This window comes from Salibacterium aidingense DSM 18341 (assembly GCF_000429685.1).
In the GTDB taxonomy this organism is placed as follows: domain Bacteria; phylum Bacillota; class Bacilli; order Bacillales; family Marinococcaceae; genus Salibacterium; species Salibacterium aidingense.
In genome coordinates this window covers 1-44,282 of sequence record NZ_AUCI01000027.1, presented here as the reverse complement: position 1 = coordinate 44,282, position 44,282 = coordinate 1, and the positions used below count along the sequence as shown (strand labels likewise).

41 protein-coding genes and 1 pseudogene are annotated in these 44,282 nt (G+C 46.5%); 35 read left to right on the top strand and 7 right to left on the bottom strand.

All coding sequences use genetic code 11. The features are described 5' to 3' along the window. Positions 1-179: 179 nt before the first annotated feature. The 5 genes from G475_RS0119000 to G475_RS0118980 all read left to right on the top strand — a co-directional run bounded on the left by G475_RS0119000 (position 180) and on the right by G475_RS0118980 (position 4,154). Positions 180-506, top strand: coding sequence for a PadR family transcriptional regulator (locus G475_RS0119000; RefSeq protein WP_026702626.1), 327 nt, complete (start codon positions 180-182; stop codon positions 504-506). Continuing rightward, a complete protein-coding gene (locus G475_RS0118995; RefSeq protein WP_026702625.1) occupies positions 496-1,155 on the top strand; it encodes a permease prefix domain 1-containing protein in 660 nt (219 codons plus the stop codon). The genes G475_RS0119000 and G475_RS0118995 overlap by 11 nt, the downstream gene beginning before the upstream one ends. A gap of 192 nt (positions 1,156-1,347) precedes the next feature. Next, entirely contained in the window at positions 1,348-2,460 is a 1,113-nt protein-coding gene (locus G475_RS0118990; RefSeq protein ID WP_026702624.1) for a hypothetical protein, read from the top strand. 113 nt (positions 2,461-2,573) lie between these two features. Beyond that, positions 2,574-3,029, top strand: a complete 456-nt coding sequence (locus tag G475_RS0118985) for a GNAT family N-acetyltransferase (protein ID WP_026702623.1) — start codon at positions 2,574-2,576, stop codon at positions 3,027-3,029. A 264-nt stretch (positions 3,030-3,293) separates the two neighbouring features. Next, positions 3,294-4,154 (top strand): ROK family protein, encoded by an 861-nt coding sequence (locus G475_RS0118980; RefSeq protein ID WP_026702622.1) that lies wholly within the window; start codon positions 3,294-3,296, stop codon positions 4,152-4,154. A 179-nt stretch (positions 4,155-4,333) separates the two neighbouring features. On the opposite strand, the gene G475_RS0118975 is transcribed toward G475_RS0118980, so the two are convergent. Further along, positions 4,334-6,166 (bottom strand): UbiD family decarboxylase, encoded by a 1,833-nt coding sequence (locus tag G475_RS0118975; RefSeq protein WP_026702621.1) that lies wholly within the window; start codon positions 6,164-6,166, stop codon positions 4,334-4,336. A 184-nt stretch (positions 6,167-6,350) separates the two neighbouring features. Between G475_RS0118975 and G475_RS0118970 the strand changes: the two genes are divergently transcribed. From G475_RS0118970 to G475_RS0118940, 7 genes are all read left to right on the top strand, one after another. Further along, positions 6,351-7,520, top strand: coding sequence for a TraB/GumN family protein (locus G475_RS0118970; protein WP_026702620.1), 1,170 nt, complete (start codon positions 6,351-6,353; stop codon positions 7,518-7,520). A 169-nt stretch (positions 7,521-7,689) separates the two neighbouring features. Next, positions 7,690-9,564, top strand: coding sequence for an asparagine synthase (glutamine-hydrolyzing) (gene asnB / locus G475_RS0118965; protein WP_026702619.1), 1,875 nt, complete (start codon positions 7,690-7,692; stop codon positions 9,562-9,564). Between the two features lie 261 nt (positions 9,565-9,825). Next, on the top strand, positions 9,826-11,694 hold the full coding sequence (locus G475_RS0118960; protein WP_233275818.1) for a sensor histidine kinase: 1,869 nt from the start codon (positions 9,826-9,828) through the stop codon (positions 11,692-11,694). Next, the gene (locus tag G475_RS0118955) at positions 11,684-12,322 is read left to right on the top strand and encodes a response regulator (RefSeq protein ID WP_026702617.1); all 639 of its coding nucleotides are present in this window, start codon (positions 11,684-11,686) and stop codon (positions 12,320-12,322) included. Before G475_RS0118960 ends, G475_RS0118955 begins: the two co-directional genes overlap by 11 nt. A gap of 145 nt (positions 12,323-12,467) precedes the next feature. Next, on the top strand, positions 12,468-13,088 hold the full coding sequence (locus G475_RS0118950; RefSeq protein ID WP_026702616.1) for an FMN-dependent NADH-azoreductase: 621 nt from the start codon (positions 12,468-12,470) through the stop codon (positions 13,086-13,088). A gap of 157 nt (positions 13,089-13,245) precedes the next feature. Further along, positions 13,246-14,235 (top strand): ATP-binding cassette domain-containing protein, encoded by a 990-nt coding sequence (locus G475_RS0118945; protein WP_026702615.1) that lies wholly within the window; start codon positions 13,246-13,248, stop codon positions 14,233-14,235. Next, positions 14,232-15,062, top strand: a complete 831-nt coding sequence (locus G475_RS0118940; RefSeq protein ID WP_026702614.1) for an ABC transporter permease — start codon at positions 14,232-14,234, stop codon at positions 15,060-15,062. The genes G475_RS0118945 and G475_RS0118940 overlap by 4 nt, the downstream gene beginning before the upstream one ends. A gap of 205 nt (positions 15,063-15,267) precedes the next feature. Here the strand turns inward: G475_RS0118940 and G475_RS0118935 are convergent, their stop codons facing one another. Further along, on the bottom strand, positions 15,268-15,690 hold the full coding sequence (locus tag G475_RS0118935) for a DUF4064 domain-containing protein (RefSeq protein WP_026702613.1): 423 nt from the start codon (positions 15,688-15,690) through the stop codon (positions 15,268-15,270). Between the two features lie 158 nt (positions 15,691-15,848). Between G475_RS0118935 and G475_RS0118930 the strand changes: the two genes are divergently transcribed. From G475_RS0118930 to G475_RS0118905, 6 genes are all read left to right on the top strand, one after another. Beyond that, entirely contained in the window at positions 15,849-16,472 is a 624-nt protein-coding gene (locus G475_RS0118930; RefSeq protein ID WP_026702612.1) for an HAD family hydrolase, read from the top strand. A gap of 16 nt (positions 16,473-16,488) precedes the next feature. Continuing rightward, on the top strand, positions 16,489-17,448 hold the full coding sequence (locus tag G475_RS0118925; protein WP_026702611.1) for an LLM class flavin-dependent oxidoreductase: 960 nt from the start codon (positions 16,489-16,491) through the stop codon (positions 17,446-17,448). A 436-nt stretch (positions 17,449-17,884) separates the two neighbouring features. Next, positions 17,885-19,591: an S-layer homology domain-containing protein gene (locus G475_RS26505; RefSeq protein WP_051302724.1), complete on the top strand. Its 1,707-nt coding sequence runs from the start codon at positions 17,885-17,887 to the stop codon at positions 19,589-19,591. Between the two features lie 143 nt (positions 19,592-19,734). After that, positions 19,735-20,391 carry an RNA polymerase sigma factor gene (locus G475_RS0118915; RefSeq protein ID WP_026702610.1) on the top strand — a complete coding sequence of 219 codons (657 nt, stop codon included), beginning with the start codon at positions 19,735-19,737 and terminating at the stop codon, positions 20,389-20,391. A 14-nt stretch (positions 20,392-20,405) separates the two neighbouring features. Next, the gene (locus G475_RS0118910) at positions 20,406-20,993 is read left to right on the top strand and encodes an ATP-dependent Clp protease proteolytic subunit (RefSeq protein WP_026702609.1); all 588 of its coding nucleotides are present in this window, start codon (positions 20,406-20,408) and stop codon (positions 20,991-20,993) included. 123 nt (positions 20,994-21,116) lie between these two features. Beyond that, positions 21,117-21,548: a VOC family protein gene (locus G475_RS0118905; protein WP_026702608.1), complete on the top strand. Its 432-nt coding sequence runs from the start codon at positions 21,117-21,119 to the stop codon at positions 21,546-21,548. A gap of 38 nt (positions 21,549-21,586) precedes the next feature. On the opposite strand, the gene G475_RS0118900 is transcribed toward G475_RS0118905, so the two are convergent. Next, the gene (locus tag G475_RS0118900) at positions 21,587-22,774 is read right to left on the bottom strand and encodes an ROK family transcriptional regulator (RefSeq protein WP_026702607.1); all 1,188 of its coding nucleotides are present in this window, start codon (positions 22,772-22,774) and stop codon (positions 21,587-21,589) included. A gap of 183 nt (positions 22,775-22,957) precedes the next feature. Between G475_RS0118900 and uxaC the strand changes: the two genes are divergently transcribed. The 7 genes from uxaC to G475_RS25695 all read left to right on the top strand — a co-directional run bounded on the left by uxaC (position 22,958) and on the right by G475_RS25695 (position 31,988). Continuing rightward, positions 22,958-24,358 (top strand): glucuronate isomerase, encoded by a 1,401-nt coding sequence (gene uxaC, locus G475_RS0118895; RefSeq protein WP_026702606.1) that lies wholly within the window; start codon positions 22,958-22,960, stop codon positions 24,356-24,358. 17 nt (positions 24,359-24,375) lie between these two features. Then, positions 24,376-25,419 (top strand): mannonate dehydratase, encoded by a 1,044-nt coding sequence (gene uxuA, locus G475_RS0118890; RefSeq protein WP_026702605.1) that lies wholly within the window; start codon positions 24,376-24,378, stop codon positions 25,417-25,419. A 3-nt stretch (positions 25,420-25,422) separates the two neighbouring features. Further along, positions 25,423-26,274, top strand: a complete 852-nt coding sequence (locus G475_RS0118885) for an SDR family oxidoreductase (protein ID WP_026702604.1) — start codon at positions 25,423-25,425, stop codon at positions 26,272-26,274. Positions 26,275-26,329: 55 nt separating this feature from the next. Beyond that, the gene (locus G475_RS0118880; protein WP_026702603.1) at positions 26,330-27,370 is read left to right on the top strand and encodes a TRAP transporter substrate-binding protein; all 1,041 of its coding nucleotides are present in this window, start codon (positions 26,330-26,332) and stop codon (positions 27,368-27,370) included. A 372-nt stretch (positions 27,371-27,742) separates the two neighbouring features. Continuing rightward, the gene (locus tag G475_RS0118870) at positions 27,743-28,261 is read left to right on the top strand and encodes a TRAP transporter small permease (RefSeq protein ID WP_051302722.1); all 519 of its coding nucleotides are present in this window, start codon (positions 27,743-27,745) and stop codon (positions 28,259-28,261) included. Positions 28,262-28,272: 11 nt separating this feature from the next. Then, positions 28,273-29,571 carry a TRAP transporter large permease gene (locus G475_RS0118865; protein WP_026702600.1) on the top strand — a complete coding sequence of 433 codons (1,299 nt, stop codon included), beginning with the start codon at positions 28,273-28,275 and terminating at the stop codon, positions 29,569-29,571. A 14-nt stretch (positions 29,572-29,585) separates the two neighbouring features. Then, positions 29,586-31,988 carry a glycoside hydrolase family 31 protein gene (locus tag G475_RS25695; RefSeq protein WP_051302720.1) on the top strand — a complete coding sequence of 801 codons (2,403 nt, stop codon included), beginning with the start codon at positions 29,586-29,588 and terminating at the stop codon, positions 31,986-31,988. A gap of 489 nt (positions 31,989-32,477) precedes the next feature. Here the strand turns inward: G475_RS25695 and G475_RS0118850 are convergent, their stop codons facing one another. Both G475_RS0118850 and G475_RS0118845 read right to left on the bottom strand, forming a co-directional pair. After that, positions 32,478-32,939, bottom strand: coding sequence for a carboxymuconolactone decarboxylase family protein (locus G475_RS0118850; protein ID WP_026702599.1), 462 nt, complete (start codon positions 32,937-32,939; stop codon positions 32,478-32,480). An 86-nt stretch (positions 32,940-33,025) separates the two neighbouring features. Beyond that, positions 33,026-33,889: an RNA polymerase sigma-70 factor gene (locus G475_RS0118845; protein ID WP_035711949.1), complete on the bottom strand. Its 864-nt coding sequence runs from the start codon at positions 33,887-33,889 to the stop codon at positions 33,026-33,028. A gap of 129 nt (positions 33,890-34,018) precedes the next feature. On the opposite strand from G475_RS0118845, the gene G475_RS0118840 reads away from it, so the two are divergent. The 6 genes and pseudogenes from G475_RS0118840 to G475_RS27660 all read left to right on the top strand — a co-directional run. Then, positions 34,019-35,224 carry an MFS transporter gene (locus G475_RS0118840; RefSeq protein WP_233275817.1) on the top strand — a complete coding sequence of 402 codons (1,206 nt, stop codon included), beginning with the start codon at positions 34,019-34,021 and terminating at the stop codon, positions 35,222-35,224. A gap of 87 nt (positions 35,225-35,311) precedes the next feature. Next, positions 35,312-35,710, top strand: a complete 399-nt coding sequence (locus G475_RS0118835) for a DUF6157 family protein (RefSeq protein ID WP_026702596.1) — start codon at positions 35,312-35,314, stop codon at positions 35,708-35,710. A 382-nt stretch (positions 35,711-36,092) separates the two neighbouring features. Further along, the gene (gene erm / locus G475_RS0118830) at positions 36,093-36,935 is read left to right on the top strand and encodes a 23S ribosomal RNA methyltransferase Erm (RefSeq protein WP_026702595.1); all 843 of its coding nucleotides are present in this window, start codon (positions 36,093-36,095) and stop codon (positions 36,933-36,935) included. Positions 36,936-37,147: 212 nt separating this feature from the next. Next, on the top strand, positions 37,148-38,128 hold the full coding sequence (locus G475_RS25690) for a quinone oxidoreductase family protein (protein WP_051302717.1): 981 nt from the start codon (positions 37,148-37,150) through the stop codon (positions 38,126-38,128). A 12-nt stretch (positions 38,129-38,140) separates the two neighbouring features. Beyond that, positions 38,141-38,425 (top strand): hypothetical protein, encoded by a 285-nt coding sequence (locus G475_RS27665; protein ID WP_051302715.1) that lies wholly within the window; start codon positions 38,141-38,143, stop codon positions 38,423-38,425. An 18-nt stretch (positions 38,426-38,443) separates the two neighbouring features. Continuing rightward, a pseudogene (locus tag G475_RS27660) lies at positions 38,444-38,875 on the top strand (LysE family translocator); the annotation flags it as partial. 91 nt (positions 38,876-38,966) lie between these two features. On the opposite strand, the gene G475_RS0118815 reads toward G475_RS27660, so the two are convergent. Next, on the bottom strand, positions 38,967-39,236 hold the full coding sequence (locus tag G475_RS0118815) for a hypothetical protein (RefSeq protein ID WP_026702594.1): 270 nt from the start codon (positions 39,234-39,236) through the stop codon (positions 38,967-38,969). A gap of 218 nt (positions 39,237-39,454) precedes the next feature. On the opposite strand from G475_RS0118815, the gene G475_RS0118810 reads away from it, so the two are divergent. Then, the gene (locus G475_RS0118810; protein ID WP_026702593.1) at positions 39,455-39,778 is read left to right on the top strand and encodes a nucleotidyltransferase family protein; all 324 of its coding nucleotides are present in this window, start codon (positions 39,455-39,457) and stop codon (positions 39,776-39,778) included. Beyond that, positions 39,754-40,032 (top strand): nucleotidyltransferase substrate binding protein, encoded by a 279-nt coding sequence (locus G475_RS25680; RefSeq protein WP_156911800.1) that lies wholly within the window; start codon positions 39,754-39,756, stop codon positions 40,030-40,032. The genes G475_RS0118810 and G475_RS25680 overlap by 25 nt, the downstream gene beginning before the upstream one ends. A gap of 454 nt (positions 40,033-40,486) precedes the next feature. On the opposite strand, the gene G475_RS0118795 is transcribed toward G475_RS25680, so the two are convergent. Further along, positions 40,487-42,463: a YjhG/YagF family D-xylonate dehydratase gene (locus G475_RS0118795; protein ID WP_026702592.1), complete on the bottom strand. Its 1,977-nt coding sequence runs from the start codon at positions 42,461-42,463 to the stop codon at positions 40,487-40,489. A 204-nt stretch (positions 42,464-42,667) separates the two neighbouring features. Between G475_RS0118795 and G475_RS0118790 the strand changes: the two genes are divergently transcribed. Next, positions 42,668-43,546: a fumarylacetoacetate hydrolase family protein gene (locus tag G475_RS0118790; RefSeq protein ID WP_026702591.1), complete on the top strand. Its 879-nt coding sequence runs from the start codon at positions 42,668-42,670 to the stop codon at positions 43,544-43,546. A 29-nt stretch (positions 43,547-43,575) separates the two neighbouring features. Next, the coding region (locus G475_RS0118785) for an aldehyde dehydrogenase family protein (protein WP_026702590.1) at positions 43,576-44,282 on the top strand (707 nt) is incomplete at its 3' end.

Sequence of the window (44,282 nt, the reverse complement as noted above, 5' to 3'; positions counted from 1 at the left end):
TTTTGACGCAGCGATAGAACAATACACAAAAATCCGAACGATTTATGGAAAAAATCGTTCGGATTTTTTGTCCTTGATAATGTTTTGTCCCAGACTGTTTTTTCATGAAATTACCCTTGTAATACGATGTATAAAAAATTATACTGTAACTATATTCCAGAAATGAGGAAGGAAGACCAATGGACAAAGAGATGATGAAGGGAAATATCGATTTAATCCTGCTTTCCCTGATTGCAAACCGTGATTTGTACGGCTATGAAATGACAAAAAAACTGAAAGAGCTAAGTGATGAGGCGTATCATATGAGCGAAGGGACTTTGTATCCAGCGCTGAAACGGATGGAGCGCAAAGGCTGGGTGGAAGCGTACTGGAGTGCCCCGGAAGGAGCGCGGCGAAAATATTATACGATAACGGAGGATGGCGCCAAAGAGCTGGAGCGTAAACGCAGAGACTGGGCTTCTTTGAATGATCTTATGAACAAGACCGGTGGAGCGTATGACACATAAACTCGAAAACTATGTGAAGCGGATTGTTGAGCAGACGGACTGCAGTAAGTCGGAAAGGGAGGACCTTTATGAAGAGATGCTTTCCCACGTTATGATGCGCCGGGAGGAGGAAAGGCAAAAAGGAAAAACGGAAAAGGAAGCAGAGGAGGAAGCGATGAAACTTTTCGGCAGGGAAGCGAAGATCGGCGATGGGCTGCAGCAGGCAATGTTTCCGTACCGGCGGGAACTGCTGCTTCTGCTGGCATTACTCGGCTTTTTGTTTACATTTGGGAAGTATACCGCTGTGCTCGTTCAGGAACAAACGGCTTTGCTGCCTATACTTTCCGGCACTGCCGGCCATTCGGCGGTGTTGTTTTTTGCGCTGAATCGTGCGTTTGCCGTGAACCGGAAGATTTGGCTTGCGCTGGCGCTGCTGCTAAATCTCTTATTGCTGCTGCTGAATATGACGTCTTTTTACGGCGGCTGGCAACCGGCGTATCTGTTGATGATAGGGTTGAATATCTATCTAATGTACCGGACCGTCTTGACGTATGAACGGCCGAAGGAACATAAAACCGCGCGGCGTATCATTCATGTGGTGAATATCACGCTGGGATTGGCCGCCGGTCTTGGCGAGGGATACATTTATTTGATCGCCATGGGGTTTTGAGCCCCTCCCGCTATATTATTAAACGTCGTGATACCGATTTTCCTTTGGCTGCTCCTGTATACAGCCCAGATTTTTTATGTGGCACGCAAACCTAAACTTGCACTGGGAAGTCTTGGATTATCAGTGCTTGTTCTGCTCTCGATCTTTTGGCCCCTGCTTTTTTCGATATTTTAATGAAAGGGAGGCGGTTGGATGAATAAAAAAGGGTTGTTGATAGTATTTGGAGTGATCGCGTTTGTAACAGGGGGGTTGGCGGCGGCAGGTCAGATGGTGAAATCTAGTGAAGAAGCCTCGCCTTCGTTCACCGGGGAATATAGTGTCGGAGCGGATGGGACGCTTGCTTATGTCACAGAATCAGACGGCATTCAGACGTTACACGTGGCTGTAGGAGAAGGTGGAAGCAGACAAGTATACATAGCAGACGATTCGAAGGAAATATGGGCCCCTGTTTTTAACGGAGAAGATGAACTGGCGTTTGTGGAAACGACCGGCTACCCGGATGCTCCGGAAGGGGAGCAGGAATTTCAGCTGGAATACAGTGATGTACGGACCGTGTCTGTAGAGGGAGGAGAGCCGGAAACCGTGCTGCAGGTACGCGGTGTCATCACCGATCTTGTGAACGATCCAGCCCGGAAACGCTGGATTGTCAACGGCATTCATCTCCATACTGATGAAAAACCGGAAGAAGGGTTTATCCCCTATTCTTCGGGGTTATATACTCTGCGGCCGGACGGCTCTTTTGAAGAAATACGTTCGTTTGACACATATTCTCCAGGTTCGTTACAAATTTCCGAGGATGGAGAAAAAATGCTCATGATTCTCGCCGACGACTTTGAAAATGCGACCCCGGATTCGATGTTTGAAGCTACGGAACGGATTTATGAAATGGAGATCAATCAGCCGGAGGAGATGGCTGTCGTATCCGATGAAGCAAAGGACATACCCATTAGTGAAGTGGCGGCAGTAGATGAAAACCGCCTGCTGTATCAGACGATTATGAACTGGGGAGAAGGCGGAACCTTTGAATATGACTTCGTATGGTATGACCGCGGGGCCAAAGAGGAGGGAGACCGTCTTCATATTAATGAAGCGGTGCAGGAGACACAGCTAGGGGATGATGATGCCTGGCTGTATTACGTAAAACGAAGCCGAAAATCCGATCAGACGGAAGTTTTTGAACTGTTTCGGTATGATTTGGAAAGCGGGGAAGAAGAAAAGGTTAAGCTGCCGCATTTAAACAGCCAAGTGCTAATGATTCGACAATCGCCCATTTTCTTTGAGAATAGAAAGAAGGAAATATGCTGAAGTGATCGAAATAGATAGTTATAGAAGGGAGGAAGCATACTCGTTTTTTTGTACTGAGGACAAACTCTAGCAAAGGGCAGTCGATAGGTAGTACAGGCAAGGAGGAAATTGTTATAATTATTAAAACAGATGATTTAACGGGCTCCGAAGTAGCAGAACTGCTAAGGGAACATATTCAGAGTATGAGACTGTATTCCCCGCCGGAAAGTAAACATGCCCTTGACCTGGAGGCGTTGCGAAAACCAGAGATTACCTTCTGGAGTGCGTGGGAAGGTAATGAATTAGTTGGCTGCGGGGCACTTCAACAGCTGGACAGCCGGCATGGCGAAATCAAGTCCATGCGGACATCTTCCACCCATCTAAGGAAAGGTGTAGCAAAACGAGTTCTTCAACACATCATTGAAGAAGCTAAAGGGCGTGGTTACCGACGATTGAATCTGGAAACGGGATCCATGGATGCTTTCGAACCGGCTAGAAAATTGTACGAAAGCTTTGGGTTTCAATATTGTAAACCGTTTTCGGACTACTCGGAGGATCCAAATAGTGTTTTTATGACAAAGGAATTATAAGCCTCATTTTAAAAGAGGCATTAGTTAAAAAATGTAAGACAGCCATTCTTGCTTTGTTCTTCAAAGGCGCATTACCGTATGTTGTGCTTTTTTGAAAGTTTTGCGGAAGCAGGCCGCTTCTTAGCAGGGGGGCCTTGTTCATCGTTGACCAACTTAGAGATGAAATGCAACCCATTAACTGTTTATTATAAGGGAGGTATGGTAGATTTAAGGTATATAAGTTCCAGGCAGAGGATACAGAAGACTGCAGCAAGGAGGATACGTATGTACTATGGAGCGATTGAAGCAGGAGGCACGAAATTTGTGTGTGCTGTCAGCCGGGACGGAGTTAAAATCGAAGATCGAACCAGCATTCCAACCACCTCCCCGGAAGAAACGCTGAAGCAAGTGTTTGATTTTTTCGATCCATATGATTTGAAAGCTATTGGCATTGGTTCTTTTGGGCCGATCGACGTAAACAGGGAGTCGGATACATATGGTTACATTACCAGTACTCCTAAGCGGGGCTGGGGGTATTTTGATTTTCTCGGCACGATGAAAAAGACCTATAATATCCCCATGTCGTGGACGACGGATGTGAACGCTGCGGCCTACGGGGAGTTCCGCAAAGGCGGAGCCCAGAACGCGGGGAGCTGTGTTTACTTGACAGTCGGAACCGGTATCGGCGGCGGTGCTGTCGTGGACGGGAAAGTCCTGGAAGGTTTCGGCCATCCAGAAATGGGGCACATTCTTGTGCGGCAGCATCCGGATGATCATTACGAAGGCGCATGCCCGTATCATAAAAACTGTCTGGAAGGGATGGCCTCGGGACCAGCGATTGAAAAACGATATAACAAAAAAGCCCAGGATCTCGCTTCAGAGGAGAAAATCTGGGAGATGGAAGCGTATTATCTGGCACAGGCGCTCGTGAATTATACCCTGATCCTGCGTCCGGAAACCTTCATTCTTGGGGGCGGGGTCATGAAGCAGTCCCAGCTTTTTCCTTTCATCCGCGAACAGTTTTCCATTCTGCTAAACGACTACGTGGAAACTCCCGATCTTGAGACCTCTATTACAGCACCGGGTCTTGAAGACAATGCCGCCATCACCGGCTGCCTCCTGTTAGCGAAAGAAGCGGAGAAATAAGTGATTTATATGAAGCCGCTAATCAGTGAAAAATACTTTTACTGTCCTCCAAGGGAGTTTGGAGAACAATAGAATGGCAGTTGAGAAAAATAGTGTCTTCCAAATGGAAATGGAGGACACTATTTTTATTCATTAAAAAATAATGTCCTCCACCTTCATATATCAGTAATGAATGGTATTTATTGGATTCCTTTTATTCCACTCAAACTGCCGCCTTTCTCAAAGAGCCTTTGAATATTTTTCTCGACTTCCGGATCAGAAACCAAGGGCGGGGCGTGATGCGGTTTGATACGAGCGTCGATGATCATGTTGTCGCAGCCCCAGTGTTTGTTGTCGTAAAAGCTGTTTACGCCATGGATGTCGTGCGAGGGGTTGCTGCGGGTGAACACGGCCCAGAGAAAATTACGCAGGGACGCCGTGAAGAAATCCCTGTCGTCACAGACAATGATCATCGGGCAGGAGGAAAGTCCGCCGTCTGCCTGGATTGTATCAGCAAGAGTCTGACATTCCTGCCCGGCTGTTTTTTCATCAGTGAAGGCAGGTCCTTCCACAACTGCAGCCCCGGGCATCATCAGCGCCGGCCGGGTAAAACCTTCAGCTTGATCGAGCACGGAAGGCGTTTCGCTGCATAATTCCCGGATTTTGTCTCCGTAGGCGGCAATGATCACTTTGCTGCCCCGGTTCAAAGCCTCTCCGGAATAATCAAGTGTATCGATCGTTGTTTTCGTTTGAAAATGTAGATCGCGGTGCAGGTCAATCCGTTCGAGAATGTAGGTTAAAAAGTCGACTTCCTGATGGGTGTCGAGCTCCCGTTCCTGTTCTGCCGTAATAAAAAGATATTTTGCCAGGCTCAGCTGGCCGGTGCCCAGAATCCGGTTCGCAATCGTAAGAAGTTCGGTTGGTTTTTGTACTTCCTGGAACGGAATATATCGTTCACTGCCGATCGCAAACAAAAGGGGGTGGACCCCGGCGGCATCGACGGCATGGACTTCTTTGACGCCGGGGATTTCCTGTTTCACCGCGTCTCCGGTCATTTCATGGATGATTGAGCCAAAAGAGGTGTCTTCCTGCGGCGGCCGGCCAACTACCGTGAATGGTAAAATCCCATCCTGTTTCGCCCATACCTTATGAATATGGAGGACTGGAAATTCGTGCGTCAAGCTGTAATAGCCGAGGTGGTCTCCAAAAGGCCCTTCTGGCTTCGTTTCGCCCGGATATACTTCTCCTGTAATGACAAAATCGGCGTCATGACTAATGCAGAAGCCATCGATGTAGCTGTAACGGAAGCGGCGGCCGGCTAAAAGACCCGCGAATGTCATCTCACTGAGCCCTTCCGGCAGTGGCATGACAGCGGCTAGTGTATGTGCCGGCGGGCCGCCGATGAAGATACTGACTTTCAGCGGTTCCCCGCGTTTTGTGGCTTTTTCCTGATGAATTCCGATACCGCGGTGGATTTGATAGTGAAGCCCGGCTTCTTCATTTACTCTATACTCATTGCCATCCAGCTGAATCCGGTACATGCCCAGATTCGAATTCATAATGCCCGGCTTCTCTGGATCTTCGGTGTAAACCTGGGGGAGGGTAATGAAAGAGCCGCCGTCCTCCGGCCAGTGCTGGATAAACGGGAGGCTAGAAAGCTGTATTTCCTGAAATCCGGGTGCTTTTTTCTTTTTGGCAGGAAGCGCATTCGCCGCTGCCACTCCGCTGCTCATATTTTGAAAAGGGTGTTTCAGTGCTTTCATCGGATCATTTCGAAGAGATACCACATTCTGCACCTTGCCCCATGTGCGGCGAAAGATAAAGCGGCTCCGTTCTACTGTTCCGAAAAGGTTGGAAAGGGCTGGATAATCCGATCCTTTCACATTTTCGAATAATAAAGCCGGTCCGCCTGCTTCGTGAACATTCAGGTGAATCGCAGCCATTTCCAGATAAGGGTCCACTTCTTCCGTGATACGTGCCAAATGGCCGTTATTCTCTAGATCCTTCACGCATTCAGCCAGATTCCGATACATTTACAGCATGCTCCTATCGTTATGTATTTCTTTCTATGTTCATTTTAATGGAATTCCGAATAGAAAAAAATGAAGAAAAGGGGAATTTCTCCTCCGCCATATTTCTTTCAGAAATTATGGCAGACTCTCTTCCCTTAAAATATGATAAACTTTACATATCAATTTTCTATAAGGCAGGTACATTATGGCGTCAGAAAAAGAAAATATTACAAGGCTTCACGTGAATGATAAGGAAATTGTTTTGATTGGAACGGCACACGTATCCAGGCAGAGTGCCGAGCAGGTGAAGGAAGTCATTGAAGAAGAAAAGCCGGATTCGGTTTGTATCGAGTTGGACGAACAGCGATATCAATCGATGACGGAACGAGATAGATGGAAAAACATGGACATTTTTAAGGTGATCAAGGAAAAGAAAGCCTCCCTTTTGTTGATGAACCTGGCGATCTCCTCGTTCCAAAAGCGGACAGCCCAACAGTTTGGCATTAAATCCGGACAGGAAATGATGCAGGGGATGGAATCCGCCCAAGACACAGGAGCCGAGCTTGTGCTCGCGGACCGCGATATTCAGGTGACGTTTTCACGAATATGGCATCAGGTAGGGTTTTGGGGGAAAGCGAAGCTGTTGATGATGATTGTCTTCAGTATCTTTAATAAAGAGAGTATTTCCGAAGAAGAGCTGGAAAAAATGAAATCGCAGGATATGTTGAATTCCATGCTTGATGATCTTACCGAAAATTTCCCGCGCTTAAAAACACCGTTAATTGATGAACGGGATCAATATTTATCCCACAAAATTAAAGAAGCGCCGGGAGATAAAGTCGTGGCAGTACTTGGAGCTGCCCACGTGCCGGGGATCAAAAAGGAAATCTATCAAAAGCAGAATCTGCCGGCATTGCTGCACCGCCCGGTCAGCGTGGCTCCCAAGGTTATCGCCTGGACCATTCCAATCCTGATCGTGGCAGTGATTGCTTACACCTTTTATGCCAATCCTTCGGCGGGTCTGCAGCAGACAATCAGCTGGCTGTTGTGGAACGGGTCTTTTTCCGCCCTGGGAGCAGCTGTTGCATTAGGGCATCCTCTTACTGTGCTTACGGCTTTTGTCGCTGCACCGCTGACTTCATTGAATCCAGTGATCGCAGCAGGCTGGTTTGCCGGAATCGTTCAGGCGTACCTCCGCCGTCCAAATGTGCAGGATTTTGAAACCCTGTCCGATGATGTACACAGTGCGAAAGGGTTCTGGGGGAACAAAGTCACCCGCATTCTGCTCATCGTAGTGCTGGCTAATGTCGGCAGCACCCTCGGGACAATGATCGGCGGCGCTGATGTCATCCGTTTGTTTTTCGAAAATCTATAATATATCAACCATGATCTATTACTGAAAAAGGATAGACTGTCTTCTTAACCAAAAGACAGTCTATCTTTTTTTGGTAAAAAAAGGATGTTACCTTCTGCGACATTGTGTCGTTCCATACATAGAAACAACAGAGACAGGAATTCTATATAAATGAAGGAGGAAGGCAGTTATGTGTGGTTTTGTAGGATACATAAAGGATAAGAGAGAGCCGGTGGAGGCGCGGGAAAAAATACAGATCGAGCGTATGACGGAGATCATAGAGCACCGTGGTCCTGATGATATTGGCTATTACATGGATGAATACATACGATTTGGCTTCCGCCGTTTAAGCATTATAGATATAGATGGCGGCTGCCAGCCTTTATCTTTTGAAAATGATAGGTATTGGATTGTGTTTAACGGGGAGATTTATAATTATAAAGAGCTTCGCCGGGAACTAAAAGAGCAGGGTTGTACCTTTCAAACTCATTCAGATACGGAAGTCATTGCCGCCCTGTTCCATATGAAAAAAGAATCTGCCTTTGTAGAACTGCGGGGAATGTTCAGTTTATTAATATGGGACAAAAGGGCTGGAACGCTTTACGGGGCACGGGACGCTTTTGGCATAAAGCCGTTTTATTATTGGGAGGCGGAGGACGGTTTGTACTGCGCGTCGGAAAAGAAAAGTCTGTTCCCGGCTAAAGAAAATAATAGGGTTCAGGGGAAAGGGTCGCATTACTACTTAAATTTTCAGTACGTCCCGGAGCCGTATACGATGTCTGCCGGCATTCAAAAACTCGAACCAGGCTGTTATTTCCGAAAGAAACCAGAGGCTCCATTAGAAATAGAAACCTATTGGAAGCCTTCCTTTCAGCCTGTCCCCTCCTCAGAAAAGCAGGAAAAGGATGCTGTTCGGACGGCGCTGAGAGAGGCGGTCCATCTGCACATGCAGAGTGACGTGCCGGTGGGAGCTTTTTTATCCGGCGGCGTGGATTCGTCAGCGATTGCAGCCCTGGCAAAAGAAGTCCATCCCGGTATTAAAACATTTACGGTCGGTTTTGAACGCGAAGGGTACAGTGAAATGGAGGAAGCGCAGGCGACGGCGGAGCAGCTGGGGGTTGAGCATGTCAGTTGTCTCATCACACCGGAAGAAGTTATACGGGAGCTCCCTGCGTTGATCTGGCATATGGACGATCCGGTTGCCGATCCGGCAGCCATTCCCCTCTATTTTGTAGCCAGAGAAGCCAGGAAGCATGTGAAAGTGGTTTTGTCCGGAGAGGGGGCGGATGAGCTTTTCGGCGGGTATCGGATTTATCAGGAGCCCCAGGCGCTCCAGGCTGTATCCGGACTGCCGGGCTGGGCTCAATCCATCTTGAAATATGCTGCCTCCAGACTGCCGCAGGGAATGAAAGGAAAAAGCTTTATGGAGCGAGGGACCACGCCGCTGGAGAAACGTTTTATCGGAAATGCCAGCCTGTATTCGGAAGCCGAGAAGGCTCGGCTCCTTACGGATACAAAGGAGATCCATTCCTTTGAAGAAATAACAGCACCTATATACCGTCAGGCAGCCTCGTATTCCGAGGTCCAGAAAATGCAGTACATGGATCTTCTCACCTGGCTCCGCGGCGATATTCTGGTGAAAGCCGATCGGATGACGATGGCCCATTCCCTGGAGCTGCGAGTGCCGTTTCTGGATCAACAGGTGTTCCAGGCTGCATCTCGATTGAACGCTGCAAGAAATGTGACGAGATCCACGACGAAGCGGGTACTGCGGGAAGCCATGCGCGGCATTGTTCCGGACTCTGTCCTTTATAACCCGAAGCTTGGTTTTCCCGTTCCGATCCGGCACTGGCTCCGGCATGAGCTGTACGATTGGGCACTCCGAACGATAAAAGAAAGCCCGGTCAATCACCTGTTCCATAAAAAAGAAATACTGCGCCAGCTGGATGAACATGCCCGTGGAAAACAGGACTACTCCCGCAGACTATGGGCTGTGCTCGTGTTTATAATGTGGCACCACTCTTTTATTTACAATAGGAAACAGCCCCTCGATATCGCGAAATAAAAAGACAGCCATCTCATTTAACAGAGGTGGCTGTCTTTTTACAGCGAAGCAGCAAAAAATGAAACCAAATTTTAAAAAGCCGGCAAATACAGCATCTGCCGGCTTCCCATCAAATAAAGTAGTGATTCATAAAACAACAAAAGCCCTTCCTGCTCTTTCGTCCTTGCGGCTCCGAGACCGCTCCAGTGTGAATTGCTCTAAAACTATATTCTCTGTATTGTTCTTCATTCATCAGTTTGGGTATCCAGCATGTCGAAATGAATGACGAGAGGGTTAAAAAAGTGGATGATTGTATCCGTCCTTACAGTAGGGATAAGGACCACGATTAAGTATAGCGGCATCTTAACGGAAAGTCAAATTTCTAAACTGGAAACAGGATTATCGATTGGCTATCGGGAAGAAGTAAAGAGTAAAATCTCCAACATACAGGAGGAAAAACAGATGGCTGCGGAAAACGACCAGCATTATGAGGAGCTTTTGATTCTCAAAACGATTGCGGAAACATTAAACGAAAGTGATAGTATGAAGGAGATGCTGCAGAGCACTTTGGAAAAACTCCTGGAGCTGACCCAATTAGAGGCGGGATGGATTTTTCTGGCGGAGGATGAGCCGGAGTATGAACATATAGCCGACCATAACCTCCCGCCGGCTCTTGCCAGGGATAATAAAGCCCCGATGCGGGAAAGTGTCTGTTACTGCCTGGGTCTGTACTGGAGTGGACAGTTGAGCCAGGCGGTCAATATTATTGAATGTGAAAGGCTTCATAATGCGGTGAAATACGCTGAAGGGGATACCCATAATTTAACCCACCATGCCACTGTTCCGATTACGGTTCGCGGCGAGCGGCTGGGCGTACTAAATGTGGGATCACCAGGCAAGGAACATTTCAATGAAGAGGAACTCGCCCTTCTGGAATCGATTGCGTTACAGATTGGCACCGCTGTAGAACGGACCAGATTGTATGAACAGAAAGAAAAACAGGCCGTGGATCATATGTCCCGTTATATCGTGGATTATTATACAAGCGCCAATGAAGTAACCCGCTATATATGGAAGGTCACGGATTGGGACAAACTGCTGACTTCCATTGTGGAACAAATCAGTGTACACTTTGGCTGGCCCGAATCGGCAGTTATATTAAAACAGGAAAATGGATTAAGACTGCGTTCTTCCTATCATAGAGGCAGCCCCCATTTGATGGACAAGCCGCTCTCTTTGGAGGATGAAGAAATGGTAAAAGCGTTACTCACGAGATCCGCAGAGGAACAATGTATCTGTTTTAATGAAGGGAATGACCCCATTTTATCCTTTATGAAACAATCTCCTTACTCTGCAGGGCTGCCGTTAAAAGTTCGTGATATTCATGAAGAATACTATAGGATAGGGATGCTATTTATAGGAAGAGATAACGAGGATTTTAACAGCGTGGAGCTTGATATTCTGGAGGTGCTGGCGGACCATATTTCATTAGTTATGGAAAAAATACGCCTCTATGAAGAGTGGCAGGGTCTGCTTTTAGCGGAAGAACGGAACCGCCTGGCCCGGGATCTCCATGATTCAGTCAATCAAAAATTATTCTCCCTTTCGTTGATGTCCCGGGGACTCAAAGAAATGCTGGCAAAGGAGAACAATTCCCAGACCTGGGAGGCCGCTGAAGACATCGGTACCCTTGCCCAGAATGCTTTGACCGAAATGCGGACGCTTATATGGCAGCTGCGGCCATATGGAGAAGCCCGGGGTCTTTTAAGAACGGTAACAGAATATGCAGAACAACTCGACATACGCTTAACCATGCAAATGAAAGAAACGCCTTCTCTTCCGAAAACAATAGAAAAAGTTTTTTGTCAAATTGGACAGGAAGCGTTGAATAATATTAGTAAACATGCGGACACAAATCGGGCCTGGCTGCGGATTGAAAAGAAAGAAAAAGAGATAAAAATGATCATTATGGATCGGGGACGAGGTTTTGTTCCAGAGAAGGTGAACCCATTCAATTCCCTCGGGATGGCTAGTATGAAAGAAAGAGCATCTGAACTAAACGGTCGAGTGGACATTCGCAGTGAGGCAGGAAGCGGCACCATCATCACAGTAGTAATCCCTTATGAAAGTGGTGGTACATATGAGAATTAAAGTACTCGTTGTCGATGATCACCTTGTTGTGCTGAAGGGGCTGCGCTTTTTTCTTCAAACCCAGCCGGATATAGAAATCGTAGACCAGGCCCAGGACGGAGAAGAAGCATTAGAGAAAGTCCAGACGCTCAACCCAGACGTGGTGCTGATGGATGTGGTCATGCCCGGAATGGATGGGATTGAAGCGACACATAAAATCAAACAAATTGCTCCTGAGGTAAAAGTAATTATCCTTACCAGCTTTTCAGATCGGGAATCTGTCGTTCCTGCATTGAAAGCTGGAGCGATTGGATATCAATTGAAGGATGTGGAACCGGAAGTACTGGCAGAGACGATAAAAGCAGCAATGGATGGAACCCGCACGCTGCATCCTCAGGTGACCAATCAACTGATTTCTCACGTATCGACGGAAGAGGAAGCAGGGAAAAATTTCTCCATTCTGACACCGCGTGAACAGAACGTACTGGAACAAATAACGTTAGGACTCAGTAATAAGGAGATTGCCGCGGCGCTTTATATTTCAGAAAAAACGGTAAAAACGCATGTGACCAACATTCTCGGTAAAATGGAGGTACAGGATCGTACGCAGGCTGCGCTTTTCGCCATAAAAAACAATTGGTTCGATTAACCATTCATACCAAGGTCGTAGAACAAGGTCTTAGTTTAGGGTAAGACCTTTTTTTTACGCCTTTTTCCATCCGTTGAAGGATGTAATAATTTAACAATTATATAAAATGAACATTGTAAATAAAAACATCATGGAGGGAATAAAAATGGCCCGTATTTTATTTGTGAAAGCCAGTGACCGTTCAGAAGAAGAATCGGTGAGTATGAAACTTTACTACACTTTTTTAAGAAAATATCGGCAAACCCATCCTGAAGATATGGTGGAAGAGGTCGATTTGTATGAAGAAGAGCTGCCCTATTTGGGTTCTGTTATGATTAAAAGCAATGCCAAATCAGCTCGTCAACAGGAGTTGACAGAACAGGAACAGAGAGTCCGTGACATTGTTGTCCGGCATTTGAAACAATTTACAGCGGCGGACAAAATAGTGATCGCTTTTCCACTGTGGAATTTAACCGTTCCCGCTGTTCTTCATTCGTACTTTGATTTCATGCATCATCCCGGTAAAACTTTCAAATATACCGAAGAAGGGCAGGTGGGATTGTTGTCTGATAAAAAAGCGGTATTATTAAATGCAAGAGGCGGCGTTTATGAAGAAGACGACCGTTACGAAATGGCCGTCAATTTTGTTCGAAATCAGCTGAATTTTTTTGGGATTACTAATATTTCCCCGGTCATTATAGAGGGACATCATCAATTTCCGGAGACGAAGCAGGTCATTATTGAAGAGGGGCTCCGTCAGGCCGAAGAAACAGCAGCTGGATTTTGATGAGAGGGCACCTGCTTTTCGTTAAGTTTTTCAAAAAACGCAATAGAAAAGAAGTTTTTTGTCTCGAATCTGATAATATGAAGATATATGTTTCTTTCTGACAGCGGCGGCCTGCGTACACCTTATATCAGTGAAGCGAGAGAATGGGGGAAAAGACATGGAACAGCAAACGTATGCCATTGAAGCGGAAGGTTTAGTAAAGACATTTGGGGAGACCCGGGCGGTGGACGGGGCAGATCTGACGGTCCCTAAAGGAACAGTTTATGGAGTGCTCGGCCCAAATGGTGCTGGGAAAACAACTACGATCCGGATGCTTGCGACGCTGCTTCAGCCAAGTGCAGGCCGGGCCAGGGTGTTTGGGCATGATATCGTGGAGGAGGCGGATCAGGTGCGGGCCAGGATCAGCATGACCGGTCAGTTCGCATCCGTGGATAAAGACTTGTCCGGTATGGAAAATCTGGTGATGCTCGGCCGGTTGATGGGATATACGAAGCCGGAAGCTAAAAAACGTGCCAAAGAACTGCTTTATGCGTTCGGGCTGGGGGAAGCGGCCAAAAAACAGGTGAAGACCTATTCCGGCGGGATGCAGCGTCGTCTTGATATTGCCGCCAGTATCGTCGTCACGCCAGATGTCCTGTTTTTGGATGAACCAACAACAGGGCTGGATCCTCGAAGCCGTAATCAAGTGTGGGATATAGTCCGGATGCTTGTAGATGCTGGGACCACCGTTTTACTGACAACACAGTATTTGGAGGAAGCGGATCAGCTTGCGGACCGAATCGCGGTCATCGATCAGGGAAAAGTGATTGCAGAGGGAACAAGCGGAGAATTGAAATCATCGGTGGGTTCCGGAAAACTTCACGTTCGTTTGTTTCATCCGGAGACAAGGGAGCTGGCTAAACAGGTATTAGGAAGAAAGCTTGGTACCGTTGTGGAGTTGGCTTCCGATCCATCGGCTCTCTCCACGTGGGTCAATGATGTAAATCGAGCGGCTCATGCGATAGGAGAATTGGAACGCGAAGGAATTGCCGTTTCTGATTTCTCCCTGGGCCAGCCCAGTCTGGATGAAGTATTTTTGACGTTGACCGGAAGAACAGCGGAGGCCGCGGAAACAACAGAAAATGAGGAAACGGAGGCACAGGGATGAGTAAAAACATGGAACCTGTAGATCAGAGAGAAGCCTTGCAGTCAGCTTTAGCCTCGCGGGAACGTCCGCCAAAAGCAAGTCCTGTTTCAGCGTCCTTGACATTTGGGGGAAGGAGTCTGCTGAAAATCAAATATGTTCCCGAACAGTTATTTGATATCACGGCTTTTCCTATTATCTTTCTGTTGATGTTCACGTATATGTTCGGCGGGGCGATTGCGGGTTCTACAGCTGAATACCTTCAGTTCGTCCTGCCCGGAGTATTGGTATTGACTGTCGTTATGATCACCATGTATACGGGAGTTGAATTGAATAACGATATAACGAAAGGCGTATTCGACCGTTTCCGTACCCTCCCGATCTGGCGTCCTTCTGTCCTGGTGGGTGCTCTGCTGGTTGATTTAGTACGGTACACTGCCGCTTCTGCGATCATGATTACGCTTGGGCTGATTCTCGGGTTCCGGCCTGAAGGCGGAGTGATCGGCGTCCTTCTGGGAGTGGCCATTTTACTTGTTTTCTCGTTCAGCTTGTCCTGGATCTGGACGACGCTGGGTATCATCATGCGCTCTGAAAAATCATTGATGGGAGCCAGCATGATGGTGCTGTTTCCTTTAACATTCATCAGTAACGTATTTGTTGATCCGCAAACGATGCCGGGCTGGCTTCAGCCGATTGTGGAGATAAATCCCGTTTCGATGCTTGTCGTAGCAGTTCGTGGGTTTATGGAAGGCTCTGCAGCAATGGCGGATGTTGGGTGGGTCCTGCTCGTATCGGCGGTGCTTGTTGCCATCTTCGCGCCGCTGACAATGTATTTGTACTATCGGAAATAGAAAGCATGCAGAATGGAGGACATTGCGGGTGAAATTCTTTCCTGCAGTGTCCTTTATTTAAGTTTAGAAGACACTAGAGAAAGAATAAAACCGGTTCGTGGCTTCCATTTCTGTTTGGAGGTGGCGGCAAAAAGAAAAAATGAAAATAGTGGTCTCCATATAAAGGTGGAGACCACTATTTTAAAAAGCGGGGGAGGGAATGGCCTCAAGCCGCCTGTGGTTTTCTCAATAAAAACATCAAACCGGCGATGAAATAAAGCAGGGCGGGGAGAAACGGCAGCATCATCCACCAGAAGATAATAACGGTGGTCCCGGCACCGGCCAGCAGGAAAATACCGGACAATAGGCTGCTGTTTCGGGTGAACAATGCGACCACACCAACGGCAGCAATCAAGAGCATCAAGCCGGTATGAAGACCGTAATTGATAGACTGAGCCTGTTCAAAAAAACCTTCAAACTCTTCAGCGGGGATGTCCTGGCCCGTTTCCTTCTGTACCGCTTGGTTCAAAAAGGTTTCAAAATCAGTATTGGTAATCACGGTTCCGAATAGAAAAACAAATCCGGCACCAATGATAAAAAGGATGATACCGCAGATAACTAGAATTTTTTCCGCTTTTCTGTTTTTCAACGCTCTTCCTCCTCTTCCCACATACTATCCTCTTCTTCTATCCTCATTTATCATATCATTTCTGCAGCATTGGCATAATTATTTCAATAAAAGAATGTATTCCCACATCTTTACTATTCGGATACAATGATAAAAAACGGCAGGAGGAGGAAAATGTTGTGTACAATTGTATCATTTTTGATGTGGACGGTACGATTATTGATACGGAGGCAGCGATTCTTCAGTCGTTACAGGAGACTCTTTTCGAACAGAAGGGAATGGAGTATAAAAAAGATAACTTGCGGTTTGCTCTTGGCATACCGGGAGAAGAAGCCCTGCAGAGACTTGGCATAATAGACGCGGAGCGGGTTCATGAGGCCTGGTCCCAACGGGCAAAAGCTTATGCTCACCATGTTATCTTGTTTCCAGGAATGAAAGAGGTAGTGAAAGAAGCGTCAGCTAAAGCAGAAAAAACAGCCATTGTTACCTCGAAGACGAGGCAGGAGCTGAGGGATGAATTTGAGCCATACGGGCTGAACGACTATTTTCACTACATGATCTGTGCCGATGATACAGAAAAACATAAACCCCATCCCGAACCGTTATTTGCTTGTCTGAAAGCGTTGCATGCCGTACCGCAAGAAGCAGTATACATTGGAGACTCGATCTATGACCGCCAGTGCGCCCGGGCAGCCGGTGTCGACTTTGGATTAGCAGGATGGGGCGCCGCGACGTCTGAAGGTTTTGATCCAGCATATTACTTCGCAGTGCCGCAAGATATAACTGATATCATGTTGGAATAAGGAAAGGAAGCTGATTGTGAAATTAAGTATTCTTGATCCATCCCCGGTCCCTTCCGGCCAGACGCCGGGGGATGCTCTGAATCAGTCGGTGGAGTTGGCCCGGCTGGCAGAAAACCTGGGGTATACCCGTTTTTGGATGACAGAACATCATGACCTCGATGGAATTGCGGGTTCCGTTCCGGAAGTGACGCTGCCCTATATTGGAGCCCATACCAGTACCATCCGTCTTGGCACAGGCGCCGTCCTGCTTCCATATTATAAACCGTATAAAGTGGCAGAGATACATAATATGCTTGCTACATTGTTTCCCGGCCGCATCGATCTCGGCATCGGCCGGGCGCCGGGCGGCTCGGCAGAGGCAGCCAATGCGCTATCGGATAACTTTTTACAAAATGCAGGGAAGATGCCGGAGTTGACCAGAGAACTGCTCCAGTTTATAGATGATAAGTATCCGTCTCCCAATGAACATGCCCCGTTGTCTGCGTCTCCCGTACCGGAGGCGGCACCGGCTCCCTGGATGCTTGGAACCAGTAGAAAAAGTGCAATGCTTGCCGCTGAATGCGGGACGGCGTATGCTTTTGCCCAATTTATGAGTGACAAGGACGGAGCTGGGATAGTACAGCAGTACCGTGATCATTTTATCCCGAGAAAGCTGGGAGAGGAATCCAGAGTGATTGTCGCAGTTTCAGCTGTTTGTGCCCAAACTTCAGAACAAGCGGAAAATATCGCGTATGAATCATGCAAGTGGTCGATTCGAAAAGAAGACACTTCTCCTTTGACACAAGAAGAAAAAAAGAGAATGGCGGAAATGAGACAACACATGATGGTCGGAAATCCTGCGGAAATAAAAGAACAGCTGATCGCCTGTCAAACAAATTATGGAACCGATGAAATCATGATCATTTCCACCATTCTTTCTCCGGAAGAACGGGAGGAGTCTTATAGACGGATAGCTAAAGAGATCCTCCAGCAGTAAGCTGCCTTATACACGAGAAACCCATTGAAAAAAGGTTTACTTTATCTTTTCTTTTTATTCCAACAATATAAAATCACGAAAGCAAGGATGATGCATCCAATCAAGTTAATGAATGGCATAACGGATTCAATCGTCTGCCACAAAAAAGCGCAGGACGGCTGGCGCGGATTAATACTTTAAGGAGATAAACATTGGAAACCAGCTGATCCCTGCAGCTGTAAAAGCCAAGGCAATAATGTCAGATTTTTGTTGGAAAAGTCTTTCTATTGGTAAAGATTTAATAAGAAAAAATTCATTTCCTATTAGAAAGGGAAGGGGAGGCATCATGCTTCCGCTAAGAACTTGATGATGGAAAAAATAATGAAATGTCTCCACGTTACAATGGATTATCATGTAAAATAGAAACAAAGACTTATAAATAAAGGATGGGGTCATAATGAAAAAATATCTGGGGATTGCCGCAGCAGCTTTGGCCGCGGTGTTTATTTCTCAGCCGTCCGCCGCTGCGGCAGCTTCCTTTTCGGACGTTTCGCAGGGGTTTTGGGCAGAAGAAGAAATAGGATACTTAGCGGACCACGAAATGATAACAGGTTATGAAGATGGAACCTTCGGAGTTAATGAGGACATCACTCGTTCCCAGGCAGCTCGGACGCTGGCGCGGGTTCACAATTTGGATACAGAAGATCCTGCGCCGGTGTCTTTTGACGATGTGGAGGAAGGAGACAGCGCCTACCCGGCAATTGCCGCGGCGGTAGAAGCCGGATTTTTTTCCGAGGGAGAAGCGTTTCACCCGAATGATTCTCTGACGCGTGCGCAAATGGCCGCTATTTTAACCAGGGCTTATGAGCTGGACGGAGAAGAAACAGCAGATTATAAGGATGTCCCTGTGGACTATTGGGCCTATAAGGAAATCAGTCTGCTTGGAGCGCATCGGTTAACGACGGGATACGAGGATTTAACGTTCCATCCCTCGGAAGAAGTAACCCGCTCGCAGTTTGGTGTATTTCTAACTAGAGCGGAGGAGGAGTCGTTCCGTGCGGACTATGCCATTCTTCCACAGAAGGAAACAGAGAATATTTATTATCCAAAAGTTACTGGACTTAAAGCGTCAAGTCAGGAGAACATAAATAAGGTTTTTCAGGAACACGCCCGCCAGTCTGCAGCAGAGCAGGAAAAGGTGATGGAGCTTGCCGGGGAAGAGCCAAACGAAGACCTGGCGGATGCTTATGAGTATCAGGAAACCTACCGGGTGGAGCAGAACAGCGGCGACTACTTGAGTATCGTGTTTGAACAATACGAGTTTACCGGCGGAGCCCATGGGATGAGTCATGATACTGCCTATACGTTTAACCCGGACACAGGGGATAAAGTAGAATTGCAGGACCTATTTTCTGATGATGTGGATTATGAATCGATTATTAATGAGAGAGTAAGATCAGGCGTGCCGGATGAAGGAACAAATTTTGATTTGATTGTCGGATTTGAAGGCATTGATCCGGAGACAGATCAGTTTTATGTGACAGAAGAAGGTCCAGCCGTCTATTTTCAGCCCTATGAAATCGGACCCTATGCGGCCGGTATTCCTTCATTCACCGTGCCATGGGATGCGTTTGAACCAGAAGAAGGCAGCTCCCGTCCAATAAGCCGGGATTTTACGATTGAAGTAGAAGGCATGGAGGAAGAGGACACTTTCAAGCTGATGGATGAACCCGGCATGCCATTCACAACGTATATACCGGAACATTTTGAAGTGGAGAATACGTCTTCCGGGGCTGCAGACGGTGTGCTTGTCTCCGCCGCTTTCAGCGAAGAGACGGAACCGACAGAAGAACCGGTATGGCGGTTTATTTATCCTTCCTATGGAAAAGAAGAAGGGGTTACGCTGGAAGATGTCGTACAGGAAGTTCATGATTACGCAGAACTGGATGAGGTTAATCTGGAAGTAGTGAATGAAAACGACCATCCGGATTTCGGGGAATATGAGATCCGTTTTGAAAAGGAGGAAGGCCAAACCTATAGGATCACTATTTTGGAACGGGACGGCACCTTTATGGAATGGCACCGCGAATATCCTGTGGAAATGGAAGAAGGCATCGGTCCGCGTGCAGAAGTTCTCAAAGAGCAGTGGGAATGGCGTGAATAGAAGATAATGCAGCCTGTTGTGAAATAAGCAGTTTTCGCAGCGGGCTTTTTTTTACCTTAAAATGATTTCATAATACCCGTATCTTTTTCTATGATTTTTTCGTTCATAGGGATGAATATATGCATGTGGAAAGGAGGGTCTTTGTGAGCGACGAATTTCAGCAGACATGGGAGCACTATTTACCTTCCACTTGGAAAACCTGTATGTATTTGGCGAAAAACAAACATGACGCCGAAGACTTACTGCAGACCACCTGGGAGAAAGCGTTCCGGAGCTGGAGAAAACAGCAGCAGGCCGAATTAACAAAGAGTTATTTTTCCATCATCGCTAAAAATACATGGATTGATAAGAAACGAAAAAAACAGGTTCCCACTGTAAGTGTTGACAACGCAGGCGAAATAAGCGGCAGCATTTTTCACGAAAGCAATGTAGATCTGGAAGACTTACTGCGTCCCTTGGTGAAGAAGCTTTCTCTAAACCAACAGGTTGTTTTTTTGCTGGCAGAAGTATGCTGCTGCAGTTTAAAAGAAATCGCCATGCTTACAAAACTAAGTACAGGGGCAGTGAAATCTAATTTATTCCGGGCGAGGCACACGGTTCGGACAAAAGTGAGAGCCGGGGCTGCGGAAAAGGAAAACCTGAAAAACGAAGAAGCTCTGCGCGTGAGTCTCTATGCAAATGCTCTTCAGGATGGCGATATTCAAACGATCGCCGGCCTTTTAACCGAAGAGGCTTCGGTTTATACCCTTTATTCTCGCAGGTCGCTGGTAAAATCTTCAGAACTCAGGTTAGCCGCCTAAGAAGGAGAGATACAATGAGCGTAGTCATTCCTTATGTAGTGGAACAAACAAATCTTGGAGAGAGAACCTATGATATTTATTCCCGTCTGTTAAAGGATCGGATTGTGTTTGTAGGCACAGAGATAGAAGATACGATGGCCAACAGTGTGTCGGCTCAGCTGTTATTTTTGGCATCGCAGGATCCGAATAAAGATATTTCGATGTATATTAACTGCCCCGGAGGTTCCGTTACGGCCGGTTTTTCCATTCTCGATACAATGAATCATATCAAGCCGGATGTCCAGACGATCTGCACCGGCTTTGCTGCTTCCTTCGGCGCTGTGTTACTCATGGGTGGAGCGAATAATAAGAGAATGGCCCTTCCTAATGCTGAAATTATGATTCACCAGCCGAGCGGCGGTATGCAGGGGCAGGCGACAGACATGGACATTCATGCGAAACGAATTTTGCAAAATAAAAAAAGAATCAATGAATATATTGCAGCACGTACAAATCAGCCTTATGAAAAAGTGGCCGAAGATACGGAACGGGACCACTTCATGAATGCCGAAGAAGCAAAAAAGTATGGGGTGATTGACAACGTATTGGAGTCCAAAGGTTAATTCCAAATGAGTATGGCAGCCAGTTTCGGTTAAACCGAAACTGGTTTTTATATGTTTTTCGTACAAGGGAAGTGGATCGTTTTGTCGAATAAAATCTATAGCATAAGCAAAGGAGTTGGAAGAATGAACAGTATTCACCTTATTTGTCTGGCAGTAAAGGATATTTCAAAATCCTTGAAATTTTACAGGGATGGACTTGGCTTTAAAACCTCAGTCGAGGGAGAAAAGCCGGTCATTGTCTTTTTTAACAATGACGGGACAAAATTGGAACTTTTTCCTTTATCAGAGCTTCAAAAAGAAATTGGTGCGCCGGCTTCAAACGTATCAGGCGGCTTTCCCCGTTTTACACTGGCGCACAACGTTCGCTCCAAAGAGGAAGTGGACGTCATGATGAAACAGGCGGAGGCGGCCGGCGCCACGATTGTCAGCCAACCGGTGACCCAGAGCTGGGGAGGGTACAGCGGATACTTTACCGACCCGGACGGATTTTACTGGGAAGTCGCGTACGGGCCGGACTGGGAATTTGATGATAATGATATGCTGGTGATGGAATAACAAGAATAAACCATAGATAAAGTAATTCCTTAAGAGACCTATACTTCCAGCAGGTCAGATTTGAAATAATGGTAGTTGACGTGATTGAGTATGTTCACCCCGAAAAAGTTTTTCAGCGCTACGGCGGCACCGCCGAGGGCGCAGGCATCATCTCCAAGACAGGAAGCACGGATTTGAAGATAATTATTGAACTTAGAGGTTAACTTCTCCTCCAGTTTATCAATAAAATGAGTGTGGCCGTTGATGATGGCGCCGTTCAAAATAATTTTTTCGGGGTTGAAGATGTTAATAATGTTGTTCAGGCCAATCGCAAAATAGTCTAAATACTGGTCCAGTAACTCATCCTCTTCTGTGGATGCTAATAGCCGTTCGATGCTTTCCTGAGCGGATAAACCGGGATATCTGCCATTTAGTTTCTTTTTTAATATGTTTTCAGAGGCGTACAATTCCCAGCAGCCTTTGTTGCCGCAGGGGCAGGGGAGGCCTTCCGGCTCCACGATCATATGGCCGATTTCTCCGGCAAACCCATGGTACCCGCGGTAGATGTCATGATTATTAATAATGCCGAGGCCGATCCCGGAATAGAGCGTAATACAGAACAAATCCGGGATATGTTCATAGTAGACTTGTTCGGCAAATACACAAAGATTGGCATTATTATCGACATACACGGGTGTATCAAACGTTTCTTTTAACTTATTTTCCACGTGCAGGTGGGACCACTGCTGTTTTGGAGTATAAATAATTTCATTGGTGTTGCTGACAATTCCGTGAATTCCAACCCCGATCCCAATCAGGCCGATGGGATGGTATTGTTCATTAAAATGGGAGACAGCAGAGGAGAGATGATGTAATAACTGATGGAGGACCTCATCAAAATCCGCTGTTTCCAATGGAATGCTCTGTTTATGAAACAGATTTCCTTTTAAATCGCAGAAAGCCAGATGAATACTTAATTCGTCGATGTCGATTCCTATACTATACCCGGCTCTGCCGTTAATCTCCAGCAGGATGGGTTTGCGTCCGCGTGTAACGGACTCTCCTTCCGTTTTTTCTACAACAATATTTTCATTGATTAATTCATTCACCTGCACAGAAATCGTAGCTTTATTTAACCCAGTGTTCCGGGATAAATCACTTCTAGATAACGATATATTTTTTATAATCTCTTCGATTAAAATCCTGCGGTTCAGTTGTTTAATATAACTTGCATCCCCCGTATCCACAATCGTTTCCCTCCTTGTCCAACCCAGTATAACAAAAAATGGTAGTAGGACTTTGGTATAAAAAATTAAAAAAAACATCTTGAAAAATGTAACGCTTACATATAGTATATAATTAATAATTTGTTTAGTAAACAAATAAATTATGAGAAGCTGGATTTTTACTTACGGGAGGTATCCGTATTAATGAAAACGTTTATTTCTGAAGACTTTCTGCTCGAAGGAGACACGGCGAAAGAGCTTTATCACAACTTTGCGAAACAAATGCCGATTATTGATTATCACAACCATTTACCACCGGAAGAAATTCTGGAAGACAAAAATTATAGCGATATCTCTGAAATCTGGCTTGCCGGAGATCATTATAAATGGCGGGCGATGAGAGCGAACGGCATTCATGAATCATTTATTACGGGAAATAAAAGCAACTATGAGAAATTTGAAGCGTGGGCGAGAACCGTTCCAAAGCTTCTCGGCAATCCATTGTATCACTGGACGCATTTGGAGCTGCAGCGCTATTTCGGAATAGACGAACTCCTGGATGATAATACGGCCCCGGAAATATGGAAACAGGCTAATGAGAAGCTGCAGCACTCCGACTTTTCTGTACGTTCGCTGTTGAAAAGAGACAATGTCGCGTTTGTCGGCACTACCGATGATCCGGCGGATGACTTGGCTTCGCATAAACAGCTCCATAATGAAGGATTCGAGGTGGCAGTGTCCCCGTCATTCCGTCCGGATAAAGGAATTCAGATTGAAAAAGACGGTTTCACAGGATGGCTGAAGGATCTGGAAGAGGCAGCCGGCATTCCTATTGAAAAGTATGAAGATCTGCTGACAGCCCTCTCAAAGCGGGTGGAATACTTCGATTCCCTTGGCTGCCGCAGTTCAGATCATGGGATCACCGCCATGTTTTATGAACCTGCGTTAAAAACAGATGCAGAAACAGTGTTTCAAAAGTGGAGAGACGGAAAAGACTTAACGGCCAAGGAAATCGAACAGTATAAAACCTACACTCTGTTGAGTCTGGCAGAGATGTATGCAGCAAAAGGCTGGGTCATGCAGCTCCATATCGGTGCGCTGCGGAACAATAATACGAAAATGTTTGAAAAACTCGGCCCGGACAGCGGTTTTGACTCCATTGGAGACGATCTGCTCGCCAGACCGCTTTCCCATTTTCTCGATACATTAGAGGCAAAGGACGCCCTGCCGAAAACGGTGCTGTACAGCCTGGATGCCCGCGATAATTATATTCTCGCCACAGCAGCAGGAAATTATCAAAACGATGAAGTTCCCGGGAAAATCCAGTTCGGCACGGCCTGGTGGTTCAACGACCACATCGACGGAATGGAAAATCAGATGAAAATTCTTGCGAATACGGGGCTGATCAGTAATTTCATCGGGATGCTGACGGATTCGAGAAGCTTTTTATCCTTTTCCCGGCACGAGTACTTCCGAAGAATTTTATGCAGCCTGCTCGGCAGCTGGGTGGACCGCGGCAGAGCACCGAAAGATATGGAGCTTCTCCAACAATACGTGCAGGATATCTGCTATTACAATGCCAAACGTTATTTCAAACTTTCATAGAGATGGAGGGGAAACAGATGGAAATGAGTTTCCGCTGGTATGGAGAGGACGATCCGGTAACGCTGGAAGATATCCGGCAGATTCCGGGAATGACGGGTATCGTTTCCGCGGTGTATGACATCCCGGCCGGGGAAGTCTGGCCGCTTGAACGGATAGAGCGGTTAAAACAAACCATCGCTCAACAAGGCTTAAAACTAAATGTCATTGAAAGCGTTCCCGTTCATGAAGAAGTAAAAATGGGCGCGGCCTCCCGCGATAAGTGGATAGAAAACTATAAAGAAACCATCCGGAATCTTTCTAGGGCAGGAATCCGCACCATCTGCTATAATTTCATGCCTGTCTTTGACTGGACACGTTCAGAACTTGAGGCAGAGCTGCCGGACGGCTCGAATTCATTAAAATACGACGAAGAGACGGTGCGGCAGCTCGATCCGCTGAGCGGAGAACTGACACTGCCCGGCTGGGATCTTTCCTACCAGAGCGAAGATTTAAGGAAAATAATGGATGCCTATCAATCTATGTCAGAAGAGCAGCTGATGGAAAACCTGATTTACTTTTTAGAACAGGTTATTCCAGTCGCCGAAGAGGAAGACGTTTTGCTGGCGATCCACCCAGATGATCCACCCTGGCCGATCTTTGGACTGCCACGGGTGGTCACCAACAAAGAAAATGTGAAGTATATGCTTCGCAGGGTAGACAGTCCGAATAACGGAGTCACGTTCTGTACCGGCTCCTACGGGGCTAACCCGGAAAATGATTTGAACGGTATTATCGAGGCAGCAAAAGGGCGTATCCATTTTGTCCATGCCCGGAATGTGAAATGGATCGGATCACGCTCATTTCAGGAAACTTCTCATTCTATCAAAGACGGTTCTCTTGATCTGACGGCTATACTGCAAAAATTGCATGATGTTGGTTTTTCCGGGCCAATCCGGCCGGACCATGGCCGGATGATCTGGGGAGAAACCGGCCGGCCGGGGTACGGGTTATACGATAGAGCCCTGGGGGCTGCGTATTTGAATGGGATCATCGATACACTAGAAGAAAAGACAGGAGAATGAAGAATGCAGCTACCTTTTCACATAAATTTAAAAAATAAGACAGCAGTTGTGACAGGCGGCAGCGGGGTGTTGGGCTCCGTGTTTAGTGAAGCGCTGGCAGCCGCCGGCGCCAGGGTTGTCGTCCTTGCCCGAAATAAGGAAAAGGTGGATAGCGTGACGTCACGCATTACACAGCAAGGGGGGGAATGCCTCGGATACAGCGTGGATGTATTGGATAAGAAGGCATTGGAAGAGGTTCATCAGGAAGTCAAAGAAAGATTTGGTCCATGTCAAATTTTAATCAATGGAGCTGGCGGCAATCATCCCAAAGCCACCACTACCAGTGAACGATTTTCATTGGAAGATCTGCAGGATGAGCACAATCAGACATTCTTTGATCTGGAGCCGGAAGCGGTGGAAGAATTATTTCAATTGAATTATCTGGGTACTTTAATACCGACACAGGTATTTTCCCAAGAGATGGTAAAGGAAGTGGATGCTTCGATTATCAACATTTCCTCAATGAATGCCGTCCGTCCGTTAACGAAAATCCCGGCCTACAGTGGTGCTAAGTCAGCGATCAGCAATTTCACGCAATGGCTGGCCGTTCATTTTTCGAAAACCGGGGTCCGGGTGAACGCGATGGCGCCGGGATTCTTCCAGACCGAGCAGAACAGGGACTTATTATTTGATGAAAACGGAGAATTCAGCGCCCGCGCCAATAAGATTTTATCCCAGACTCCGATGGAACGTTTCGGAAAGCCGGAGGAACTCATCGGAACGCTGCTTTGGCTCGTGGATCAACAGTCCTCCGGTTTTGTCAACGGTATTGTCGTCCCAATTGATGGTGGATTTTCGGCATATTCCGGGGTGTAAAGCTATAAAGTACATCTTTTGAAAAGGATTTCAATCATAAAAGGAGAGAGTAACTATGAAAAAGTATTTGAAAGCAATAGGAATAGGAAGTTTGTTATTGTTTGGTGCGGCATGCGGAAACGGAGAGGAACAATCATCGGGAGATAACGGCGGTTCTTCAGATGGGGACAGCACATCACAGGAAGAGGAGTCCCACGACTTGAGGCTTGCCCATAATCTGGGGGAAGACCATCCAGTACATCAGGGGCTGGTAGACTTTAAAGAACGGGTGGAAGAAAACTCGGATGGAAATTTGTCGGTGGAAATCTTTCCAAACGGAACCCTGGGTTCAGAAAATGAAGTGCTGGAGCAGGTGCAAAACGGCGGAATTGATATGACTAAGGTTTCGGCAGGAGCATTGGAAAACTTTGCTTCCGAATATTCTGTGTTTAGCCTTCCTTACGTGTTTGAAGACGAAGACCATTTCTTTGAAAGCATGGAATCCGATGCCGTTCAGGAACTGTATGAAAGTACAGAAGAAGAAGGATTTGTCGGTTTGACTTACTATGATTCCGGGGCACGCAGTTTTTATACGAAGGACACACCGATCGAAGAGCCAAGTGATCTGGAAGGCAAGAAAATTCGTGTAATGGATAGTGAAACCCAGATTGAAATGGTAGAAGCTATGGGTGGTTCTCCGACGCCTATGCCGTACGGTGACATTTATACCGGTCTGCAGCAGGGTGTTATTGACGGGGCAGAAAGCAATCCCACAGCATTAACAACCGGGAACCACGGGGAGGTAGCCAAAGCGTTTTCATATGATCAGCATACCCGCATTCCTGATATTGCAGTGATGAGTGCAGATACGTGGAACAGCTTGTCGGAAAACCAGCAGGAAATTATAAAGACGGCTGCGGAAGAATCGACAGAAACCCAGAAAGAACTTTGGGCGGAAGCAGTGGAAGATGCAAAAACGGAAGCAGAAGAAATGGGCGTAGAATTTTATGAAGTAGATAAAGAGCCTTTCCGCGAAGCTGTCGAACCGATGATTGAAGAGTACCGGGAAGACGAAGCGATTGCGGACCTGCTTGATGAATTTGAATCTTTGCGTTAGTCCTTTTTTCAGAATTCATTGCTCTCGGTTTTACAGCTGAGGCAATGAATTCTCATTCTTAAACCAGAGAAGGGATGAGTCATGCTATATCCAATAACAAACAGACGCCGGGGCGGACGCGGCCTCCAGGATGCATAATTATCCTCCTGTCATGTTCTCTGAAAAAATTTCAAATCGAATTTTTACAAGACTCTTATGCAACATTTGATACTTTAGGATCGCTGATAGGAGAACATGTGTGGCACTTTGCTTATTTTGACAAAGGCAAGCGTGGATGGAAACAAAAAGGACATTTTTACCCTGGAACAGGCTCCAAAAGTGCTGCCAATGATTTGAAGCGGGACGGGGATAATCAGGAGAAGGAGGGCATTTATGCTGAATAAAATAAAAACCTTCATCAGCAGAATTGTAATGATTGTTGCTTCCATACTAACTGTCATTATGGTGGCGGGGGCATTCTGGCAGGTGTTTACCCGCTATGTGCTGGGAGACCCCAGCGTATATACGGAAGAGCTTCTTAAGTTTCTTTTGATATGGGTGGCTCTCTTGGGAGCAGCGTATGCGTTTAGCGTGAATGAGCATTTAGCGATTGTGTTTCTGAAAAATAAATGGAAAGATAAAAAAGCTTTAGCCTTGCAATGGCTCATCGACGGTTTAGTAATAGCCTTCTGTATAGCCGTTCTTATCCTTGGAGGCTGGGATTTATCCAATTCAACGATGGGACAGTCAACACCTATTCTTAATATTCCCATGGGATGGGTATATATGATCCTGCCCATATCGGGATGTCTCATCATCTTTTTTCAGCTCGTCAATATGAGTGAACGGAAAAATGAGCTCGAAAACCGGGAGCAGAATGCTCAAACAGAAGGAGAAGTCATTAGAGAGTAGGTGAAGGAAGCATGGCGTTTCAAGCCGCAATTGTGTTATTTGCAACGTTTTTTCTATTATTAGGCATTGGCGTGCCTATTTCCGTTAGTATAGGAATTGCATCCCTGGCAGCGGCATTGATTGCTGTTCCGCTTGATATTATTTTATTTACAGCGGCCCAGAACATGGTCGGCGGCATCAATAGTTTTGCCCTGCTGGCGGTGATCTTCTTTATATTAGCCGGCAGTATCATGAATAACGGCGGGATCGCGATCCGCCTGATTAATCTGGCAAAATTGATAGCAGGGCGGCTGCCGGGGTCGCTTGCTCATACCAATGTGGTAGGAAATATGTTGTTTGGGTCGATTTCAGGATCGGCCGTGGCTGCAGCTGCAGCCATCGGAAGTGTTATGTCTCCGCTCCAGGCTAAGGAGGGCTATAAACGGAGTTATTCCGCAGCGGTCAACATCGCTTCTTCGCCTACCGGTTTTTTGATCCCTCCCAGCGGAGCGCTGATTATCTATTCGCTTGTGAGCGGCGGGACCTCTATTTCGGCTTTATTTATCGCAGGATACCTTCCGGGCATTCTAATGGGACTTTCCATCATGATCGTTGCCTATATTATCGCGAAGAGAGAACAGTATCCAGTATCAGAGCCGATTCCGTTTAAAGAAAAGATCAAAGTAATTCTGGATGCTATTCCAAGTTTATTGCTGATTGTCATTGTTATTGGAGGGATTGTCGCAGGAGTTTTTACAGCAACAGAAGGTGCAGCAGTAGCTGTTATCTATGCCTCTCTGCTTGCCCTTATTTACCGATCCCTCAGCTGGAAGGATATTCCGAAAATACTAACGGAATCTGTCACGATGACAGGAATTGTCCTGTTTTTGGTCGGGGCATCTTCAGTAATGTCCTGGGCTATGACAATTACCGGCATCCCGGCAGAAATCAGTAACGCTATGCTAAGCATTTCGGAGAATAAGATCATTGTACTGTTTATGATGATGGTCATCCTCCTGATCATTGGAACGTTTATGGATATTACACCGGCTGTGCTGATCTTCACACCGATCTTTCTGCCAATTGCGACACAGATGGGGGTAGATCCGGTACACTTCGGTATCATTCTGATATTCAACCTGGCGATCGGGATTATGACACCGCCGGTAGGAAGCGCCTTATTTATAGGAAGCAGTGTCGGAAAAGTTACCATAGAGGAAGTTATTCCTACCTTGGTGAAATTTTTTGCAGCGCTAATTATCGCTCTGCTGCTGGTTGTCTATATTCCTCAGATCAGCCTGTTTTTACCTCAATTGTTGAATTTATTGTAAAGGAGTAAGACCCCATGAACATGGATGCTTATCGTTTCCGGTGGATATCCGGAGATACTTCTTCCCTTCGTCTGATAAATGAAGCAGAAGATACAGAAATTCGAATATGGATTTTAGAAGAAAATATATTTCGTATATATATAAAGGACATGACAGAAGGACACCTGCCGACATGGACGATTGCCCCCGGCATGGAAGATGTGCCCTATGAGGGGCGGAGCCGGCTGGACCTTTCTCCGTTTACGTGTCCCGCCTATTCTATCAATAAAATAAATGAGCTGGAGTATGAACTCTTTACTTCCAGATTAAAGCTATATATTAGGATGGACGCCCTGCAGTTCATCTGGTATGAAAAGCAAAACGGAGATTGGTTAGAAATAGCAAGAGACAGGGATACACAAAGCTATAACCTGGACGGGACCCTTGGAAGCGGTCTTTTTCACTACATGAAGCGCAGCCGGGAAGAAATGTTTTTCGGCCTCGGAGAAAAGGCCGGACCGTTAAACAGACATGGTCATCGGTACCGTATGCAGAATATGGATCCGATGGGGTATGATCCTTATTTAACCGATCCGCTGTATAAGCATATTCCCTTTTTCATGACGAGGACAAAAGACAGGCAGTGGTACGGGATGTTTTATGATAATTTGTCGACGAGCGTCTTTGACATGGGGAAGGAACTGGATAACTATCACGGTTTTTATCGTTACTATCATGGTGCATCGGGTCCGCTGGATTACTATTTGATCAGCGGGCAGGACGCCGCGGAGGTCGTTGAAACGTATTCCTGGTTAACGGGTAAGACAGCGCTTTTCCCGAAATGGAGCCTGGGGTATTCCGGATCGACGATGACGTACACCGATGCGCCGGACGCACAGAGGCAGATGAACCAATTTATTCAAGACTGTGAAGACTATGAAATTCCATGCCATTCTTTTCAGTTGTCCTCCGGTTATACGTCGATCGAAGGCAAACGTTATGTTTTTAACTGGAATACATCCAAGTTTCCTGACCCTAAGCGTTTTACCGCGCATTACAAAGAGCATGGAGTAAACCTGTGTGCCAACATTAAACCGTGCCTGCTGCAGGACCATCCTTTGTACGCTGAATTGAAGGAAAAAGGATATTTTGTGAAAAACCGGACGGGAACGGAAGAAGAACTGGTCCAGTTCTGGGATGACCTCGGAGCCTACATCGACTTCACGAATCCCGAAGCGGTCCAATGGTGGAAGGAGAAAGTGAAAGAGCAGTTATTATCGTATGGGATTGATTCCACCTGGAACGATAATAATGAATTTGAAATATGGGACCAAGAGGCGAAGCTGCACGGGTTTGGGAACGAATTAAGGATGAAGGATGCGCGGCCGGTATTGTCTCTTCTTATGACGAAAACGTCACTGGATGCGCAGAAAGAATTTGATCCTTCAGCCCGGCCGTATGCGATCACAAGGTCAGGCGGGCCCGGACTGCAGCGCTACGCCCAGACCTGGTCGGGCGACAATTATACGAGCTGGAAAACGCTGAAATATAATGTACTCACCGGCATCGGCCTGAGTTTGTCCGGCGTATATAACTTCGGCCATGACGTCGGCGGGTTTGCAGGAGGAGCCCCGGAACCAGAACTGTTTATACGCTGGATTCAGAACGGAATCGTTCATCCAAGATTCACGATTCATTCCTGGAACGACGATGGTTCCGTCAATGTCCCGTGGATGTATCCCGAGTATATAGAACCAATCAAACGTCTCATGGATTTTCGCGAAACGATTATCCCTTATTTATACCAGCTCATGAAAGACGCTCATGACTATTACAAGCCGATGATACGGCCGATGTTTTATTCCTTCGCTCATGACGAAAATACATTTGAAGAATCGTATCAGTTTATGCTGGGAGAACAGGTGCTTGTGGCTCCGGTGGTTGAAAAAGGAAAAGAAAAGATTGAGGTCTATCTTCCCGATAATGAGAAAGGCTGGTATGACTGGCATACAGGTGTATACTACAGCGGAGGGCAGACGATCACCACAGAAGCTCCGATGGACAGGGTACCGTTGTTTGCACAGGCCGGCTCTATTATCCCGATAGATACGAAAGAAGATAAAATGCAAAAGAAAGAGCAGCGCGGCTACCTTTGTTTTCCGTTACAGAAAAATGGAGAAACTCGCTTCAGCCACTATGAAGATGATGGGGTCTCCAACCATTACAAACAGGGCGAATCTACGATTATTGATTTAAAAATGAAGACAAACGCTGACAGCATCGAATTGGAAGTTACAACAAGCGGGTCTTACTCTTTGCCCTATGAGAATGTAACCGTCTATTTTCCCACTGAAGGGGAAAAAGCAATAAAAGTAAACAACGGACAGGAAGAAACCTTCCATTCCAGCAGTCATTCCACAAGAATTAGGCAGCTATAAAATAATGTCATTGCAGAAAGACACAAAAAATTTCCGAACAAAGTAGAATCGTTCGGAAATTTTTTTGTCTTTTTGTCTAGTGATGGTTTTGCCCAGCCCCTATTTTTCAATGTTACCCTGCCTCATAATGAACTAGAGAAACAAATTGAAAAAAGTCCCTCAACGAGTCTAAAGAGAAGCATGACTCTGGTAGAACCCAATGTTGACAGGCGGGGGCACCTGGATATTGGTTTTGACAAATTTCTGTATTTCCCAGGAAATGATGTCGAAACCGAAATCTGCGGAAGTTATTATCAATGGATGAAGTTAAACAAACGTTTGATTAAATAAGGCACAAACTTCCGGAAGCATTGCTGTAAAAGGAAAAATAGGTTCAAGACTGTACCCATGCGGGCAGACGGCGGACATTGCCAATTGTATACAACATAGCCACAGCACGGAGAACCTTAAATAGAGAAATGCCCCCTGCACAAGAGACAACTTATGGCCTTATTTTGAAGACTGCGGCTGATAGTCTCCAGGAACGCTGGTGGTGGAAATTGCCAGACGATTCCAGCTGTTGATCGTTATAATGAGAAACACGAGGTCCATATATTGCGTTTCACTGTAATGCTGAAGTACTTGCTCGTAAAGGTCATCCGGTACCCCGTTTTCTGATATGAACGTGACGGCTTCCGTTAATGCTAATGCTGCTCTTTCCGGTTCACTGTAAAAAGGGGACTCCCGCCAGGCATTCAGGCAGTAAATTCTTTGCTCGGTCTCGCCGATCGCTCTCGCGTCCTTTGTGTGCATATCGAGGCAAAAGGCGCAGCCATTGATCTGAGAGGCTCGGATTTTAATCAATTCCATCAGTTTCTGATCAAACTCAGTGGTGGTTTTGTACTCCTCGACCTGCATCATCAGCTTCAGTATCCCGGGGTTTGTCTTTGCATAGTTTAATCGTGGCTCCATGAGAAACTCCTCCTTCATAATAAATGACGTTCACCTATAAAGACAAAACAGAGGAGGAATTTGTGACAGACCCGGAAAAAATTTTTTTATTGTAAGGCTGGCAGTTTATCAGGATTGACAATGAAGTATATGTTCTGTATGTTTCTCTGCTTGGTATCCCATCTGAAGCAGATAATTTTGACAGGATGGCCGTCTTGTTCCTGCAGGATTCCTGTCTCTCCATTAACGAGGACCGGATACAGTTTCCCTGTGAAACTTCCTTTGGCTGATATTCCCTGCAGAAAAGCAGTGACCCGTTTTTTAGAGAAAATAGGATTGATGGCGGAGTTGACATTGCCGCCTCCATCGGAATAAAGCACAATATCTTCGGCAAGCATTTTGATAAACTCTTCAAAATCTCCCGTGGCTGCGGCTTTCAAAAAAGTATCAGCAAGGAGCGTTGTTTGTACGGTATTCTCTGGGTAAACAGACTCGTTTTGTATTTTTCGTTTCGCCCGGCTATAAATCTTCCGGCAATTTACCTCGGTTTTATTCAAGATTTCAGCTGTTTCGATATAGTTATAGCCAAGGGCTTCTCTGAGCACGAATACCGTTCTTTCCACGGGGGACAGCTGTTCTAGTAATACAAGAAAAGCATAAGAAATGGATTCTGTTTTTAACGTTTTCTCCAATGGCTGGTCTGCCGGCGAAACCTGTGGTTCCGGAAGCCACGGGCCAGGATAAACTTCTCTGCGCTTTCTAGCTGACTTTAGCACATTGAGGCAGCGGTTTGTTGTCATTTTAGTAAGGTAGGCCTTCATGTCACGAATGTTCTCCGTATCCGATTCATGGAGATGCAGGAATAATTCTTGAACCACATCCTCTGCCTCCGTGATGGAGCCCAGCATTCGGTAAGCGATCGAGAACACATGCGGTCGAGAGGCTTTATACAACGTTTCTAATTCTATCATCGATTTCACCTGCTTATGTGAATAGAATAAAACATGACAAAAAGGCCAAAACAGGAACAATTCATACTATAATAATATCAGATAAACTAAAACCAATGTTCTATACTTTAGGAAAAGGGGATGTTTTGCTTGACACAGGCGGCGGAAGAATACATTGAAAGCTCAGAGAAGCAAAACGAACCACTGATGACAGTGCTCTTATTTTGGTGCGGACTGGTTGTAGTCTGCAGTGTGTATGTTACGATTCCACTCGTTTCTGAATTTGCTGCCTCTTTTGAAACGACCACCGTTCAGGCAGCCTGGACAGGGACTGCATTTTCGTTATTTTATGCGGTTGGATGTTTGTTTTGGGGTCCATTATCCGATCAGTACGGACGGAAACAGATGATGGTATTCGGCTGTGTTGGAATGACGATCACGACCCTGCTCCTTGGATTTTCCAATCATTTAATCAGTTTGATTTTTTTGAGAAGCATTCAGGGAGCTTTCGCCGCAGCGGCTGCCCCAATAACCATTACATATGCGGTAGAGATGTTCCCGCCGCAAAAACGGGTGACAACGATTGGTTTTATCAGCTCGGCATTTTTAATGGCAGGTATCATTGGTCAGATTTACAGCAGTTTTCTCAACCAATATGCCGGCTGGCCGTCTGTTTTCTATTCGATGAGCGGATTGTATCTGCTGACGACGCTTGCCACCCTTTTTTTCCTGCCTGGAGGGAACCGCCAGCCGGGGAAAGTGAACTGGGACAGCATTCTGAAAAAGTATCGGTTTGTTCTGACGAAACGATCGCTGCTGTGTTGTTATTTTATTGGCTTGACATTGCTGCTTTCCTTTGTAGGGATGTATACAGCTCTTGGGAGTTTCGTGGAAGACGTGTTTGGGCTTGGGGAACGTGATATTCTCTCTATCCGCGCTGCCGGCATCATCGGGATGCTGATTGCACCATTTACAGGAAAAATCACCACCCGCTTTGGGATGATCCGTGTCCTTCGGGCCGGCCTTGCGTTCGCCGCCTTTGGGCTGGCGCTCTCGGGGATATCGTCCTTTTTACCGTTCATGGTTGTAATGAGTGTTGTTTTCGCGGCTGGTATTGCCCTGACAGTCCCGACCTTGATTTCCCTAGTCGGCAGCCTGGGAGGAAGCGAACGCGGCACGGCGGTATCGGTCTATGTTTTTATTTTATTTATCGGAGCTTCGATCGGACCGATGACGGCAGTAACACTTCTCCATACCGGGAGTTATATTCTTACATTTGAAGTGTTGGCCTGTTTTCTGCTGATTAGTTTAGTGGTCTCTTTATTTATTCAACAGGACCCGGAGAGACATCGATAGGGATCGGAATGAATAGATTCTGCTATCGCTATTGCTGCAGCAATGGCGTTGTTTGATAAAAAGTGAAAGAAAAATAAGGAGGTTCAGATGAATTATTATAATACTTTCATTGTGATCGCTGAAGACAGCCCTGTCCAAAAAGCGGTGATTCCGTCCTCCAGACGTCAAAAACCTACCCTGGCAGAAGTGGAGTACGAACTGTTGAAAGAGCATCCAAAAAAATGGACGCAGGAAGAATTTCAATTTGAAGCTCATATGCGCCACAAGAATATTCCAGAAGAGAAAAGAGCTTCCGCCAAAATGGAGTATGATAAGAAAAGCCATGCCTGTATGCGTGCTTCTGCACTTCCCAAAAAATTTGGCTGGGGCCTTTATTTTGACGGGAAAGGAAAAGTAGAACTTGTTGCAGTTGACTCCGAGCGATACAATCAACTGGTCGGCACACAGGGACTGAAAATAGTGAAAGCAATGAAATCAAAATCCTGATGTCCATTTCCAGATTATGTTGTGTTCAAAAGAGAGACATGGTATACTCTAGTTGAAATTAAGGAACGGAGGGGTTACCGGATGCAATCAGCCAGACTTCGAATCCAACCTTTGACCAGCTAATTAAATAGTGTCAAAGACTCTGCCTGTGTGCGCAGAGGAAATGGGATTGGTCTGCCTTATTCCGGGGTAACCTTTATATATGTAAAGGGAGCGGCGAATTGCGCTCTCTTTTTTATGGCCAAAAATACAATGCAAACGAATGTCCTTTTTTGAAAGGGAGGGACAGGTTTGTTCCTTTTAGGATATTCCTTTCCATTTGCTTAAAAACACAGGCAGAGCTTCTGTGTTTTTTTAATGGAAGCAAAATGGGAGGATAACGATGAGAAAACAAAATAAACGACACCGAAAGGTACGGAAATGCGTAGAAGGCCCGAATTTTTCCGGGCAGCATTTGCTTCACCATCGAAAAACCATTCACGACATCATGAAACAAGCGGATCTCAAAACAGAGGACCTGGTTCTGGATATCGGCGCCGGAAAAGGAGCGTTAACGTTTCCAGCTGCCGAGCGCTCCGGCAGAGTGTTGGCTGTCGAATATGATGGACGTTTTGTGGAAGCTCTCCGCCGTAAAGCGGCAGGTTACTCTAATATTTCGATTTACCGGCAGGATTTTTTAAAATTCTTTCTGCCAAAGCAATCATTCAGTGTGGTGGCAAGCATTCCTTACGCCATCACTACGCCGATTATGAACAAACTGCTCTGGAACCCGGGGCTGTCTTGTCAAAAAGGCGTCATCGTGATGGAAAAAGGAGCGGCCAAGCGTTTCACCGCAGCAAGTATTTCTGACCCCAGAGTTCTAAAATGGCGGATGTGGTTTGAATTAAGCTTTGTGAAAAAAGTGTCCCGCGAGCACTTCGGCCCGCCTCCCAACGTTGATTCTGCCATCCTTGCCATCCGACGGAGAGAGCAGTGCGGCATTCCCATGAAGTCGCATAAGGCGTTTTCGGGACTGGCGGAATATGCGCTGAAACATCCGCGCTGGCCGGTGGGCGCAGCGTTAAAAGGTGTGTTCACCCCGCCGCAGCTCAAGCATCTGGTGAAAGCATTAGGCATCGATCAGCAGACCGAGATTTGTCTGTTATCAGAAACGCAGTGGGAAACGGTATGTCATACCATGATCCAGCATGTCGATCCCTCAAGATGGCCGAGAGCGAAAAGGTAAGGGAAGACGATGCAGAGGTCAAACATTGGAATACCTTTGTAACTCCGGGTATTTTAAGAAATGGAAAAATGGAATCATCCTGGTATTTGTTTTATTCTACCAAGGGTGATTTCCTTTCGTTTGATTCGGTTTCACTCAGCCTAAGAGTTTGCCTTATTTATATATTTGTTATACTTTCATTAGAACAACGGCGTACCAATACAGGAGGAAACATGAAAGCTGCTCTAAGTCAGTATAAACGCGATAAAAATCAATATGTTGTTTTAAAGGATATCCCTATCCCGGAGCTGCAAAAGAATGAAGTGTTCATAAACGTCCAGGCCGCAAGCTTAAATTATGCCGATCTGCTTGCTGTAAAAGGGGAATACCATGCCGTTGAAGGCCGGCATTTCATTCCTGGATTTGATTGTGCTGGGATTGTTACGGACATTGGAGCAGATGTAGATAATATTAGAGTGGGGGATAGAGTAGCGGGTTTTCCAAGCGGCGGGGCCCTGGCTGAATACGCCGGAGTACACAAGGATTTAGTATACCCCATTCCCGAAGGCATTTCGTATGCTCTGGCTGCAGCTTCTCTTAGTATAGGTATTACAGCGTATGAACTCGTTTATAAAATAGCTGATATACAGAAAGGACAGACTGCTCTTATCCACGCTGCTGCCAGCAGTGTCGGGTTAATACTCATCCAACTCCTCAAGAGAGAAGGGGCCACTGTTATAGGGACAGCGGGCAGTACGGACAAAATAAAAATAATGCAAGAACATGAAGTGGACCATGCTGTTTTTTATAAAAAAAAAGATGTGGAAGCAGAGGTTTTGAAAGTAACGCATAATACAGGAGCCGATGTTATTTTTGATTCCATTGGAGGCGCTGTTTTTGAACAAAGTATAAAATGTGCAGCGCCATTTGGAAAAGTGATAACGTATGGCCACGCTTCCGGAAAGCCCGGACAGGTGTGTTCTACAGATCTTCATCCCGTTTCCAAATCCATCATTGGCTACAGCTCAGGACAACGGCAAAAAGAGTGTCCTCGCTCATTATACGGCAGTGCGGAGAAAATAATGGAACTGCTTCAAAAGGAAGAACTCCGTGTACTTATTGGAAAGGAACTGTCTTTAAGTGCTGCAGACAAGGGTTTTCAGTTATTGGAGGATAGAAATCGTATTGGTAAAATCATAATTTCTTTTGAATAGGAGATGAATTTCATGAACAGGAGACTAGTGCTTGCATCACTTACTGTACTGCTTGCGTTCCTGCTTATGCTAATACCCGCTGTATTGTGGGCAGGAGACCAGACTGGCATTTACTGGTCTGCGTTTCTTCCGGCGGCATTCGTTATGGCATCTATCCCGGGAGCTAATCAAATACTGTCCCTGCGGAATGGTTTGCGAAAGGGAGCCAAAACGGCAATTATTGCGGCAGGCGGACGGTTTACGGCGTTTACGCTTATGATCGCTGCGGTGGCATTGGGGTTGAGTGCGGTACTGTAGACCTCGACTGTATTATTTTCAGTCATTAAATGGGTGGGTGTTTTATATTTAGCCTGGCTTGGCGTGCGGACTATTCTATCAAGCCGACGGGTATATGAAGAAGAGGCAGGAGAAGATCAGGATACAGAAGAACATCATTCTGAAGAGGCCTTGCTACTTGCCAGACAGGAGTTTATGGTGGCTGCTGCCAATCCGAAAGCCCTGCTCCTGTTCACAGTCTTTCTTCCCCAGTTTATTCCTGCTTCGGCAAACGGCGCGGGCGGACAGATTCTCATTGTCGGCGCAGCATATATTGCGATTGAATCGGTATGTGCGGCGGGATATGCTTTTATTGGCGGAAGGTTGCGGCATATTGGCCTGAGCGGTGCTGTGAAGCAATCCTTGGACCGTGTAACAGGGGCGGCAATGATCGGACTCGCCGCATGGCTTTCTACGGAAAAAAGCAGATAAGGGATACGTCTAATTACAAGGCTTTATGGATTCATCATAATGTCCTGTTTCGAGTGTTATTATAATATCAACTGATTCGCTTCATAAACCTTTAGTAGATAGTAAATTCGAGGTAAGCTAGCAGTTGACCGAATTTGGTGAACATGACACAAATCATTAGCAGTGATAAGATGGCTATTTCGTTTTTCTCCCGTGGTTCCGTCAGCATGAGAATGCTCAATACTAATAGCAGGATAGGAAGCCCAGTCATGACGAGAAGGTCGATAGCCTCAAACCTTCCTTGTACTATACTTTTGTAAAACCAGTGACAGACATACAGAACCACTAAAAAGAGTCCGCTGTAACTTCGCCAAGTATACATCTATTACATCTCCACTACATTGTAACTTACTGTTAATTTTAACCTGATTTTATGACACATTGCTACAGCAAAGCAATCATTAACTTAATTCTTTGTAAAATAGGATGCAGGTTTGTGCGTTTTCTAAAGCTGTATAAGGATAAGAATTTTTAAAAAAGCTGCGAGAAAATCCGTATAGACCTTAAGATATAATTAAGAAAAAGAGGAGGAGCCATTTCATGCAGGAGCCTTTAAGTTTTCGAAGTGAAATCCTCTCTAAATTAAAGGATTTAGTTATTGATCAACTGTCCTCAGAAAAGGTATGTGTTTATTTATTTGGTTCATGGGCAAGGGAGGAAGAAAAGAAAAGTTCAGATATCGATATTGCAATTGAACCAAAAAAGGCGTTGGATCCAATTATATGGAATAAGCTTTTGGAAGAAATAGAAGAATCCATCATTCCTTATAAGGTAGATGTGATAGATGTAAGGTATGCGAATCCTGAGCTTGTGAAAAAGGTGAAAGAGGAGGGGGTTTTATGGAAAAACTGCATCACCGATTAGAGTCAGCTGAGAAGGCTCTGTCTTCACTGCGGCAGCTCGCCGGACTTAATAATCCATCTGAAGTTGAACGAGATGGCGCTATTCAACGTTTTGAATTTACTTTCGAAGCTTGCTGGAAAACAGCTAAGCAGTATTTATACGATAGGGAAGGATTGGATATTGGATCGCCAAAGGGTGTTATCCGAAGCAGCCGGGAAGTGAATCTATTCAACGAGGAAGAGACAATTCCTGCTTTGAATATGGTCAACGACTGAAATCTTACCGTTCAGACCTACAACGAAGAGGTCGCTGAAAAAATCCATGCCAATATAGAAACATATTATTACTTGCTAAAGGCTTGGGTGGAGCGAATGAAACAAGGGCTTCAGCATGGAGAAAAATGAGCCAGAAAACGTTTATACTGTACAAGCAATCTGGAAAATATTAATAATATAATTGGAGGAAAAAAGCAGCTAAGCCGTCGGTTCCCTTTCTCGAAAGGAAAAGGGAAGTACATTCTTCTCATTGATGGCAAAGGTAGACATCTGTTCCTCTATTTTCTCAAATACCCCTTGTTTTGAAGGGGAAGCGGACATCTGCTACGTTACTACCTTTTCTCAGCTCAAAACAAGCAAGCTGTGACTTGATTAACGGAACAGATGTCCGAAAAACCCTCCGCAAGGCTGTTATCCCACCTATTAACGGAATGAATGTCCGCGGCATCTGGTTTTATCTTGAAGCTAGTGCTTTTTTGCCGGCTTCGATAACTTCGAGAATCTTGTCGGTATCGTATACACTGCCTCCCCAGATGCCGCCGCTTACTTCCTGCAGCGCCGCCCATAACCTCGTGTCATCCGGGAGTTCGTCGTGCGGCTGCAGCCCGGGATGAGGCGTGCGCTGGTTCAATTCTGCGGCTCCTTCGCCGGCAGACAGTTCCTTATCTGTGTTTCCCACAAAATGCAGATGGCCTTCGAGTTTACGTGTATCGACGTAAATATCGACCATATCGCCGTCACGCAGTTTTCCGATCGGCCCTCCGGCGAGACCCTCCGGTCCGATATGGCCGAAACAGGCGCCGGTGGAAACGCCGGAAAAGCGGGCATCGGTGAGAAGGGTCACATGTTTTCCGTAGGATAAATGCTTCAGGGCGGAGGTGAGCTGATACGTTTCCTCCATGCCGGTGCCCATTGGACCAGAGCCGGCGACAACCATAATGTCCCCTTTCACAATGCTTCCTTCTTTAATCGCAGCAATCGCAGATGGTTCGCTCGTATATACTTTTACTTTTCCGCGTTTATGATAGATACCTTCTTCGTCCAGCACAGACGGGTCGATAGAAGTAGATTTAATGACTGCGCCTTCTGGTGCCAGGTTGCCGGATGGGAAGGTAACGGTGGAGGTCAGGCCGCGTTTTTCCGCCTTTTCGGGTGTCATAATAATATCATCTGCATCGATTCCGTCTTTTTCCCACAATTGCTGTTTTAAGAGCTGCCGCCGTTCGGATGCTTCCCACCAGTTGAGCATCTCGCCGATCGTGTGACCGGTGACGGTTTGGGCGTTTTCATCGAGCAGGTTCAGGTGGCGGATGCGAAGCATCACTTCCGGAACTCCGCCTGCGAGATAGACCTGGACGGTAGGATGATGAACAGGGCCATTGGGCAGCACGCTGACAAGACGCGGTACGGCGCGGTTGATCCGGTTCCAGTCTTCCACGGCCGGCACTTGCAGCCCGGCGGCGTGAGCGATGGCTGGAATATGGAGGAGAAGGTTGGTTGATCCACCGAAGGCGGCGTGCATCACCATGGCATTGTGGATGGAGCTGTCGGTGAGAATATCTTTGGTTGTTACCTCATCCTGTTCCATTTTCATCGCGGCACGTGCGGACTGCCGGGCCATTTCTTTCCAGATGTCCTGTCCCGAAGGAGCAAGCGCGGAATGGGGGACGGAAAAACCCATCGCTTCTCCGACAACCTGGGAGGTGGCAGCGGTGCCGAGGAACTGACAGCCGCCGCCCGGAGTTGCACAGGCAGCACAGCCAAGCTCGGCGGCTTCCTGCAGGGAGAGTTCATCGTTGGAAAAACGAGCGCCGATGGTCTGGACTTTTCCGGCATCTTCGCCCCGTTCCGGTGGCAGGGTCACCCCGCCCGGAACGATCACAGTCGGAAGATCATGCATGGAGGCAAGGGCGATCATCATTGCAGGAAGCCCTTTGTCACAGGTCGCGACGCCCATCACCGCTTTACGGGTGGGGAGCGAACGGATCAAACGCCGGTAGACAACGGCTGCATCATTCCGGTACGGGAACGAATCGAACATGCCGGTTGTGCCCTGGGAGCGCCCGTCACACGGATCACTGACATAGCCGGCAAAAGGAATACCGCCGTAATGGCTGATTTCATTCGCTGCTTCTTCCATTAATAAGCCAACTTCCCAGTGTCCGGTATGATAACCCAGTGCGGTCGGGGTCCCATCGTTATCACGGATGCCGCCCTGCGTGCTTAACAGCAGCACCTGTTTCCCGTTTAATTTTCCCGGTTCCCAGCCCATGCCGACATTCTGGCTCAACCCGAATAAGTTGCCGCTGGGGGAATGTTTCAGCATTTCGGCATTTAACGGCAGGGCCCCCTCCGGTCCTTTTGCTTTTGTTTTAACATCATATATATCTTCTTTGGCAGCTGTCATTAAACTCTCTAGTGAATCATGCATAAAAAATTAACCCTCCTTACTATGAAACCATGAAAAGATACAGGTTGATTTTGAAACCGTTATCTTATAAAATATAAGTTAATCATAAAAGGGTTTTTATTTTTTGTCAATTATATAAAACATAGTTTTATAATATAAAACTAATAAAAAATATCCATTTAGTAGAACTATGTTTTTAAATATAAAACAATAAGGAGGGACCGGATGAAGATTATTAAAAGAAAAACAAATAATAATGAAGCTGAGATGGCGGTGGTGATGGAGGATCAGACCGTTTATGATCTCGGCGCTGAGAGCTGGGCTGAATTAATAGACAGAGCAGCTGTTGAAGGCAGGCAGCCGGCAGAGATGATACAAGAAATCACAGCGGAGGCAGCGCCGCTGTCGGAAAACTTCGATGCTCTTGCTCTGCTTGTACCGATTGAGATATCAGAGGTGTGGGCGGCCGGGGTCACCTATCAGAAAAGCAGGGAAGCCCGAAATTACGAGGCTTCAGACGGACGGCCGGCGGCTGAAACCTTTTACGATAAGGTGTATGATGCCCCGAGGCCCGAACTTTTTTTCAAAGCGACCGGGGCCAGAGTCGCTGCCCCGGAGCAGACAATGTATCTCCGGTCGGATTCGGACTGGCAGATTCCGGAGCCGGAACTGGGACTTGTGTTAAACAGCAGAGCGGAACTTCTCGGCTTTACGATTGGAAACGATTTGAGTTCCCGGGATATCGAAGGAGAAAATCCATTGTATCTGCCGCAGGCGAAAGTGTGGAAACGGTCCTGTTCGATCGGGCCGTCGGTCAGGCTGGCGGACACGGTGGCTGATCCGTACGCGTTTCAAATCATCTGCCGGATATTCCGCGGGAAAGAAAAAGTGTTTGAAGGAGACGCCTATGTAAACCAGCTGAAACGAAAGCTGGAGGAGTTGATTGATTACTTAAAAAAAGACAATGACATGTTTGACGGCACGGTGTTACTTACCGGAACGTGTGTCGTTCCGCCCAACGATTTCACCCTGAAGGACGGAGATGTAATGGAGATTGAAATTCCGGGCATAGGTGTGCTGCGGAATCCAGTGAAAGCACTGTAAAACATATTATAGGAAAGGAAGGATACATGATGACAGCATTTTTAAACTTTATTAATGGAGAATGGAAAGCAGCAGCCTCCAAAGAGACGATCACAAGCAGCAACCCGGCAGATGCCAGCGAAACAGTCGGAGAAGTCCAGAAATCGGAAAAAGAAGATCTTGATAACGCGGTTGCAGCTGCCGATAAGGCAAAAACAGAATGGAAAAAAATCGGCGCCCCCGCCCGCGGGAATTATTTGTTCAAAGCAGCGGATGCCCTGGAAGCGCGAGCCGATGAGGTAGCGGAAACGATGACAAAAGAAATGGGAAAGACATTTCCTGAAGCAAAAGGAGAAACGATGCGCGGCGTAGCGATTCTGCGGTATTATGCCGGCGAAGGCATGCGCAAAGTCGGAGATGTGATCCCCTCCACGGATAAAGACGCCCTGATGTTTACGACCCGAGCTCCCCTTGGGGTGGTCGGTGTTATCACCCCCTGGAACTTTCCGGTTGCGATTCCGGTATGGAAAATGGCGCCTGCTTTAGCCTATGGCAACACCGTCGTGCTGAAGCCGGCGAGCGAAGCAGCGGTGACGGCGGCAAAAGTGGTGGAGTGTCTGGCAGAAGCAGGGTTTCCGGCCGGTGTCCTGAACTTTGTGCCGGGCTCGGGTTCGGTAATCGGCCAGGGACTGGCAGACCATCCGGATGTCGGAGGTATTACTTTTACGGGCTCGGATACGGTCGGGAAACAGGTCGG

Coding starts and splice junctions, on each gene's coding strand:
- G475_RS0118865 (WP_026702600.1), top strand. CDS start 28,273: ATGGCGTTTCAAGCCGCAATTGTGTTATTTGCAACGTTTTTTCTATTA.
- uxaC (WP_026702606.1), top strand. CDS start 22,958: ATGAAAACGTTTATTTCTGAAGACTTTCTGCTCGAAGGAGACACGGCG.
- G475_RS0118995 (WP_026702625.1), top strand. CDS start 496: ATGACACATAAACTCGAAAACTATGTGAAGCGGATTGTTGAGCAGACG.
- erm (WP_026702595.1), top strand. CDS start 36,093: ATGAGAAAACAAAATAAACGACACCGAAAGGTACGGAAATGCGTAGAA.
- G475_RS0118885 (WP_026702604.1), top strand. CDS start 25,423: ATGCAGCTACCTTTTCACATAAATTTAAAAAATAAGACAGCAGTTGTG.
- G475_RS0118975 (WP_026702621.1), bottom strand. CDS start 6,166: ATGTATCGGAATCTGGCTGAATGCGTGAAGGATCTAGAGAATAACGGC.
- G475_RS0118960 (WP_233275818.1), top strand. CDS start 9,826: ATGACGAGAGGGTTAAAAAAGTGGATGATTGTATCCGTCCTTACAGTA.
- G475_RS0118880 (WP_026702603.1), top strand. CDS start 26,330: ATGAAAAAGTATTTGAAAGCAATAGGAATAGGAAGTTTGTTATTGTTT.
- G475_RS0118970 (WP_026702620.1), top strand. CDS start 6,351: ATGGCGTCAGAAAAAGAAAATATTACAAGGCTTCACGTGAATGATAAG.
- G475_RS0118955 (WP_026702617.1), top strand. CDS start 11,684: ATGAGAATTAAAGTACTCGTTGTCGATGATCACCTTGTTGTGCTGAAG.
- G475_RS0118940 (WP_026702614.1), top strand. CDS start 14,232: ATGAGTAAAAACATGGAACCTGTAGATCAGAGAGAAGCCTTGCAGTCA.
- G475_RS0118905 (WP_026702608.1), top strand. CDS start 21,117: ATGAACAGTATTCACCTTATTTGTCTGGCAGTAAAGGATATTTCAAAA.
- G475_RS0118990 (WP_026702624.1), top strand. CDS start 1,348: ATGAATAAAAAAGGGTTGTTGATAGTATTTGGAGTGATCGCGTTTGTA.
- G475_RS0118815 (WP_026702594.1), bottom strand. CDS start 39,236: ATGTATACTTGGCGAAGTTACAGCGGACTCTTTTTAGTGGTTCTGTAT.
- G475_RS0118790 (WP_026702591.1), top strand. CDS start 42,668: ATGAAGATTATTAAAAGAAAAACAAATAATAATGAAGCTGAGATGGCG.
- G475_RS0118810 (WP_026702593.1), top strand. CDS start 39,455: ATGCAGGAGCCTTTAAGTTTTCGAAGTGAAATCCTCTCTAAATTAAAG.
- asnB (WP_026702619.1), top strand. CDS start 7,690: ATGTGTGGTTTTGTAGGATACATAAAGGATAAGAGAGAGCCGGTGGAG.
- G475_RS26505 (WP_051302724.1), top strand. CDS start 17,885: ATGAAAAAATATCTGGGGATTGCCGCAGCAGCTTTGGCCGCGGTGTTT.
- G475_RS0118850 (WP_026702599.1), bottom strand. CDS start 32,939: ATGGAGCCACGATTAAACTATGCAAAGACAAACCCCGGGATACTGAAG.
- G475_RS0118845 (WP_035711949.1), bottom strand. CDS start 33,889: ATGATAGAATTAGAAACGTTGTATAAAGCCTCTCGACCGCATGTGTTC.
- G475_RS0118980 (WP_026702622.1), top strand. CDS start 3,294: ATGTACTATGGAGCGATTGAAGCAGGAGGCACGAAATTTGTGTGTGCT.
- G475_RS0118870 (WP_051302722.1), top strand. CDS start 27,743: ATGCTGAATAAAATAAAAACCTTCATCAGCAGAATTGTAATGATTGTT.
- G475_RS25690 (WP_051302717.1), top strand. CDS start 37,148: ATGAAAGCTGCTCTAAGTCAGTATAAACGCGATAAAAATCAATATGTT.
- G475_RS25695 (WP_051302720.1), top strand. CDS start 29,586: ATGAACATGGATGCTTATCGTTTCCGGTGGATATCCGGAGATACTTCT.
- G475_RS25680 (WP_156911800.1), top strand. CDS start 39,754: ATGGAAAAACTGCATCACCGATTAGAGTCAGCTGAGAAGGCTCTGTCT.
- G475_RS0118795 (WP_026702592.1), bottom strand. CDS start 42,463: ATGCATGATTCACTAGAGAGTTTAATGACAGCTGCCAAAGAAGATATA.
- G475_RS27665 (WP_051302715.1), top strand. CDS start 38,141: ATGAACAGGAGACTAGTGCTTGCATCACTTACTGTACTGCTTGCGTTC.
- G475_RS0118910 (WP_026702609.1), top strand. CDS start 20,406: ATGAGCGTAGTCATTCCTTATGTAGTGGAACAAACAAATCTTGGAGAG.
- uxuA (WP_026702605.1), top strand. CDS start 24,376: ATGGAAATGAGTTTCCGCTGGTATGGAGAGGACGATCCGGTAACGCTG.
- G475_RS0118945 (WP_026702615.1), top strand. CDS start 13,246: ATGGAACAGCAAACGTATGCCATTGAAGCGGAAGGTTTAGTAAAGACA.
- G475_RS0118835 (WP_026702596.1), top strand. CDS start 35,312: ATGAATTATTATAATACTTTCATTGTGATCGCTGAAGACAGCCCTGTC.
- G475_RS0118950 (WP_026702616.1), top strand. CDS start 12,468: ATGGCCCGTATTTTATTTGTGAAAGCCAGTGACCGTTCAGAAGAAGAA.
- G475_RS0119000 (WP_026702626.1), top strand. CDS start 180: ATGGACAAAGAGATGATGAAGGGAAATATCGATTTAATCCTGCTTTCC.